The organism is Allobaculum fili (genome assembly GCF_020969955.1).
GTDB classification, from domain to species: Bacteria; Bacillota_I; Bacilli_A; order Erysipelotrichales; family Erysipelotrichaceae; genus Allobaculum; species Allobaculum fili.
Genome location: NZ_JAHDSX010000013.1, coordinates 1 through 53,055, shown reverse-complemented (window position 1 = coordinate 53,055; position 53,055 = coordinate 1). Strand labels below are relative to the sequence as shown.

The following is a 53,055-nucleotide window of genomic DNA, read 5'->3' as shown; positions in this document are numbered from 1 at the left end:
TCACCCGTTCGCCACTGATATCCGAAGATATCCGTTCGACTTGCATGTATTAGGCATGCCGCCAGCGTTCATCCTGAGCCAGGATCAAACTCTCCATTTGATATTGACTCAAACGCTTATGCGTTTATGTTTCGTGAATAAATGATTGTTCGAGTACTTATTGTGATTTTAAGAATCGACGTTGTGTATTTCGAATTTCTTGATCTGTCTGTAAAGTTTTCAAAGAGCCATCTGTTTGTGAGAAGATCAATGTCTCTCACAAGGCTTGTTTATCATATCATCTGCAGAAATCTCTGTCAACAACTATTTGTGAATTTTTTCATGATTTTCACTTAAGCTGTTTTCTTCGATATCTAAAGGTGATTTGACGACTGAGAGAAGCAATTCACCTCAGCGCTCAACTATAATAACACGGGCATCGAAGCGATGCAAGCATTATTTGTGAATTTTTAAAATATTTTCACGAGTTGATTTCAAGCGCTGTTTCCTTGCGCAAACAGCTTTCTTATTTAATCAGAGATCTCCCCTTCTGGTCAAGCATTTTATTCTCGTAAGCCGGAATTAGAAAATTGAAATAGTAAATTCCAGCCTTGGGCAAATTTTTTTCGTTTTGTCTTTCGGAAAATCCCTCCCCGTTTCCAGCCTATCGAACCGGGGAATTCGCGGTCCTTAACAGCACCAGTAGAGCTAGGGGCTGCTGTCTTTCCAGACAAAAAATCCAGCCCTTTAAAAGCGGCTGGAAACGTAAAGGATTCAGGATCAGTAAATATTTGTCTGTCCGGTTTTCTCCATCCAGGTTATCTATGTCAGGATCCCGGCGGCCCGGTTCGTATGGACGAATATGGATACGGTTTGACCGGGCTGGAAGGACTGACCGCCTGCACCGGCTGCGAGACAGCAGGAAGCATCTTGCTGTAGGTGTAGCGGCTGGCGGAAGCGGAAATCGGAGCGGTATAGACCGGACGGACAGGAACGGATACGGCGGTAAAGGCCGGTGCGCTCTGTTCCTGACTCTGGTAAACCGGCAGACTCATAACAGTAAGCAGAACGAGAGCTGGTGCCGGAAAGTTAACAGTGCAGTCCGCAAGGCCTTCAATCAGGACAGCGCCAGTGAGGCAGAGAACGAGCGGACGATAATACGGAAGATCGGCGTTGCCTTTCATATCCCAGGCAGCCTTGAACACATTGCTGGCATAGACGCAGATAACGAGCGTGCCGACCAGTCCGGAATTGAGAAGAAGATCGAGGATCAGATTATGGGCGTGCGGCGCGGGCGGTGTCATCAGCTGGCGCCAGATCATGTCGTAATACTGCGGACCGCCGCCAAAAAGCCAGTTCTGCGAAATGCCTTCGATCGCGCCCTGCCAGATTCCGATGCGGGCATCGACGGATTTCATCTCGCCAAGCCGCGGAATCAGATGCGGGAAGAGAAGAACCAGAACGCCGAGAACGCCTAGCAGAACGATGCTGATCCAGAACGGCTTTTTACTCTTTTTAAAGAACAGGTAAACCGGAACGAAGAGTACGGCCGGAGCGAGCGCCATGCGGCTGCCCGTCAGATACAGGGCACATAAGTTCAGGATGGAGGCACCTGCCCAGAACAGCTTGCCTTCGGCTTTTTTCGTATCCAGAAACAGATACAGACAGATCGCCAGGAAGAAAACGGCCATAGCCGCATACAGGTTCGGGTTATAAAACGTCAGGCGAATACGCGCGAATTCCGGCATCTGCATGAGGCCGTCCAGCAGACTCATCTGATGGATGCCCACGAGATGGCTGAACTCCGCGAAACCGCCAAGCGCAGCCAGGCACGAAAGAACGCCGGTCGCCTGCATGCCGATTTTCAGCGTCCTCGGATTGAGTATCGGGCAGATCAGCGCCACGCTCATGGCGATGATAAACGTTCCCGCGGAATTGAGAACGCCCATGCCGTTTCCGCTGGCCAGCGAGGAAAGCATCTGAAGGGATGCGAACGTATAAATCCAGAAAGCGCCAGGCTGTCTTGCAATTGAGGATATCAGTTTTCCTTTACACGCCGCGATCAGAACGACAACGGCCAGTATTGCCGTCGCGTATTCAAAGGGCAGGAAAAGAAGACCGGATCCCGCGATCATGATCCACTCATCCATGGAAGAGGAAGCCTGTACGTCATCTGTACTCTTATTTTTTATGTGAAGGAAAGCGTTTGTAAGGGCCATCGGCCTCGGCCATTGGCCGTCACTTTCCTGAATTTGACTGATCCTTTTTCTCATAAGGAAGAATTTACCACAATCTGTAAAGCCGGTCTTCATCCTCGCATTAATGTAAGCCCGTACATTTTTGTAATCGCTTCCTGTCAATCCGTTCAGGTGTTTTCTTTCCATAATTCTTCGCATTTATGACAGTTTTGTACGATTTCACAACGATTCTTCCCTTTTTCCTGCGTCATTTTTGCGGGCGTTGTTCGGTTCGATCCGCCCGTTTTCCATTCTGGAAAACAAGCCGGCCGCTCCCTTTTTCCACACCTCTTCCGCTTCCTTTTCCGATACAGAAAAGACGCAGAGCCCCGGTTAAATAGGGGCTCTGCGTCAGAAATCTTGAAGTCTATGGAATGATCCGTTTGAAGGACAGCCAGAAGCCGGGGGCAACCGGATTTCGTCGATCCTCAAAACCTTAAGACTTTCAGGTCGATATTCTGAAATACGGTGTTTTAGAGAATATCGATGCGTCCGCGATATTTCTCGAGATACTTGCTGTTCCATTCGTCGCCATGATCCACATTGCCGGATACCCAGATTTCCGGATCCACGCCGCGATCGAGCAGACGGTCAACGACTTCCGCCATGATACCGATCAGAAGGTGCATGCCGACAATGGTCGAGGGCGAAGCAAAACGTACGCCTTCGGGCAGACGCTCGTCTTCCAGAACGGCATCGCCTTCAATGCCGCAGGCATCCAGAACGAGATCGCTGACATCTTTCAGTTTCAGGCCGGAGGAGTGGCGGGAAGCGTATTTGTTCGTATAGTCCAGAGACGTCAGGGCGATGACTTTCATGCCTTTCTTATGCGCAGCAATCGCCATATCGATTCCTGCCGGGTTGCGTCCGGAAATGGATACGATGAGCATGATGTCCTGAGGCTTGGTCACAAAGCCTTCCAGACATTTATCCGCCGTGTTTTCCAGACGTTCCATAATCTGGCATAGACGAATATCGGGATAGATGGCATACTGCGGAACCAGAATAGCATTGACCGGAACCAGACAGCCGGTGCGGTAGCACAGCTCTTCGCCAAACATCTGGGAATGACCGCCGCCAAACACGTGGAGCACGCCGCCGTCGGCCATGGATTCAGCAATCATTTCTGCAGCCTGATCGATCGCCTCTTCCTGCTCCAGAGATTTTGCCATCTGCTGCTGGCAAACCTCAAAAAACCGCTTTGCGTTTTTCATTTTCAATTACCTCTCTTTAATCGAAGCTCAAAAAATGTAAGGGCTCTACTTATATATGTAGCGTTGCACCCCTGAGAAATCAACAAAGTGCCGGTAATTGTCCGCGCTGTGCATTAACCGATTTTCCATTTCAAACGTTTGGTCCAAGGGAATCGATCGTATGGGCCCACTTGTCTTTACGAGTTCTGGCGGTCCTTCAGACAGCGCATGTTCTGACCAGGCTTCTTCGTATTGTGTTTCTTTATGCCGCAGTTCTGCGTACTTTCCTTCTGAAGGGGGATAAAAAAAAGGATGCCCTGAGGCATCCAGAAATCTAGCTCTTCTTGAAAATAATGGTTTTGGAGAAAAAGTAGTTGAGGGCGATGATGATGATATTGGCGATGACTTTCCAGAACAGTGCCGGCCAGTTCATCATATCGACCGCGAAATACATGATCGCCAAATCGAAAATTTCGGAAACGAAGCGAAATCCCGCAAAGGAAACGAATTCACGGATATCCCGCTTCCATCCCTGATGACGGGAATTGAAGACGAACAGCTTGTTCGTGATGTACGCCACCAGAACCGCCGCAATCCAGGCAAGAATGTTACTGGCGGTATTGGAAATGTGCATCTGATCGTAGCTGATATGGTAGACGAGAATATTGGTCGCGGTCGCAAATACGCCCCAGAACGCATAGCGAATGAGTTCTTTATATTTAATCAGCAGAGCCTTTATCTTGTCGATCATACGTTCCTCCCGTGTTTGTTCTATGGCTTAACGAATTTGAACATCCTGTAAGGATCAAACACGTATATTGCTTTCAAGTTAATAAGACTAAACATTTTTATCAGGCCGGCGCACGAAATGCAAGAAATTGCATGCGATCGGCTCCTGTTCAAAATGTCCGTTCTGTCTAGAAAGACAGGCAGAAACCGTTTCGATTCCGCCGTCTTTTGAAATATGATTTACATCTATCCATTTTGCGTCCGCAAAATGTGAACATTTTAAAAGATTTATGGAAGATTGGCGATTTTCTTTTTCACCAGAGAAATCCTTCGTTTCAAAAAGAAAACCCGCTTGCGCGGGTTCTTTTTGATTCAGGATAGATTTGAAACTGGAAGCGATCGACTACTTCGCAGCTGCCATCTGGGCAGCAACTTCAGCAGCGAAATCTTCTTCTTTCTTTTCGATGCCTTCACCAACCTGGAAGCGGATGAATTCAGCAACGGAAGCACCATTCTCTTTGAGATACTGGTTAACTTTCTTCTTGGAGTCGAGGAAGAATTCCTGATCGAGGAGGCATTCATCCTGGAAGTGCTTGCTGACTTTTCCTTTGAGGATGCCGGCAATCATCTTTTCAGGTTTGCCCTGCAGTTTCGGATCTTCTGCGATGATCTTTCTCTGAACTTCTTCTTCGTGAGCGAGTACGTCAGCTGGTACGTCAGCCTGGCTGATGTAGCTTGGACGCATGGAAGCAATCTGCATAGCGATGTTCTTCGCTACTTCTTCGCTTCCGCCGCTCATTACTGCAAGAGCGGAGATAGCGCCTTTGTTGTGCATGTAAGCGCCGAAGATCTGATCGTCTGTCTTCTCAACGATAACGAGACGACGCAGAGTGATTTTTTCACCGATGGTTGCTGTAGCGGAAACGATCAGGTCGTTGATGGTGCCGGAAGGCGTAACGATCTCGAGGGCTTCTTCTACAGTAGCCGGTTTCTTTTCGAGCAGAACACCCTGGATGGTGTTGAGCAGTTCGAGGAACTGATCGTTTTTGGAAACGAAGTCAGTTTCGGAGTTTACTTCAAAGATGACCGCGGTATTTCCGTCTGTTGCTACGCGGGTCAGACCTTCAGCAGCAACGCGGCCAGCTTTCTTTGTGCTTTTTGCAATACCGTTCTCACGCAGCCAGTCAATGGCTTTTTCCATATCACCGTCGGTTTCAGTCAGGGCTTTTTTGCAGTCCATCATGCCCGCGCCGGTTTTTTCGCGGAGTTCTTTTACCTGTTTAGCAGTAATAGCCATAGTTCAGTCCTCTTTCTGTCCGACTAAGCGGCTGTATTTTCAGCAGTTTTTTCTTCTGTTTTTGCTTCAGCTTTAGCTTCTGGTCTTGGTCCTCTTGGGCCCTGGCCGTCTCTTGAACCTCTGTAGCCCGGACGGTTGCCGTAAGGACGCTTGCCAGCATTGCGGCGTTCCATATTTCTTTTACGACGCTCTTCAATACGGGCTTTACGGCGTCTTTCGTTTTCAGCAATCTGAGCTTCAACATTGCGGACAACGTCTTCCATGTTGACATCTTCTTCAGGATTGTCGAGGTATGCGATTTCAAGCAGGCCGCCTTTTGCGTCTACGATAGCGTCTGCAAGAATGGTTGTGAGCAGTTTAATGGAGCGAATTGCATCGTCGTTGGAAGCGATTGGGAAATCTGCATCTTCTGGATCGCAGTTGGTGTCGAGCAGAGCGAATACAGGGATACCCAGTTTTTTAGCTTCGAGTACAGCGATGTGTTCTTCCTTCGGGTCAACGATAACGATGGCATCCGGAAGTTTTTTCATTTCCTTGATACCGCCAAGGGAAGATTCGAGTTTCGCTTTTTCTTTCAGGATCTGAGCCTGTTCTTTCTTCGTGTAAACTTCGAGTTTTCCGCTGGCTTCCATTTCTTCGATTTCAACCAGACGTTTGATACGTTTCTGGATGGTGCGGAAATTGGTGAGCAGACCGCCCAGCCAGCGTTTGTTTACATAGAAGGAACCAGAGCGAAGAGCCTGTTCTTCGATGATTTCAGCAGCCTGTTTCTTTGTGGAAACAAAGAGAACTTTTCCTCCGCGTTCGGAGATGGCTTTCAGTTCGTTGTAGGCATTTTCTACCTGTTCAAGAGTTTTGTTGAGGTCGATGATGTAGAGCCCGTTTCTGGACGTATAGATATACGGTTTCATTTTTGGGTTCCATTTGCGGGTCTGGTGTCCGAAGTGAACACCGCTCTCCAGCATCTTCTTCATGGATACAATGTTTGACATAGTTTGTCCTTTCCGTTAGTCCTCCACCCTTTCAAAGGGATGCAACATTTCCATGCACGGGCATCCGAATTCAGGGTGTGTGTAATGTAATCCGCGGTTAAAACCGCAATGAGCATTATAGCAAAGCCCTTTTCAGATCTCAAGGATTGAGACACTTACCGTCCGAAAAGTTCATACGTAAAGCGCGAAAGCCGGATTTCACCGGCGTGCTGCAGCTGGAGTCCAGTCCGAATTCCTTTTTTTCGACGAAAAAACTTCTGTTTTCTCCAGAAAACAAAAAGCTTCCGCAAAGCCGAATACAGTCATTACGGAAGCCTGAAGTCCTGAAGTACTAAGAAAGAAATTCGTACGAAGACAAAATTTTGTACGAAGACAGAACGTGAAAAATCAGGACGTCTTCTCGTCGACCATGAAGTCTTCAAAAGCTTTCTCGCAGATTTTCTGCAGTTTCTCTGTGGAAACGTGCGTATACACCTGCGTCGTCGACAGTGAAGAGTGTCCAAGCAGTTCCTGGACGACGCGCAGATTGGCCCCGCCGTCGAGCAGATGGGTGGCAAACGAATGGCGAAGCATGTGCGGATGAACGTTCATGTTCATGCCGATGCGATCCGCGTGGCTCTGCATACGGTACTGCACGCCGCGAGGCGTCAGCGGCTTTCCGTTCTTGTTATAAAACAGAAGTCCCTTCCCCGCAGACTGCGCTCGATATTTCAAAAGCAGCGGTATGAGCCATTTGGCAATGGGAACCACACGCTCCTTCTTTCCCTTGCCGACAATGACCAGTACGCGCTGATCCAGACGGATCTGCTCCCACATCAGCGAACACGCTTCCGACACACGAAGACCGCACGCGTACATCAGCGAAAACAGTACCTGATCGCGAAACTCAAGCGGATTGGACAGATCAAAGCCGCTGAGAAATTCCCGGACTTCTTCGACAAACAGAAATTCCGGAAGACTCTTTTCTTTCTTGAAGCCGTGAATGCCTTCAATAGGTACCTGCTCCATGCGGCCGCTTTCAAGCATCCAGTGATAGTAGGAGCGCAGCGTGCTGAGCTTGCGGCACATTGTCGAATTGGAAAGCATTTCGTTTTGCGGACTCTGGCGCAGATCCGCCAGAAATTCGAGAATGGCCAGCCGGTCGGCCTGCAGGTCGCTTAAGTGATGCCGGTTCAGCCAGTCCTGAAACTGACCCAGATCGTGCAAATACGCCTGGCTCGATGCGTCAGAGCGCGAGTTGGCGTAATACTGAAAACGGATGAACGCCTGAATGCGTTCATCCATTTTTTCATTTTCTAAACCCGTAGGCTGAAGAGGTGCGGCCGAAACGGAATCCTCCGTTCTGTTTTTGACTGTATCCATTTTCTGCCGCCCCTTTTCTATTGGAATTTTATGTTCTTATTTCTGGTTCTTACTTCTAGTTCTTGCGTCTGGTTCTTACGTCTGATTCTTGCTTCTCGTTCTTGTTTCTTTTTTCGGCCGTTTCTATTTTGAGTCGTCGGCCGATCCATTTTCCTTTGCGGGCTGATCCGCATTGACCAGAGCGGCCACTTCGTCAATTCGAGCCAGCGCATTGGCAGCAAGCTTTTCCTTGCGCTCTTTTTTCTTAACCTTTTCGGTCAGTTCAAAGATGCCGAAGTTGGCGTTCATCGGCTGGAAATGCTTCGGATCGGCATGGGAAATATAGTAGGCCTGTGACCCGATAGCCGTCTGGCGGCCAAAGAGAACTGGTTCTTCGCCTTTGAGCTGTCTGGCCATTGCGATGCCGGCCACCAGTCCGGACGCGGCGCTTTCCACATAGCCTTCGACACCGGCGATCTGTCCCGCAAAGAACACATCCGGGCGGCTTTTCAGGCGATACTGCTCATCGAGCAGAAGCGGAGCCTTTAAAAACGAGTTTCGATGCATGACGCCATAGCGGCTGAAGACCGCGTTTTCCAGACCGGGGATCATCCGGAACACCCGTCTCTGTTCGGGCCAGGTAAGATGCGTCTGGAAGCCGACGATGTTATAGAGAGAACCCGAAAGGTTGTCCTGGCGGAGCTGAACAACCGCTACAGGGCGTTCCCCTTCCCGTTCGAGACCGACCGGCTTGAGCGGACCAAAGAGCAGCGTCTGATAGCCTCTTCGTGCCATTTCTTCGACCGGCATGCAGCCTTCGAACACTTTGGGATCTTTTTCAAAATCGTGCAGTTTCGCGCATTCCGCTTCGATCAGCGCGTGATAAAAGCGGTCATATTCTTCCGCATTCATCGCGCAGTTAATATAGGAAGCTTCGCCGCGATCGTAGCGGCTTTTGAAATACGCCTTGGAAAAGTCGATCGAATCTTTTTCGACAATCGGTGCGGCGGCATCAAAGAAATGCATGCTGTCGATGCCGGTCAGCTCTAGAATCTGATCCGCCAGCTTGTCCGAGCAGAGCGGGCCGGCTGCAATGATGACCGGTCCTTCCGGAATTTCGGTGACTTCCTGACGTGCAACCGTAATATTTGGATGATTTTCAATCGTCTCGGTCACGATCTGCGAGAAACGCTCGCGATCGACGGCCAGTGCAGAGCCGGCGGGCACGCGGCTTTCGTCGGCTGCCTTGAGAATCAGCGAATTGAGCCGGCGCATTTCTTCTTTCATTACGCCGACTGCGTTGTTGAGCGAATCGGAGCGCAGCGAATTGGAGCAGACAAGTTCCGCAAATCCGTCTGTATGGAATGCAGGCGGATAGGCAATCGGCCGCATTTCATACAGCGTGACGTCAATCGAACGGTTTGCAAGCTGCCAGGCGGCTTCACAGCCGGCCAGTCCGCCGCCGATGACGGTTACTTTCGTCTCGCTCATCAGCTGTTTTCTCCAGACATGGAAGCCACGGCGCTCTGTTCCGCTGCCGCTTCGGCAGCGGCTTCAACGGCCGCATCCACCGCAGCGTCTTCCGCAGCACTCTGGGCCGGATCGACGTCTTTTGCGGCTTTTGGCGTCTTTTTAATGTAGCGGCACTTTGGATAGTTGGAGCAGCCGACGAACGGTTTTCCGTAGCGGCTGATGCGTTCAACAAGCGGGCTGCCGCATTCCGGACACATTTCGCCGGTCGGCTTCGGTTTGGCTTTTTCCTTCAGCGGTTCAATGTGCTTGCATTCCGGATAGCGGGTGCACGCCCAGAACGGACCGAAGCGGCCTTTCTTGATCTGCATGTGGCTGCCGCATTCCGGGCAGATCTTTTCGGTTTTCGCGAGTTCGTTTAAAACGGGATCCGCGTTTTCGGTATATTTGCACGTCGGGTAGTTGATGCAGGAAATGAACTTGCCGTAGCGGCCGTTGCGGTAGACGAGATCGCCTCCGCAGTCCGGGCAGGCGCGGCCGACTTTTTCAAGTTCCTTCTTCGGCATCTTCTCGTAGGCTTTTTCCACGAGCGGTTCGAAGTCATCGTAAAACTCCTTCAGGAATTCCACGTAGTCTTCCTGGCCTTCGGCAATAATGTCCAGGTTCTTTTCCATGTCCGCGGTGTACTGGACGTTAATGATCTTGCGGAAAAATTCCTGAAGCTTGGAGTTGGTCAGTTCGCCCTGTTCGGTCGGACGGAAGACTTTGGTCTTCGAGCCTTCGCTGCTCGGTTCCAGTGTAACGTAGCTGCGGTTTTGCAGGGTATCGATAATCGAAGCGTACGTCGACGGACGGCCGATGCTCTTTTCTTCGAGCGTCTTGATCAGTCTGGCTTCGGTATAGCGTGCAGGCGGTTCGGTGAAGTGCTGGCTGGACAAAATTTCGACGCGGTTCATCACTTCGCCCGGTTTCATGACCGGCAGCAGGCTGTTGGTCTGCTTTTCGTATTTGGAATACACCTTCGTGTAACCGTCGAACAGCATCGTCTGGCCGCTGGCGCTGAATTCGCAGCCGTCGGCTTCGAACTTGACGCTGGTCACATTGAACTGTGCATCGGCCATCAGAGAAGCCAGCGTTCTTGCGTAAATGAGCGAGTACAGACGGTACTGTTCGTTGGTCAGATACGGACGAACCTTGTCCGGCGTCTGGGTGATGTCCGTTGGACGGATGGCTTCGTGAGCGTCCTGCGCGTTTGTGGAGTTTTTCTGGTGCGCGGTGCCTTTGTAGTCGGAACCGTATTCGCGGTCGATGTAGTTTTCCGCATCGGTTACGAACAGCGGAGAAAGACGGGTGGAGTCGGTACGCATGTAGGAAATCAGACCGGTGGTCGTTCCGCCGAGGTCCACACCTTCATACAGCTTCTGGGCGATGTTCATCGTCTTCTTGGCGCCGTAGCCGAGCTTTGTGGACGACTCCTGCTGGAGAGTCGACGTCGTAAACGGGAGCTTTGGCGCTTTGCTTTTCTTGCGGGTGCTCACGCTCTTTACGGTAAAGGGGATGGATTTGGCCCGCTCGAGAATCGCGTTAGCTTCCTGTTCGTTTTTGATTTCGGCTTTCTTGCCGTCGACTTTGGTCAGCGACGCTTCGAACGTCGAGTTGCCTTTTTTGACTTTGGCTTCGATCGTCCAGTATTCTTCCGCAACGAATTTGCGGATTTCTTCTTCGCGCTCCACGATCAGGCGCAGGGCAACGGACTGAACGCGTCCGGCGGATTTGGACTGGATCTTGTTCTGGAGCAGTTTGGACAGCTTGAATCCGATAATGCGGTCGAGAATACGGCGGGCTTCCTGCGAGCGCACCAGGTTCATGTCGATCTGGTGCGGATCCTGAATGGCCTGCGTTACGACCGGCTTGGTAATTTCATGAAAGGTGACGCGGTTGTTGTCATCCGTCGAAAGACCAAGTTCTCTCGCCAGATGCCAGGCGATGGCTTCTCCTTCACGGTCCGGGTCGCTTGCCAGAATGACACCGTCGGATTTCGACGCGAGATTTTTCAGTTCTTTTACGACTTCCTTCTTTTCCTTGGAAATGCGGTAGGTCGGTTTGAAGTCGTGTTCGATATCGATTCCCAGACCGCCTTTGCCGGAGGTCGCGAGATCGCAGATATGACCTTTGGAGGACACAACTTTATAGCTGTCTCCTAAATATTTTTCAATTGTCTTTGCCTTGGACGGCGATTCGACAATAACAAGTTTCTTTTTCAAATTGGAATGCCTTCCTTTCTCTAAGCACTCCATGCGGCTTCGGGGTAAATTTCGGGAGGAACCTGCAGCCGGAACTCGCCATTCTGGACGAGCGGTCTGCACCTTCCCGGCAGGGGAGTGCTGTTTATTGAAACGTTCATAGTTCTAACATCAGATTCCGCGAGTTTCAATTCCTTTTCCTGACAAGTGTAATTCCGTTTCAAAACAAATGCCTTCCTGCACTTTGGAGTCGATCACGGATTAAGGCGCGTCCTTTTGCGGATGGAACCTGTAGAGTATGAAAACAGATTCCGCCCCAAACGTCATTTTTCAAAGCCTGCGATGGGAAATTTCCATACAGAATGCTCATTTTTTCACAGACGATCTGGCAATTGCTTTTCTTGCGTTCTGAATTGAGATCCTGTCCACTTCCGATAGGAAAGTATCACGAGCTCATTCAAGCCGGCTCACGTTTTAACCGTAATTCGACTACTTCCAAAACTAGAACAGGCGTCTGAATCGTCCATTTAAAAACACAAAACTAGTCATTTCTTCAATTCGTACATTCGACAGGATGAAGGATATTTCATTTTCAGTAAAGAGACAAATTGCGGCATTCGCCTGTCCATGAAAAAAACGCCTCAGAATAACGTGAGACGTTCCTGTTTTTCTAAAATGCGGGCGACGGGACCAAAGCTTTTACGGTAAAAGTCGGTCACGCCATACTGTTCGATGGCTTCCAGATGCTTTTTCGTCGGATAGCCCTTATGGGATTTGAGTCCGTACCAGGGATACGCTTCATCGAGCCCAAGCATGTAATGATCGCGGGTCACTTTGGCAAGAATGCTGGCAGCCGCAATCGAAATCGATTTTGTATCGCCCTTGATGACGGCTTCGTGATGATCGCAGTTTCTAAGCGGCATCGCATCGCTCAGCACAAAGTCCGCCTGCGATTTTTCTGCAATCTGTTCCATGGCCTGCTGACAGGCGCGGTAAATATTGAGCGTATCGATCGTCTGCTCCGAAACGAGAACAATCCAGTAGGCTTTTGCGTCCTGGACGATCTGCGCGAACAGCGCTTCGCGTTTCTTTTCCGAAAGCTTTTTGGAGTCGTTGATCGCTTCGTTGACATAGCCCGGCTCAAAAATCACGCCAGCAACGACTGCCGGTCCGCAAAGCGGGCCCCGGCCGGCTTCATCCATGCCAAGAATGTATCGATACTGGCCCCAGAGCTCTTCTTCCATTGGATGCTTCATAAATGACAAGGACCTCGACTGTCCTATTCTGCCGAACTGGCTGGTTTGGAAGCGTCTTCTGCCTTTTCTTCGGAAGAATCCGAGACAGAGGTCTGGTCCGCGCTTTCCTTTTGAGGCGGCAGTTCCCACGTAATGCGGCCAAGCTTGCCGGAACGGATGTCCTGAATGAAGGTGCGCATGGTACGGTTTTCATCCACGGATCCTCTCTGAAGCCAGCCTTTTTTGCGGGCGGCCGCTTCGAGCGTTTCCCACGGCGTCTCTTCGATGCGATCGAGCGAATACGTCTTGAGCAGCGCTTCGGGATTGTGTTCGCACAGGAATCCGGCGCAATAGAGAGCCACATCGTCCATGTGCACGACATCGTCCTTGATCGATCCTAACGCGGCCAGAATCAGGCCGCTGTGCGGATCGTCAAATTTTGGCCAGAGTACGCCTGGCGTATCAAGAACTTCCAGATCGCTGCCGGCTTTGATCCACTGCAGAGATTTGGTGACACCGGGACGGTCTCCGGTAACGGCAGCTTTGCGGCCGGCGAGTCCGTTAATAAAGGTGGACTTGCCGACGTTAGGAATGCCGACGACCATGGCGCGCAGAGCCCGCGGACGAATGCCGCGCTTTTTCTGCTTTTCAATCAGCGCCTTATTGAGTTCGAGACTTCTGGAAATGATCTTGTTGCGAAAGCCGCCTTTAATCAGATCAACCGCCATGGCGGAGACATGATCGCTCTGCAGCGCTTCAATCCAGGCTTTCGTCTGCACCGGATCGGCTTTGTCCATCTTGGACAGAAGGACAAGACGCGGCTTGTTTCCCGCCAGCTCTTCGAGCAGCGGGTTGGCCGAAGAAAACGGCATGCGCGCATCGCGGATTTCGATGATGAAATCCACTTTCTTCAGGTTTTCCTCCATCTGGCGGCGCGCTTTGGCCATATGTCCAGGAAACCACTGAATAATTGAAGAAGGCATTATTTAACCCCCAGTTTGTTGAACGGGAACAGGACGAGAACGCCGGTTCCGAAAATTTCATCGCGTGTGATCGGGCCGACATCCGGCGAACGGGAGTCCATGGATTTCATACGGTTGTCTCCCATGACCCAGTACTCGTCTTCGCCCAGCGTTATGGGACCAAAATCAAAGGTGAAAGGTCCGTAGTCCTGCTGGTTGTGTTCGGCTTTATAGGAAGCCAGAGCGCTGTCGATAAAGTCCTGCTTCAGATAGGCGCTCTCATCGAGCTTTACACCGTCAATGTAAACGTCACCGTTTTTGGCTTCAACGGTTTCGCCCGGCAGGCCGATGACACGCTTAACCCAGCGCTCGGTCTCACCGTCTTCATTTTTCTGGTTGACCACAACGATATCGCCGCGCTGCGGATCCGAAACCATCGGGGAAATCACGCTGGTAAATCCATATTCGCCATCCTGCAGCGTCGGGTCCATGGAGTGGCCGACAACGGTTACGGGGTGTGCGATAAAGTTTACAAACAGCATGATGACAATGGCACTGATCACAAACACTTTGACGAAATCCAGAATGTCGTCAAGCAGGGTGCGGTTATCTTCGTACTGATACTGTTTCTTTTTTCTAGCCATACTGATTCTCCAATTTCTAATCTCCGTCTTCTGCGGACGGTTCGGGTTCGGGTATAAACGTTCGAATCGATACAGGACCGGCGGCCTTATATGCCGCGTCCGTCATTTTGTATCGTTCTGACTTTTTTCTCTGAATTCGCCTGTACAGACTGCGAAAAGAGACTCTCTTATTATAAACAGATTTTTTGCGCGTCCAATGTGAGGCCAAAAAGCCCACTCGCTGTCGGATGTACAGGTTCCACTATAGCGGCTAAACCTTAAAAAAAGCAGAAAAGCGCAAAAATCAAAAGGCGCTCTTCCCCGTTTTCTATACATCCCTGTCGAGAACGGAAAAAACGCGTCGACCGCGCATTTTGAAATGACGATAATACAAACAGACAGGCGATACTCGCCTGCGCAAGGAGAGCGTGTATGAACGTTACTGTTTTAGGCTGCGCCGGCTGGATTCCTGGTGCGGAACAAACCAGCTGTTTTCTGATCGAAGATCAGTCGAATCTCATTTTATTAGACGCCGGAACCGGCGCTGCCAACCTGGCGCAGCACAGGGAGCTTCTAAAGAAATACGATACGCTGACCATTCTTTTCTCCCACTATCATCTCGATCATCTCAACGGTCTGATTTATCTGCTTCCGTATCTCAAAGGCAAGACGCTGCGGCTGATGGGACCAGGAAAACTGGCGTACGCGCAGACCACGTCCGAGTTTCTGCACGATCTGATTCGTTTTCCGTTTTTCTCCCGTCCGCTCGATCGCTTCGCGGATCAGGTGATCATCGAAGACTTTCCTTCCGAACACTTTCAGATCGGCCAGACCGACATCAAGCTGCGCCCGCAGGTGCACTCCGCACCTTCGTATGAAATCACGGTCAACGACCGCCTGATCTATGCCACCGATACGAAATTCAATCCCGAAGACTGGAAGGGCCGTCCGGGAAAAGTTCTTCTGCATGAGTGCTGGGACATCTGCGACAATCCCGCCAAGCCGCATTCCTCTCTGGAAGGCTTAATGGACGGCTTAAAGGATTCTCCATGTGAGAAAATTCTGCTCATCCACAAAAATCCGGAGTGGAGTGAATCGGATCTGCAGACCATTGAACAGCGGATTGCCGGCACGCGCTTTGAACTTGCTCATGACGGGATGTCCTTCGAAGTCTAGCCTCCTCAAATCGAGAAGGCAATATAGGACGGACGAATACACAAAGCCGCACAAGGCCGCAGACAGAATCTTTTCCCGAATTCGTCTGGAAAAGCGAAAGAAAACCCGAGATTTTCAAATCTCGGGCTTTTGTTTTTAGCGACGTACTTCTTTAAGACGAGCGGACTTACCGGAGCGGTTTCTGAGGTAACGCAGTTTGTTACGACGTACTTTACCGTGACGAACAACTTCGATCTTGTCGATGATTGGGGAGTGGAGCGGGAATTTACGCTCAACGCCTACACCGTTGGAAATCTTACGAACAGTGAATGTTTCGCCGATTCCTCCGCCTTTGCGTTCGGTAACTACACCTTCAAATACCTGGATACGGCTCTTTTCGCCTTCTTTGATGCGAACGTGAACACGTACAGTGGATCCGGAACGGAATTCCGGGATGTCATTGCGAAGCTGGTTCTTAGCCACTTCGTTAACGAGGTTAAGATTCATTTCGTTCTCCTTTTATACACGCTTCTGCCTTTTGAAGATTCATAACCATGGTATCTGTCAGCGGAATCCGCAGAATCGTTGAAAGTTTATCATTTTGCACCGGGACAGGCAAATATTTTCTATTTCTGTGTCCGGGAAAATTTGCAGAAAAAGCCGTGATTCTCCTGTCTTTCCAGATCGTCGGGCAGGCGGTTTAAGCGGCCCTCCAGACATAGAAAGGCCCCGTCCTGGTACGCATCCATTTCCCTGAGAGAAAATCGTTAAGCGTGACGGGGATCTGCTGCTTTTAGAGTGCCAGATCTGACCGTTAAGTCATTGGTTTTGTAAATCCCTGGAAGCAAAGCGATCAAAAGGCGTGCAGAACGGTTTCGTTTTCTGCTTTTTATAAAATTACGCTTTCTTCAAAGATCAGGCTTCTGGCGGAATATCGGGGATAACCGGCTCTTCGGGCTGCGGTTCTTCCGGCTGCGGATCAGCGACGCCTGGGTCATAGATATTCGAGCCGTCATCATAGCCAGGATCGACGTAGCCTGGGTCCTGGATTCCCGGATCGACATAGCCGGGATCTTCTACGACATCCGGCGTTTCTTCCACCGGCTCTTCGTTTACAATCGGCTCTTCGACCTGCGCGTTTTCGGCTTCAGTATTTTCGCTTTCCTGCGAACTGACCTGCTTGCGGGTTGTGGAAGCGTGCGGGTATTCAAAGTGCTTGTAGTCATTCATGCCGGCGACATCGCCTTTCCAGACGAAGCCTTCCTTCACGAACGCCGTAACCGCATAGTCATCAGCGTAAATATAATGGTCGCCGTTGATCGTACGGTCGAGATACAGCTGTCCTTCCATCGGGAAGACGCTCAGACTTGATCCGTTATCCTTGATCAGCGGGTTATAGAGCGGGTTCAGGTCGATCGCATAGCCCATCTCGTGCACGTCGCCGCGGCTGTCTTCGCCAAGACCAAAACAGAGGCCGACGGTGTTGTTATCGGAGAAGGATTCGGAAATGCGGGTGCCGTAGGCGTCCGGCAGGATCATTTTCTGAATCGGATAGCGGTGGGTATACAGATCGTAGAAGACGTTTTCGGTCTTTTCGGCAATCTCCTTATTGACGACAATTTCGCCGACTTTGGCTTTGCCTTCAAAATCATAAAAAAGCACCCGCACATAGCGCAGATCTTCGAGCGGGATCTGATCGGTATAGCCCATCTTCTTTAAGCGTTCGCTGATCCTGTCATCGATTTCTGAAGAAAAGAAGCAGTCGCGCAGTTCGTCATCGGAAAGAATGGAGACGTTGTCGACGGTATCGAGCGCGTTCATCGTCTTGATGCCGGCAACGATATCGTCATGACGGGCTGCATTCGGGCTTGCAGTCCGATTTGTGGAAATGGCGTCCTGCAGACGGGAAAACACGTTAAAACGGGCCAGACCGTAAATGCCGCCGCCAATCAGGAGGACTGTACACAGACCCAGGATGGCCACTCGATCGCGGCGAAGACGGCGTTTCGGTGCCTTTTTCCGGGACTTCTTTCCAGCGGGCTGCGGCTTTTTGGGCGCAGCGGATCTGGTTTTTGAAGCGTTCGTCCGGGCTGTCTTTGCGGATCGGGCTGTATTTGCCGATCTGGAAGAGGCAGAGGCCGCCTTGGGTTTCGGTTTGGATATAGAGGAAGAAGAAGCGGAACGCGATCCGCTCTTCTTTGGATTTTTCTTATTCATGCTGGTCGGATTTGAACTCATACGCTTATCTTAACGATTTTTACACTAAGCGCAAAGAGAGCATACGATGACGGCCCTCTCTTTCCAAAGCGTTTGTTAAGGGCGCAGACTATCCTCATTTTTATAGCTTTCATCTTAAGAAGATGAAAGCGCCCGCATCTTCAGACACCGAAGCGAGTCAGGTTTTCCAACGGGCGCACGCACAAAAGCCTTCGCTTTCCGATCGAGCGAAGGCCTTCTTTTTAAAACGTATAAATCCCTGAATTCTGTAAACCGATCGGCAGGAGCGATCCCGGATCAGTCATTGCTGTTTGCTTCTGCAACGGTATCGATCCCGTCGGCTGCATCCGCTGCCTTTGCGTCGGCTTCTGTTTCATTTTCAGAAGCCGCGGTGCGCAGTTCTTCCTTGAGATCTTCGAGATAAATCCAGTCCTGACGGGACAGATCCGCCTTTTCGAGCAGATCCGGCCGATGGAGCAGCGTATTTTTGAGCGCCTGCTGCCGGCGCCATTTCTGGATGTTGGCATGATGACCGGAAAGGAGAACTTCCGGAACTTCCTGTCCGTCGTAAACAGCCGGTTTGGTGTACTGGGGGTATTCGAGAAGACCGTTATAAAAGGAATCGTCGCTGCTCGAATCCTTTTTGATCACTCCGTCCACCAGACGGAAAATGGCATCGCACATTGCTGCCGCAGCCGGTTCGCCGCCTGTCAGTACAAAATCGCCGAGGGAAAGCTGAATATCGGCGTGCGCACGGATGCGCTCATCAAAGCCTTCGTAATGGCCGCAAATAAGAATCAGATGCTCCAGTTTGGAAAGCTCGAGCGCTTTTTCGTGCGAAAAGCGGCTTCCCTGCGGACTTAAAAGTGCGACGACGCTGTTCGGTGTGCGTACCGATTCGAGGGCATCGAGGACCGGCTGGCACATGAGCACCATCCCCGCGCCTCCGCCATAGGGCGTATCGTCCACGTGACCGTGTTTGGACTGGGTAAAGTCGCGGAAGTTGACGAGTTCGACTTCAATCAGACCTTTGTCGATGGCACGCGAAAGGATGGACGTCTTCATCATCCCTTCAAAATATTCTGGAAACAGAGTAAGAATCGAAATTTTCATCGGAGCCCTTCCATATCTTCAATCACAATTTTCTTTTCTTCGGGATCCACCGTGCGCACGAAGGCTTCGACAAATGGAAGCAGGTAGCTTTTCTTCCTGTCTTTGGGATCGGTAACGCGAAGCACCAGATTGGCGCCGGTTTCAAGAATGTCGGTAACCTTTCCGGTCAGTTCGCCTTCCGTTGTATACACATCGCAGCCGTTAAGCTGGTGGTAGTAGTATTCGCCTTCTTCGAGTTCGCCGAGTTCTTCTTCGGGCAGATACAGCGTCTGGTTTTTCAGCTTTTCCGCCTGTTCAATGGTCGTGATTTCCTTGAAGCGAACATAGCCAAAGCCTTTGTAGACCGAATAATTATCGACGGTCAGCTTCGTATGATCGGCCAGGTAGAGGGTGTTGCCTTTCGCAAACCGCACGTCTTCCTGATCGGTGAAGAGCATGACCTTGCATTCCCCTTTCAGGCCGCGGGTATTGATAATCTTTGCGATTCGAATCATCGTGTTTCTCCTTTGAAAAAAGCTGCAGGGTTTCCTGCAGCTTTCTGGTCTTTATTAATAGGCTTCGAACTTCACAAGAATGCGCTTGTGGATCGAGCGTGCCGCTGCGGACATCATGGAGCGCAGAGCGCCGGCGATAACGCCTTTGCGGCCGATCAGTCTGGCAATATCCTTGTCGTCGGCATATACATACAACAGGATTTCCTTGTCGCTGGCCGAAGCCATGGTTTTGACCGACAGAGCCTGCGGGTGATCTGTCAGTGGTTCACACAGATCATACAGGGTTTTTTCCAGATCAATCATTGTCTTACTTTCCGAGTTTGGATTCGTGGAAGGCTTTCATTACGCCTTCGCGGGAAAGAATGCTGCGAACCGTATCGGAAGGCTGAGCGCCAGCCTGGAGCCATTTGAGAGCAGCTTCGTGGTTGAGCACAACCGGAGCATCTTTCTTAATTGGGTTATATGTGCCGATTTCTTCGATGAAACGGCCGTCACGCGGGCTTCTGGAATCCGCAGCAACAATACGGTAGAAAGGCTGTCCTTTCTTACCCATTCTTCTTAAACGCAGTTTTACCATGATTAATGTTTCCTTTCGTGTTTTTGCCTGATTAGAATACCACATCAGAATGAGCCGTCAAGCATTAATGCTTGACACGTACTTTCACATCGAGAGGCGTCATTTTTGCGATGTATTTGGTCGGATACGCCCGGTCCCGGTCGTTGCTTCGAATGAAATAGCTGCGCACAAACCAGCCGTCCTTTCCTTCATCGAGACCGATATGGACCGTTTCGTCCCCGTAAATGCGATACAGAATCACTTTGGCCTGCAGCTTTGTGCTGCCCGCCTTGGACGGATCGAAAAGGACCGCCTGCGGATTTTTGGCCGTTTCGATCATCTGTTCGATCATTTCGTATTCGTGCTTATAGTACTGAAACTCTTCCGGACAGCTTTTAGCCAGTTTTGCGAACGTGATCTTTCCGTTCTGGATGTTGTTCCAGCCGCGGATGCCGGAAAATTCGCTCAGATCGCTCAGCTGATTTTTGACGATCGAGCCGATGGAAAAGAGATGGCAGAAGCCGGACCGTTCAAATTCAACCGGCGCCGAAAAGGACTTCCCATTGCGCTTTCCATTCGCGTCCACTTCATTAAATGAATAAATGAAGGTCCGATCCGCCAGTTCTTCTTCAAAGCGTCTGGCCAGATTCTGAATGGACGGTACGTTTCGTCTTGGCAGCATGTACATGAACGTCTTGCGCAGCCAGCGAATGATTCGGGTTTTCTTCATCGTCTTCTCCTCGTCTTCTTTTATGCTTTTATGCTTCGTTTTTTCGTATTTGCCAGGTATTATTGGAAACAGAATCCTGTACGGCTTTTACAAAATCCAGTCCGGATCTGCCTGCTCTTTTTTCATGATCTGTCCAGTACTTCATAGCCCTGGGTGCGCGATGCGCGTCAGGCGGTAAACCTCAGGCGGTAAACCATGGAAAACGTACAGCCAGACTTTCTGGCGGCTGCGTGATAATCCCGGTCATGTTCAATGCGCCACTTTGCGATTTCGACTTTCTGCTCCAGAGTATAGTCGCCATGAAGCAGTTTCTTCTCCTGGTTTTCCGTTTTTGCTTCTCCCTTATATGGAGAATATGGAGAAATTGTATCGGCTTTCCTTACGCCGCAAAATACAGAAGGAAAAGAAACCGGTATTTCAGAATGCGCGCAGGCAAAGTGTCTGTTTTGGGATGGTATTGGCCATTCTCGCATGGATCTGTTTGAAAAAGCAGGAACAGCCCTCCATGCAAAAAGCTCCCTTTTCGAACTGTACGTCTGTTTTTTTTCGCGCATCTCTTCGACGGGAGCTTTTTTTCGTATTTGCTTATTTTTATTTTTTCTTTTTCTTCTTGGATTTCTTCACTTTTTTGCTTCCCGCGTGTTTGGAAGCGCCGGGCATTCCGCCGCCGCGGCGCATCGCCGCAAACGGGTTGAGGCCGCCCATGCCGGAAGACATCATCTTGGAAAGGCTCGACATCTGCTTCTGCTGTTCGATCAGCTTGTTGACGTCGGCAACTTTCATGCCGGAACCGCGGGCGATACGAATCTTGCGGCTGCTCTTAATGCAGTCGGGATGTTCTCTTTCCCACGGGGTCATGGACTGGATCATGGCCTTGAAGTGCAGGATCTGGTTGTTGACCTTGTCGTCATCGAGCTTCGCGCCCATCTTGCCCATGCCTGGGATTTTGCCAAGAACGCCGGAAAGCGATCCAAGGCGGGAAATCTGATCGTACTGGGCAAGCATGTCGTTGAAAGTGAAGACACCGGCCATCATGCGCTCAGCGGATTCCTTCGCCACTTTTTCATCGAGCTTATCCTGTGCCTGTTCGATCAGGGAGATCATGTCGCCCATGCCGAGGATACGGTCTGCCATACGATCCGGATGGAACTCTTCAAGATCGTCGACTTTTTCACCGCTCGATACAAAGAGAACCGGTACGGACGTGATGGAGCGAACGGAAAGAAGACCGCCGCCTCGTGCGTCGCCGTCCATCTTCGTTACAACAAGGCCGGTGATTTCGAGTTTTTCGTTGAATTCCTTAGCTACCGTGACGATATCCTGACCGGTCATCGCATCGACCGTCAGCAGGATATCCTGCGGTTCGATTTCCTGCTTCATCTCGCTGAGTTCTTCCATCAGCGCTTCATCGATGTGCAGACGGCCGGCGGTATCGAAGATGATCATGTCAAAGCCGTTCTGGCTGGCATAGGCTTTGGCTGCTCTGGCGGTTTCTACTGCCGGAGTTTCGGCGCCGAGCGAGAAGACTTCGACGCCAATGGACGCGCCGAGGGTTTTCAGCTGTTCAATCGCAGCCGGACGAACGACGTCGCAGGCAGCGAGCAGGACTTTTTTCTTGAGTTTTTCTTTCACAAAACGGGCGATCTTGGCGGACGCGGTCGTTTTACCGGTACCCTGAAGGCCGACCATCATCACGCTGGTGATGCCGTTTTCATTCAGGATCAGCTTCGCGTCTTCCGGACCTAACAGGTTGACGAGTTCCTCGCGGACAATCTTGACAACCATCTGTCCCGGATTGAGCGATTCCATGACTTCGGTACCCATCGCCTTTTCCTTGATGCTGGCGATGAAGTCCTTGACGACCTGGTAGTTTACGTCGGCTTCAAGCAGAGACATGCGCACTTCCTTGAGCATGTCATTCATGTTGGATTCCGTCAGTTTTCCTTTGCCTGTAATTTTCTTCAGGGTTTTACTGAGCTTATCGGAAAGAGATTCAAATGCCATAAATGCAGGTTTCTCCTATCTTTTCTTCATTCTGATCGATCCAGGTCTGAGATACAGGATCGAACGGATCGGTTTTCATGCGATCCGCTGCGTTCACTTCAACAGACGATCTGGAATATCCAGTTTTTCCTTCCATAAAGGCGAAATCAGAAGCTGCACAGAGCCTTTTCCATGCGCCAGACCGCATTTTACACCATGCAAAAGGCGCGGTTCTCTTTTCTGATTTCCGAACGCAACCCCTATTGTAGCAAGATCCGCATACTTACGTCACGATAAAGGTGAATCGAGCGCCTCTCTGCCGGAAACGGTTTCCTCTTCTTCTGCCCGGAGGCTTTCTTCGCTTTGAAGCGGCGCAGAAAAGTCATAGTCCGCAAACGGATCCTGATAGTACGCCTGTTTTTCTGATGTCGGGGCTTCAAAGATTTTGCTTCCCAGCTTGATCCAGGCGATACCAAGCCAGGCGTAGTAGGCCAGAAAGTAGAGCGGGAAAAACGGCACGTTTTTCCACTGAAACAGATAGCGGATGAATTTCGGATCGTCCTGTCGATGACAAAAGAGAATCAGGGTATAAATGATCACCATGTCCGTGTTGTAGTAAAGCGGATCAAAGTTGAACACTTCGTTCGGGAAGTATTCGCGCAGCGTCTTTTCCTGGTACTTGTAGGCGTAGCGCATGAGATAGACGGTGCTCAGATCCATACAGTTGGTGAGCGATCCGCTGTGCGTCCAGTAATGGTAAAAGCGGTTGGGAATCGTACCGATCTTTTTTGCGGCGACAATCGCCTTGAAAATCGTGCACGTATCTTCAAACCCCGGCAGGTGTTCGGGAAAGTGCACGTGATCGAAGCACTCGCGCTTATACAGCTTGCCCCACGGGTAGTTGTTCAGATACTTCTCCCGCACGAGATGATGCACCGCTTCAAGCGTCGTAAAATCCTTGCGCCCCGACGGGTTGCGATAAAACGGCACGGGACCAAAGTCCATGACAAACCCGCACTGCAGCACGTCCAGATTGCGCTTTTTCGCCTCTTTGACCATCGTCTCGAGCATCTTTTTGTCGACAAAATCATCGCTGTCCACAAACATGACGTACTCGCCGTTTGCGCGTTTTAAGGCACGGTTTCTCGTTTTGGAGACGCCGGCGTTTTCAAAGGAATACACGTGAACGCGCGCGTCTTTTTCCGCATAGTCTTCACAGATTTCTTTCGAGGAATCCGTACTGCCATCGTTGATCAGAACGACTTCCAGATCCGGCATCGTCTGTTCAAGCAGACTGTCCAGGCATCGCTTCAGGTATTTTTCGGCGTTGTATACGGGGACAAGAATAGACACACAGGGTCGGGTCATAAACTCTCCTTTTTTTTCTTTTCTTCACGCACGCTCTCCGGCCAGTATCCATGCTGTCCTCAGATGTCTCTTTCTGGGGCGGAAACGCAAAGCCGAACGGCTGACTTTTTCCCTTTTTCTGCGTGCGGTTTTCTCTGTCAATCTTTCAATCTTTTCTTTCAGTATTCGTTATTTAGCGTTCGTATTGCACAAACGTTTATTTTCCACGGGCTGCCGGCGGTTCAAAAAACGTGCCTGTTTTCTTTTTCTCTTACGTTTTCTAGCGGACGGATCCGTCGCCAAACAGACGGTCCGCGATCCAGTTCCACAGCTTTTCAAAGCAGAAGACGATCAGAATCAGCCAGATGCTCCAGCCGACTACGCCGGCCGGATTGAGATCGAGGCGCGCCATCTGCAGACTCTTGCCAATGCCCGGCTGCAGGCCCGTCAGAATTTCACTCGTCACGCACACTTTGAAGGCGAGCGACGAGGCACTTTTGAGGGCGCTCAGAAAAGCCGGCTTCATCATCGGCAGACAGATCACAAACATCCGTACCCACGCCGGCTGCGGATAAATTTTCCATACTTCGGCGTAGCGCTTCTTGAGCGATTCGAGCTGTTCATAAAACTCGCGATACACCAGCGGAAAGAGCAGGAAAAAGCCGGTCAGAATAACCGTCTGCTCCCGGCTGGTCCAGAACAGAAGCAGGATGATGTAGCACACGTTAGGCACCGTCTGAAAGAGCGAAACCAGCTTTCCGAGAAAACTGCCGGCCGGTTTCCAGAACGCGCCCAGAAACGAAGCCGCAAGACCTAACGCAAAGGACAGAACGAGCGATTCCATCGCCCGGCCGATCGTCGACAAAGCGCTCAGTAAAAAAGTGGGCTTCTGCACCTGCAGCACCATCTGTTCCAGACACGCCCAGGGGGTCGGACAGACGAGCGCATTGTCCATGACAAGAGCAGCTGCCGTCCAAATTCCAAGCAGAATAAAAAGGAACCAGAACCATTCGATCAGACTCTTTTCCCAGGGACGGGACCGGGATGTTTTTAAGCCAAAGGAACGATCGGCTGCGCAAACGTTATCCTTTCCGGATATCGAATCTTTACTCAGGTCGATATTCTTTCCGTTTTTTTTGTCTGCGCCGGCAATCGACGGCTTTGTATTTGTTCTGTCTTTCATACTCCTAGTGAATCAGAAATTTCGATTTTCTACCGGTTTTGACTCCCGTATTTTGCATATTTCTGATGTCGATTTCTCAGTTTGCGCGCAAGAAAGGCAAAAAGCAACGAACACCGGCTTTATAAACGGTCCAGTCCGGCGTTCTGTATTCAGCAAGGTCTGTATGGAATACGTTTAGAAATCCGGCAGTCCCGCTTCGTTTACAGGTCAGGGAAAGAAGATAGAAGATTCTTCCCGAAACCGGCCATTCGAATGCTTCTTGCATGCGGAATTCAATCTTCTTTCTATGGATTTAGCTTTCTTTGTGTATACTTATCCCAATTTATCCTGATTCTTTTCGGGATCGAGAGGTCATTATGAAACTTCTTCTGCAGCAGCTTCAAACCGTTTTCGAAGGCGACACGGCTCCGTTAAGCCGCCTGAACAACATGATCGCCGCCATTTACTGGAGCGATGAAAACATCAACTGGTCCGGCCTGTACTGGATCATGCATGACGGTACGGCGGATCTGGGTTCCTTTCAGGGCAAGCCGGCCTGCGAGCGGATTGCTCCACACCATGGCGTCATCGGTCATTGCGTCGATACCCGAAAAATCACCGTGGTCAATAACGTCCACGAATTTTCCGGCCACATTGCCTGCGATGGCGATACGCGCTCGGAACTTGTGCTTCCCTTATTTGTCGATCACGCCTTCCGTGCCGTTCTCGATCTGGACGCGCTCGACGAATCCCATTTCGCCGACTGGTCTATGGACGATCTGAAGCAGATTCAGACTCTGTTCAGTCAGGTTTTGCAGGAAACGCTGGACTTCGTAAAAGACGTCATTCCTTCCTTTTAAAACCGTCTTTCTCTGGTCTGTCGCTTTTCTTTATCTTCAGCCCCGCATTTTTTGTCGTCTGGATTTTGGTCATTTGATCGGTCGATCTTTTCGGACGGATACGATTCGCGCCTTTGTTTTTTCGCGTCGGTTCTCCCCTTCCTTTCACATAAAAAACAGCCTGTCCGGACTGCTTCAGAAGTTTTTCTGAGGCAGCCGGGCAGGCTGTCTGTGTATTGCTGCAGAAATTATCTTTTTCGGCGGAATTGGATTCCGCCAAACTCCAGATTAAACCGTTTTTACGCGGAGCGCAGAACGGCTTTGCACTGGGTCTGGATGGCTTCGATGATCGTGTTGAACACTTCCGTGATCTGCTCATCGGTGAGCGTCTGGTGTTCGGACTGGAAGGTCATAGTCAGCGCGATCGACTTTTCATCGGCGCCTACATGTTCGCCTTCGTACACGTCAAAGACATCGACATCGCGAACAATCGACTCCTTGCCGAGCTTGCCGCAGCGGCGGATGACGTCGACGATCTTGCTGGCAGGCAGATCGCGTTTGACGACGAACGCCAGGTCGCGGGTAACGGACGGATAGCGGGATGTCGGTACGAATTTCACTTTGCTCTTCTTGGTGTTCAGAATCTTATCGAGATTGATCTCGGCGATGATCGCTTTTTTCACGCCGGTTTCTGCCCCGTACGTTGGATGGATTTCACCCATCAGACCGATGAGATCCTTGCCGATGTAAATTTCGGCCGAACGTCCGGGATGGAAATGAACGGTATCCTTTTTGTTTTCCTTGAAGAAAATGCGGTTTTCGGAAATGCCCAGACGAACCAGGATTTCTTCAATCAGACCCTTGAGGGTATAGAAGTCGGCCGGAACAACGTCCTTGAGCCAGCGGGTCATCGTCAGCGGTCCGCCAAGTACAATGGCCAGATGTTCTTCTACGCCTTTGGAAGACGTCAGTTCGGAAATTTCGTACAGATTGATGTCCGTGTTTCCATGCGCCTTGTTCCATGCGGCCGCATCGAGCAGAGACGGCAGGATGGACGTACGGATGTAGCGGCGTTCTTCCGACATCGGCTGCGCGAGTTCAATGGCTTCGCCGGCGGAAAGAATCGCGTTGTCCTTTTTGGCGGTAGAAATCAGGGTGTACGTAATCGCATCCTGTACGCCGTTTTCAAGGAGCACTTTATTGACGAAGCGGCGCTGACGCTGTTTCGGGTTGAGCTTGCCTTCGGTCATGGCCATCATCGGCAGCGTGGACGGCAGACGGTCGTAGCCAAGCATGCGGATGACTTCTTCACTCAGATCCGCGAGCCCTTCGAGATCGAGACGGGTGCTCGGAACGCGAACGGTGAACGTCGTATCTTCAACGCTGGGTTCCAGGTTCAGACGTTCGAAAACATCGAGCACTTCTTCTTTCGAGAAGTCGGTGCCCAGACGGTTGTTGATCTGTTCAAGGGTGCAGGCAATCGTTTTTTCTTCAAAATCGGCGGATCCGTATTCCACGGTCGCTTCAATGTCTTTCGCATCGGCGTATTCGATCAGCAGTTCCACCGCACGATCGAGGGCCTTTTTGGCTGCTAGCGGTTCGATACCTTTCTGATAGCGCAGAGACGCTTCGGTGCTTAGCGAGAGACGTCTGGCAGTGTTGCGGATGCAGACACGGTCAAACGAAGCACATTCGATGATCAGGCCGGTCGTATTGTCTTCAATTTTGGAGTCGTCGCCGCCCATCACGCCGGCGATGCCGATCGGCTTGTCCTGGCTGGTGATGACCAGATCGTCTTCTTCCAGCTTGTACGTTTCGCCATCGAGCGCGGTGTAGTCGCAGTTCAGGCCCTGCTTGACGGTAATTTCCTGCGCAGAAATGGCCGCCAGGTCGTAGAAGTGCATCGGCTGACCGGTTTCGAGCATGACGATGTTGGAAATATCGACCACGTTGTTGATCGAATGCATGCCGGCTGCACGAAGCAGATCGCGCATCCAGCGCGGCGATTCCTTAATCGTTACCGAGCCGATGATCTTGCCGTAAAAGTGCGGGCACTTTTCGGTTTCGGAACGGATTACGAGTTTTGTCGGATGATCGTTTCCGGCATCGGCCGCGCCTTCGCAGTCTGGAAGGGCAGCTTTTTTATTGAGGATGGCGCCGGTTTCGCTGGCCATGCTCCAGATTGCCTGGCAGTCCGCGCGGTTTGGCGTCAGGGAAATATCGAGAATTGTATCGTCCAGACCCAGATACGAAAGCGGATCCGTATTGCCTACGGGCGCATCCGCCGGAAGCACTTCGATGCCCTCGAGCTGTTCCTGACTGAGCAGGTGCTTGTCGACGCCAAGTTCCGCAAGCGAGCAGATCATGCCGTCGGACACTTCGCCGCGAATCGTGCCGGACTTGATTTCGCCGCCGGGCAGTTTCGCGCCTGGGAGCGCGACGATGACTTTCTGTCCCGCTGCGACGTTTGGCGCGCCGCAGACGATCGGACGGACTTCATCGCCCGTATTGACGGTCGTCACGTGCAGATGATCGGAATCCGGATGATCCTTGCAGGTGAGCACTTCACCAATCACAAGACCCGTGGCATTGGAGAGTTCGATAATGTCTTCGACTTCAAAGCCGGCCGCTGTAATCGTGTCGGCAATCTGCTCCATCGTCAGATCGCCAAGATCCATATACTGTTCAAGCCATTTTCTTGAGAGTTTCATAGTCGTCCCTCCTTAGTCAAAACGATCGAAGTTCTTATTGAACCGCTGATCGTTGGTATAGAAATGACGGATATCGTCGATGCCGTATTTAAGCATGGCAATACGCTCAATGCCGATGCCAAACGCGAATCCGTTCATTTTTGTGCTGTCGTAGCCGGCCATTTCGAGTACTTTCGGGTGAACTTCGCCGGCACCGAGAATTTCAATCCAGCCGGTACCCTTGCACGTCGGGCAGCCCTTGCCGCCGCACATGTGGCAGGATACGTCGACTTCTACGCTCGGTTCGGTAAACGGGAAGTAGGACGGGCGGAAGCGGATTTCCCGGTTCTGACCGAACATCTTGCGGGCAACGAATTCCAGCGTGCCCTTCAGATCGGACAGCGGTACGTGCTCGCCGATGACCAGACCTTCAATCTGCATGAACTGGTGGGAATGGGTCGCATCGTCGTCATCGCGGCGGTACACCTTGCCCGGGCAGACGACTTTAATCGGGTTTGGCGCCTGCTCTTCGAGAACTTTCATCTGGATCGCGGTCGTATGGGTGCGCAGCAGATGTTCCGGATCGATGTACAGGGAATCCTGCATGGCACGTGCCGGGTGATCCTTAGGAATGTTGGCGCGCTCGAAGCAGTACAGGTCTTCTACGAGTTCGTCGCCTTCAATAACCTGATAGCCAAGACCGATAAAGAGGTCTTCGAGTTCCTGAAGAACGAGGTGAAGCGGGTTGAGGTTGGCGTACGCCGGTTTGCGTCCCGGCAGCGTCAGGTCGATTTTTTCCGAAGCGAGACGGGCTTCCAGCGCCTTCTGCTCCAGAGCCTGTTTCTTTTCTTCAAAAAGCGCGCTGGCTTCGGTTTTCAGGTCGTTGACCGCCTGACCAAATGCCGGCTTTTCCTCTTTCGGTACGCTTTTCATCTGCTTCATTAAGGAAGCAATCTGACCTTTTTTGCCCAGGTATTCAATACGCAGCGCGCTGAGCGCTTCAAGATCCTGCGCACTGGCGAAATCCTGTGCAATCTGGTTTTTCAATTCATCAAAATTCTGCATGATTTCTCCTTTCTCAAGCCGGCGCGAAAACCGGCAGGATAGCTTGCAGCGAAATGTATGTTCGCAAAGATGGAACGGAAACCCGGAAAGGATCCGTCCGTTTCCAGAAAATAAAAAAACGGACGAACGCGAAAACGGCTTTCGCCGCGGTACCATTTCGCTTCGTCCGTATACAGACACACTCAAATCATGATATCCGTATGAAACGGGGAGACATTACGCTCCAGCTCAGGAATGAATTCACAGGGGCTCGGACTGCTTCTCTTTCACCGGAGTGAGAAGCTCTCTGCATGCCGTGCCGGATCTGCCACGTTTCCCTCTTTGCCTGAACACAATTGTAGCAGAGATGTCAACGCGTGCAACTTTGCGTTGAAAAACGGTCTCTGTCTTTTGAAGCATTTTCCGTAAATCTTCGTATTTTTCAAAGCGCGGACAAAACGGGAAAGGTACAGGCGGGAAAGACAAAAGAGACGGGAACGTTCTTTTTCCGCTTTCTTTTCGGCCATTCTGTCTTTTCATCCCGGCAGGCGTGCGGACGGTTTTCGATCCGCAAATTTCGCAGCGATCGCTCAGTCCATATCAGTTTTCAAGGCCCTCTTTTTGCTTGATCGCCGGTTTCTGATAGGCTGAATCTGAACGCTCCCTTTCTGGGAAATCGATCTGGATCCGGGTGGTACTTTTTTCGAGAATTCCTTATTCTCGGAATTCTCGAAATCTTCGACAGAAGCCGCCGGTCCTTCTGAGGAAATGAACATGAAAATTGAATCGTTACAAAATGCATCCGTCAAGGCGATGGTCCGTCTCAAAAATAAAAAGGATCGCGACGCGAGCGGCCAGTTTTTAGTCGAAGGCTTTCATATGATCCAGGAAGCGGCGCAGGCCGGCCTGCTTTTGAAAGTCTATCAGCTCGAAAATCTCGAAACGCTGCCCGGCATCGAAACCATTTTCTGCAGTCAGCCGGTTTTAAACAAAATGTCCGCGCAGAAAAGCGATGCGCGCTACATCGGCTTATGCAAGAAGCCGGCGTATGCGACGTTCAGCCACGCGACAAAAGTACTTCTTCTCGATCAGATTCAGGATCCGGGCAACATGGGCACGCTCATTCGCTCCGCCCTTTCCTTTGGCATCGAAGAAATTCTCTGCTCGACCGACTGCACAGATCCGTTCGGTCCAAAAACGCTCCAGTCCAGTCAGGGCGCGATTTTCCATCTGCCCGTCGTAACCTGCAATCTGGCCGAAGCGATTGAAGATCTGAAAAGCCGGCATATTTCTGTATTTGGCGCCGCTCTGCATCAGGATTCCGTCGAACTGCATGAACTCGCCATTCCTGACCAGTACGCGCTGATTATCGGCAACGAAGGCCAGGGCATTCGTCCGGACATTTTACACGCCTGCACGAAATGCGTACACATCGAGATGAAAACCTTTGAATCGCTCAACGCGGCGATTGCGGGAAGCATTCTCATGTACGTCTTCCAGTTTGGCGGCTCGAACAAGTAACCGCATATCGAATATTGATAGACAAACGATATTTCTGGACAAACATACAGACGAAGAAAGGACTGCCCCTTCCAGATCTCCTTACTGAGATTTGGATCGGACAGTCCTTTTTCTGCTGCTGGATATTGTTCTGGTTTGCGCTTTCGTTTCAGACTTTGTATCTGAACGACCGAATGCTTACCTGGCGGGTTTCAGCCCTTCGAGCCCGTTCGCATCGGGTGTTTTGCGCAGCGTCAGAATGTACGCATTGAGCGCTTTGGCCGCATCATCGACTGCATCTTGCGTCTCGGCACTTTCATAGACGCCTCTAGCCGCGAGAACACGTGTTTTCAGTTCATTGGTCTGTGCGGTCGGGAAGCTGGCGTCGCTCTGAAGACGTTCGGCTTTATCGAGTGCGGTTTTGAGCAGCGTGCGATTCAGCACTACGCTGCCTTTGGGGACGAGATTGTCAATCGCGTCCTGAATGGCGTCGATTTCCTCCTGCACGGAAGACTGACGGGACGTCAGCGCCTGCTGACCGGCATTCAGGGCTTCGATTAACGGACAGAACGATTCGTACGTATAAAGCGAAGGATCAAACACGCTGCCTTCGGCAAGTTTTTCGATCAGCGCGGTACCGGATTCGGGTGCCGCGATGGTGAAGTCGACTTCGCAGATTTTCGTCCAGTACTTCACAGACTGCGTCATTTTCAGACGAATGGCTTTGGCGGACTGCGCCGCAAAGGATACCGTCACGTCACGGGCGGTGCCGTCGAGTTCGCCCACTTTCGTCCAGGTGGTGCCGTCGGCGGACACTTCGACGTCCGCGCTGCGGATGTAGTCGAGTTCCGTGTCGCCCGTCGGGAACTGGACGCGGATTCCGGAAAGTTCTACCGGGTATTCAAAAGTAAAGGTGATGTCATCTCCCGCAACCTGTTCGCCGTCAAACCAGGCGTAGGTCGAGAGGTTGTTATCGAACATGCGCGAATACGCGTACGTCTGATAAGGCGGTTTCGTCGCGGTGGTCGTGATGGTCGGATCCTGGGCAAAAAGCAGACCCTTTTTGGCCTCCTGCAGACTGGCGGCTGCGTCTTCGATTTCCTTGGTCGTTGCGTCCGCTTTGTTCAGAATCGTACGGGCCTGTTCGAGGGCCGCACTGTAGGCAGACCAGCCCTGGGTAACGCTGCTTTCCTCGACGGGATGCTGATCTTCGATCCAGAGAACGTAGCGGTTCATCGAAACGAGTTCGTCCTGGGCGGTCTTCAAAGCTGTATAGGCCGCATCGACTTCACTCTGGTGCGCCGGACCGGCGGCTTTAAGCGCACTGGCTGCATCGAGCGCGTCTTTATAGGCGCTCCATCCGTCGGGCAGAACGTCACTCTGTGTATAGGGATGAGCCAGCAGTGCATCCAGTTCGGACCAGTCGGTGTACAGACTGTAAACAAAGGTAATTTCTTTGCGGTCTTCGGCATACGCTCCCGTTACGGCTTCCTGCGTGCAGCGATAGCCGTACACATCCGCCGGTTCAATCGAATACGAAGTGCCGATCGTATCGTAAAGCGTACGGTCTTCGGCGATTTTCTGTCCGTTTTCATCCTGATAGTGAATCAGTACGGAGCCCAGATTTTCCGCCGGCAGAACGGCTGGGGCTTCGGGCAGCTTGGTGCCTTTCGTCCAGGCGCCGCCGTGACCGAGCGTTTCTTCAAGCGTCTGGTGTTCGGCAAACGGCAAAATCGTATTGGACTGCGTATTCCACGACTTGGAAGCCAGGGCGCGCATTGGCGAGAGGATATCGTCCATAATGACGTCTTCGTCGACCAGATCCGGCACGTCGCACCAGATGCCGATGGCGGCACCGGCAATCACTTCGGAATCGTCTGCGATCGTATTGGCGGAGAATTTGCCCGGCGTCCATTCGTTGTAAATCAGCTGATCCGGGTTGAGGTTGTCAAAGGAATGCTGCTCACGTCCATCTGTCGGTTTGGAACCGCGCAGTACGTAATAAAAGTAGCTGGAGTTGATGTTGTAAATTTTCTTGTGACCCATTTCGATGAAGGCCGACAGTTTGGCGATCGACGGGTTCCAGCCCATCTGCGACCAGAAGTCGATGCCGATGTAGTCGTGCATTTCGATTTTCTGACGGCCGGATACGCTGGAATGACCATAGTAAATGCCGTCGTTCCAGATGCGCGGCGTAAAGCCTTTTTCATGAACGAATTCCGCCAGCTCGTTAATGTAGCCGGAAACCGTGTCTTTCCATGTGTAGCCTGCCCCGTATTTTTCCACGGCGTAGGCGTTGAGTACCGACTGGTACTGCGTCGTAAACGGCGCGCGGTCAAATTCCATGTATTCGTCGCCGCCGATGTGGAAATCGGTGCAGCCTTCAAACAGTTCGCAGTATTCGGCATACAGCGAGCGGATGTAGGCGATGGCTTCCGGGTTGGTGATGTCCAGACCGGAGGCGTAATGCGAACCGCTGCTGGAAACCTGACCATATTCCGGATGGGATTTCAGAATCTGGTCCACGTGACCCGGGGAGTCGAAGGACGGAATGACATTAATGCCGTACTTTTTCGCTTCCGCAAGAATTTCACGGACTTCGGCTTTGGTCAGATACTGATCCGACACGATCGACGGATCGGTTTCGCACTCGATGCGGAATCCGAGGTTTTCGGAGAAATGCATCTGGAGCGCGTTCATTTTGTTCCAGGACATTTCGTGGATCAGTCGAATGAACCAGTCCTTGGAAATGTATTTGCGGGCGCAGTCGACATGAATGCGCCGTTCGTTCATCGTCGGATAGTCCACGATCGTTCCATACGGAACGCCCCCCTGCAGCAAAAGCGCTTCAATCGTGTGCAGGCCATGCAGTACGGCTTTCTCACTTGCCCCGGTGAGATGAATGCCGGCTGCGCTGATTTCGATGCGGTACGCTTCCGGACTGCTTGAGTCTTCAGTCACCGAATCAGCCAGATCGATCAGAATTCCGTTTGGATCGGCGGCATCGGCCGGCAAATAGCGAACCGGTACGAAATCGCTGCTTAATCCCTTGTCTTTCATTTCCGAACTGATCAGCCGCACCATATCAGAAAGCTGGGTGTTATCAATCAGATCCTGTCTGGCGCTGATCGCCAGCATGGTGTCACTGCTCAGTTTCCACGTTCCGCTTTGCGCGGCCGGCGTATATTCCTGCAAAACCGGATTGACCAGTTTGCGCAGATCGCTGACTTCGGCAGGACTCGTCGTTTCCTGCGTACTCTCTGGCGTATTGGCCAGAATCGGCGAAGCGGTCGAAAGGACCGGCGTCATGGCCATGGAGGCAGATACCAGCAGAGCCATGGTGTTTTTCCATCTTGTTTTTCTCATCGTCTTTTTTCTCTTTTCTTTGGATTAAACGGTAAAGCTGTTATCTCCATTGTAAGCAAAAGGGACGATCCCGAAACCGCTTTCTGCAAATCGCCGGCAATTGTGTCCAATCCAGAATGGAAGCGGGCCAAAAACAAAAAGAGCGATCAAAACCGTCTGCGCCATACGTGTCTGGGCAGAGCGTTCGATCGCTCTCTGTATTTCTTAAATTTCTTCTGGTTTGGGAAAATATGCGCGATGCGGCAATTTTCCTGTAAAAACCGGACAGGACGATCGTTAATCTAAGCGATCGTTATGGGCAATATTGTTTTCACGGTCCGGTCCGACGGAAACCATCGAAACGGGTACGCCAGTGAATTCTTCAATGAACTCGACGTACTTCTTCGCGTTTTCGGGAAGCTCATCCCACGTACGCATTTTTGTGATGTCTTCCTTCCAGCCCGGCAATGTCGTGTAAACCGGTTTGGCTCTGGCTACATCCGCCTGATCGGACGGTACGTAGTTCTGGAGCCTGCCGTCGATTTCGTAGCCGGTGCACACCTTAATTTCATCGAGACCGTCGAGAACATCGAGCTTGGTCAGAACGATATCGGTCAGACCGTTGATCATGTTGGCGTGACGAACGACAACCAGGTCGAGCCAGCCGCAGCGGCGGGGACGTCCGGTTGTGGCGCCGTATTCAAAGCCGTTCTTGCGCAGCCATTCGCCGGTTTCGTCTTCGAGTTCCGTAACGAACGGACCTTCGCCGACGCGGGTCGAATACGCTTTAACGACACCGATCACCTGGTCGAGGCGGCTAGGCGCAACACCGGCACCGACGGTAACGCCGGCCGAAGTTGGCGAGGACGAGGTAACGTACGGATACGTTCCGTAGTTGATATCGAGCATGGCAGCCTGTGCGCCTTCAAACAGAACTTCTTTTCCTTCATCGATCGCTTCGTTGACCAGATGCGTGCTTTCTACGATCATCGGCACGATGCGGTCGTAAATCTGGCGGAACTGTTCCACCATTTCATCCGCGTCCATCGGCTTGCCGCCGTATACGGCGGTGAACAGCTTGTTTTTCATGGCTACATTTTCACGAAGACGCTTTTCGAACGTGTCGAAATCGATGAATTCGTGGTAGCGAATGCCCTTGCGGGCGTATTTATCCTGATAGCACGGGCCGATTCCGCGCTTGGTGGTTCCAATTTTATTGGAGGCAGCGGCTTCTTCGAGTTCATCCTGGTAGCAGTGATACGGCATCAGGATCTGGGCTCGGTCGGAAATCCGGATATGGCTGGTGGAAAGCCCGCTCTTTTCGAGCGTTTCCATTTCCTTGAGCAGCACAAACGGATTGCATACGACGCCCGGGCCAATGATGCAGGCGGCATCTTCTCTTAAAACGCCGCTGGGCAGCAGATGAAGAACGTGTTTCTTGCCATTGACCACAACGGTATGGCCGGCGTTGTCCCCGCCCTGAAACCGAACGACCATGTCCGCTTTATCGGCGAGTACATCCACAATTTTTCCTTTTCCCTCGTCACCCCACTGGGTGCCGACAACAACTTTCGCACTCATGTAATATCTCCTTTTTGAGCTGCAGTCAGTGCAGACCATTAACAGTATAAAGGCTTTCTTTTTTTCTTAAAGTTTTTTTACTGCCCGCAGGCGGTTGCAGGGCAATTCCCCGATCCCATGGCAGCGAAAGGTGAAAAGCCGGAAACGATTCGATTTTTTGACGCTCCATACCCATTCGAACGCTCCAGACAAATCGTCTGGAAAAGAGAGAACTATTCCTATTCATATACGGTATAAGTTTTTGAATGTTATACCGTAAGCGTTTACACCTTTCTTCCCTGTTTTTCACGGGAAATCTTTTCCCAACTCGCTTTTCGAGGAATACCATTCCCATCGTATCGAACATTCCCCTGCGGCCGTTCTATGGACCGGACAGCCGGGCCGAAAGCGTCAAAACGGGATCGTTCGCCAAATCTCTGCATAAGGCAGGACATAAGAAGAAAAAAGTAAAGAGAGGAGAAAACCGATGCGATTTTTACACCGAAAGAAAGACAGAACAGCCATGGATCTGACGTCCGGCTCACTGTGGGATAAGATTCTGCTTTTTGCGATGCCGCTGGCCTTTACCGGCATACTGCAGCAGCTGTTCAACGCGGCCGATGTCGCGGTCGTCGGTCAGTTTACTGGAGAAATGGGTGCCCACTGCATGGCCGCCGTCGGCGCCTGCGCGTCCCTCATTTCTCTGATCGTCAATCTGTTTATCGGCATTTCGCTGGGAAGCAATGTCGTCATTGCCAACTGCGTCGGATCCCGGAAATTCGAACAGGTGCGCACGGCGGCCCGTTCTTCCTTATGGCTCGCCATTGGCGGCGGTCTCTTTCTCTGCCTGATCGGCGAGCTGATCGCCTCCTGGGCGCTCTCGCTCATGGGCGTTCCGGCGGAAGTTTTCCCGCTGGCTGAACTGTATCTGAAAATTTATCTGGGCGGTCTGCCGGTCATTCTGCTCTACAACTTTGAAGCCGCCATTTTCCGCGGTATCGGTCAGCCGCAGATTCCGCTGATCGCGCTGGCCGCTTCAGGCGTGATCAATGTTCTGCTCAACCTGCTCTTCGTCATCGTCTTTGGCATGAACGTCGATGGCGTAGCGATCGCCACCGTGGCTTCCAACCTGATCAGCTCCTTCATTTTGTTCGGTATTCTGATGAAGCAGCATCTCATCACGTGGAAAGAGCTGTTTCACAAGCCGTTTGATCGCGAAACGGTCACCTGGATTTTGCAGATCGGCATTCCTTCGGGCATTCAGTCTTCCGTCTTCTCCATTGCCAACGTCGTCATTCAGTCCGGCTTCAACTCGCTGGGCACGATCGTCATGGCGTCGAGCAGCGCCGCGCTCAATATCGAAATGGTCGTCTACAACGTCATCAACTCGTTCGGTCAGGCGTGCACGACCTTTACCGGTCAGAACTACGGCGCCGGCAAAATTCATCGCTGCGAAAAGGTGCTGAAGACGTGTCTGATCGAAGGGCTGATCGTGACCATGTGCTGTTCGTTTTGCGTCATCGCCTTTGGCAAGCCGCTGCTTTCCCTGTTCAACTCGAATCCGGAAGTCATCGAAAACGGCTACCTGCGTCTGGTCACTCTGATGTGCAGCTACTTTTTCTCCATTCAGTACGAAGTCATTTCCGGCTATTTGCGCGGCTTTGGCATTTCGGTTCTTCCTGCCGTACTGACGACGCTGGGCGTATGTGTCGTTCGCATTCTCTGGATTCTGTTTGTCTTCCCGCTCTCGCATACGTTCATGACCATTCTGGCCATCTTCCCGATTTCTTTAGGCTCCGCCGCAGTCCTTCTGATCGGCGCTCTGCTGATCAAACGGCCCGCCCGCCGGCTTCTCGCCGCACAGAAGGCACAGACCGCGGCGGCTTAACCCTACATTTCGCATTCTGCCTGCACGCTTCAATCACGGTTTTGCGAGCAGCGACCGAAACACAGTCTTGCGATAAACACCGACCTGCTCTAAACACGGCAGCCGAAAACCGGCCCGCTCGATATTCCAAAACGAGCGGGTCGGTTTTTTCGTCGGAGAAAGCGGTTTTCGTTTTCAAATTCGCTTCAAAAAACAATACGGAAGCCGATTGGTATACTGAAGAAAAACAGGCCGCACTCTCTGACCTTTCGTCTTATGCGCAGGGCAGGAGCCCAAGATGCCCTTCGGCATCGTGCGTTCAAAGGACAGTAAACCGAACGGAAACCGGATGCGGCGGCAGAATATGGAGAAAAGACTATGTATCCAAACGACTGTAAAAACGAAGCCTCCAATCTCAGAACCTTTACGCTCTCCAACGGCGTCGTGCTTCCTTCCACTGGCTTTGGCACCTGGAAAGTGGCCGGCGTCTCCACAGCGGATATCGTGCTCGAAGCCCTGAATGCGGGCTATCGCCTGATCGACACTGCCGCGATGTACAAAAACGAAGCGGAAATCGGAGAGGCCCTCGCCCAGACATCCATTGCGCGCGAAGATCTTCGCATTACCTCCAAATGCCCGCCCGAAGCCAGACACTACGACGATGTCATCGCCGCCTGCAACCAGAGTCTGCACGATCTCGGTCTGGACTATCTCGATCTGTATCTCGTCCACTGGCCGGCGTGCGAACACGAATTCGGCAAAGACTGGATCGCCCTTAACCGGGAAACCTGGTCGGCCATGATCGATCTGTACAAAGCGGGCAAAGTCCGTGCCATCGGCGTATCCAATTTCCTCGTTCACCATCTCGAACCGCTCATGGATATGGAAGTGACCCCCATGGTCAACCAGATCGAATACCATCCTGGCTATCTCCAGCCCGAAGTGACGAAATACTGCCAGGCACATAACATCGTCGTCCAGGCATGGTCGCCCCTTGGCCGCCAGCGCGTTTTAAAGCTGGAAGAACTCGAAGAAATCGCCAAGAAAACCGGCAAGTCCACCGCCCAGATCTGCCTGCGTTTTGAACTGCAGAACGGCATTCTCCCGCTGCCCAAATCGGCCCATTTTGAACGGATGAAAGCCAATCTCGACGTCTTTGATTTCGAACTCGACGAGCAGACGATACAGGCGATCGACAGTCTGCCTGAAACCGGCTTTTCCGGTCACGATCCCGATACCAACCAGTACCATCCCGCTCCATAAAGCGAGGCGGACACTGGATAGGAATGACGGAGTTTTCCGGTAAAACCGAACGAAAGTCCCAGCGCAAACCGGCCTGATCTGCACTGTTTCCCCTTTTGCTTTCCAGAGAAAAATGCTGCAGTCCCTGCGGATCCCTTAAGTGGATCACGCGGACTGCAGCATTTTTGCGTGAAGGAATTCGATTTTGGATTTGTGTAAAGCCAGAAAGAAACGCGCCTGAGCGCATGCTTCTTTCAATTCGATCTCGAACGAAGCAATTCAGACCATCTCTGGCGTAATTTCGAAACCTGGCTTTTTTTGCGTTGGCGGACCTTAAGCGTCTTTGAACGGCTCTGCCGTTTTCGAAGATGCTTTCGAATCTGCGACCGGCGACCCGCTTCGCCGATTAGCGCGCTGCTCATAGCGAACCCGTTTGGATTTGGGCTGATAGAGAACCGTGCTGGCCAGCTGCTGGCCTTTTTTCAGATCTTCGGGAAGCTGCGATTCCAGAGCCTTGAGGTCAACCGTTCTGAGTCGAACACGCGTCATGGAAGCCGGGGTACCGTCGGATTCAGACGGTCCGGCAGCTTCAGAGGCTGCTGGGGTCTGGATCGAATCCGAAGACTCGAGATCGGATTTGGCCGCTTTGTCTTTTGTTTTTTCTTTCTCTTTATTCGAATTATTCGAAGCCGCCTTTTCCCGGTCTGGGGCAGCTTTCGATTTTTCCACCGGTGCTTCGGCAGTCTTGGGTTTCGTCTCTGGTTTTGGTTCTTCAAACGCGGACGGGATCGGATCCTGTCCGGCACATTCGGTCTGCGGCAGGCGTTCGAAATCTTCTTCTACGACTTTCGAAACCGTCTGATTTCCCACTTCGTCGCTGTCGTCCGCCGCTGAACCTTCGGTTTCGAGTTCCTCTTCCCTGGAGACTTTCTTTTTGCGCAGCGGCCGGCGGCGCTTTTTCTTCTTATGGGGGTCGTCTTCATCCTCCGGGTACGGCTTGTCGTCTTTCATTTTTAAGATCAGGACCGCATAGATAATGCCGCCAGCCGTACCAAGCAGACCGGATTTGAGTCCCTGCGGCTGATACGTCAGTTCAATCTGATTCAGACCCGCGGGCAGATGAATTTTCAGAAAGCCGTTCATGAAGCTGTCACAAGGTACGCTCTGTCCGTTGACGGTCGCCTTCCAGCCTGGATCGTACGGAATGGTAAACACCATATCGCATTCCTTCTGGGCCTCGTAATTTCCCGTCACGCGGGTCGCTTCCACGGACTGATCCTTGAGTCCGTTCGTATTCAGACGTTCCACCGCCCGTTCGACCGCATCCTCGTTCATCGACGCCGCATACAGCGTCAGCGTCTGCGAGTCACGATCCGAATCCGCTGTAAACTGCAGTTCGACAAAATCGTTTTCGGCCACATCGCCGACGTAAACGACTTCGCCGTCGTATTTATCTTCGTGAACGAGCTGATCGTTTTTGAACACCTTGAACTTGCCAGAACCGCCAAGCGTTCCATACACGTACACCTGAGTGCCGCGAAACGGCGCCAGCTTGACGGTCGTCACATCCCCGTCTTCGATATCTTCAATCATGCAGGTGCCAGACTCGGTGAATTCTCCATCCGTCTTCGCGTCGGTTTCAATCGACGCCTTTACATCGAGCGGCGTGAAGCTGTCGGGCATCAGGGTATTGAGATTGGTAAATTTATTGGATGCATCGAGCGCGTCGATGCCGTCAAAAATCGTACTGCCAATCGGCGTGGCATACGGCGACTTCCAGAGGACGAGATCATCCACCCTTGCCACTTCAACAAACGGTTCGGGCAGCTGTTCGTGCTCGTCGGTCGCATACAGATCGACGCCAAGAATGAGATCGCTGATGGACGTATGACCATAGACGCGGTAGTAGTTTTCGCCGCTTGCATAGCCGAGCTTGCCTAAAATCGACGCGGTATCCGGATTGATGACGGAGTTAAAGGAAGATACGCCGCGAAAGCCGTACAGGGCGGGCGCGTTTACGATGTCGCTGCAAAGAATGTCCGAACGGCCGGTTCCCGTAAACTGCGCCGCTTCCAGATCCGGCTTCATATTCGTAAACGAGCTGGACAGATCGCCCGGCGCGCACTGGGCCAGACAGCCAAAGCTTTCGGCCAGAATGAGCCACGAAAGCAGCACCTGGCGATGAAAGCCGGCCGCCAGTGTAAAGCAGAGCAGGCAGCCGACAAGTGCCGGCGCAATCCAGGTATTCGAAGTCTGGGAAAGCCAGACGACACCCGAAAAGGCGATGGCGGCCGTTACGCCGCAGCCGATCAGAACCGAAAGCTTCGTTTTGCGTATTCGAACCAGTCCGTCATACATCATCAGGCAGGACAGAAAGCCGACAAGAAAGCCGAAGCGGTTTGGCACCTGCCTCTGCATGTAAAAGCCATGAAAGGCGTAGTTCAGCCAGCTGCACTGTGTTGCGGCCACGTAAAGCAGGCAAAGGCCCGAAAGGCCGAGACGCGTCCGCCAGGAAATCGATTTCTGAAAGAGGAAAACGAGGCAGAACATCAGGCAGGCCGAACCCATGTACAAGTTGATCGCCCCGCGATTGTGGGTAATGCGGACAATATTCGCATCCGGCAGAAGCCGGGAAAAGAAATACGCCCAGTCATTGAAAAATTCAAAATCCGGCGGTGACATGCGTGAAACGTTGTCCATAAGCATGCCCTCGATGACCGGAAGCAAAACGAGTGAAGCCAGCAGCGCGGCGCAGAGCGAACAGAGCGCGAACCAGATAATCAGCACCCAGCGCCGGTTTTTAAAGCGCATGACGAGCACGACTTCATACAGCGCCAGAAAGATGCAGAGAATGGCGCCCATGTAAAAGTTCATGAAAATAGCCGCCGCCAGCGAGAACAGATACGCTGCACGGCCTTTTCTGGTATCGAGCCGTTCCATGCCATAAAGCATTAACGGAAGCAGTGCGCTCGAATCCATCCACATGAAGTTGACCGCATAGCCCATGAAATAAAAGCCAAATCCGTACGTGATCGCGCAGGCAGCTGCGGGCATTGCTTTTTTCGAAGCGCCTTTTCGTGTCGGCAAGTACCAGGCCATCAGCGTGCAGACCAGAATGTTTTTCAAAACGATAATCAGATTGGCTGCGAACGGAATCTGCGTACGGTCGAACAGAAGCGCCACGAAGGTAAAGGGGCTCATCAGGTAATAGGCTATGGTCAGAAAGAAGTTTCCGCCAAGACCTCCGTTCCACGAATAGAAGACTGAGCCGCCTTCTCGAAATATGCTCCAGAATTCGGACAGAAACGGCATGTACTGCGCGTACCCGTCGTTCGTACACAGGCTCGCCTCCCCAAGAGGGAAAAGCCCGATCACGATCCAGGTAACGAGCCACGCCAGCGAGGCGACCAGCAGCGTGATCACCGCCGCTCTTGCGGAGACGTTTTTTATATTCAGAAAAGGCGCCTCCAGTTTTTTCAGCCAGCCTGGCCTGTGCGATCTGGGTCTGGCCTTTTCGGACAGTGCGGATTCCATAAATGTTCTCCTTTCTCCGTTCGTTTCAGAACGCTGAACACAACGGGAAATAAAATAAATATAGGTAAATACAGGGGAAAGACGGGTCTGGCAGGTTTGCAGACAGGAGAATATCCAGAACACCTTCCGGTCAGAACCTGCTGAATTTTCAAAAGTGCTTTTATTTTCGCAAAATCAAGGGCGCAAGAAAAGGCGGGGCCCATACTGCGAACCGTTCCAGTCGCTCAAAGCGGCCTGTACGCAAAGCCGCAGGCCATAAAAAGCGGAAGAAAATGCCATAAGAAATCCGGTGTAAGAAAGCGGCCAAAACGGAATACCGGGACGTACAGTGCGCAAAAAAGCCCCGAAAGTATCCGCTTTTCCTCTCTTTTTTACCGATCCTGCCCTGCCATCATATTCCCTGCCTGTGGAATTTGTCGGTTCCGCTCAAAAAAGCGCGTGAGAAAACGGGCAAAAAGCTGACTATATTCCTTTTGCACCGAAAATAACGGTTTGTGCCATAATAAGTTCTGATTTTGTTTAGAAAGGATGGTTTTCCATGTTCAAATCCAAGAGCAGTCAGACCGATCTGGGGACCGCCCCTGTCGGACGTCTTCTCTTTAATCTGGCGGTTCCGTGCATCCTCGCACAGATCGTCAACGTTCTCTATAACATCGTCGACCGCATGTATATCGGTCACATTCCCGGTAGCGGTCAGGCGGCGCTGACCGGCGTCGGCGTCACTATGCCTCTCATTACGGCGATCAGTGCCTTCGCGTATCTGGTCTGCATGGGTGCCGCTCCGCGCGCCGCGGTTTTCATGGGCCAGAAAGACAATAAAACCGCGCAGAAAATCATGAACAGCTCTCTGGCCCTGCTCATTCTTCTTGCCCTCGTTCTCACGGTCATTACCGAAGTTTTCGGCCGGGATCTGCTTATGTCCTTTGGCGCAAGCGAACAGACAATCCCCTATGCCTGGGCGTACATGCAGATTTATGCGGCCGGTACCATTTTTGTTCAGGTTGCCCTGGGCATGAACGCGTTTATCAACACACAGGGCTACGCATCCTGGGGTATGGCCACCGTACTGATCGGCGCAATTCTCAACATTGTTCTTGACCCGATTCTCATTTTCGTCTTCGGACTGGGCGTACGCGGTGCCGCGATTGCGACCGTCATTTCCCAGGCCTGCTCGGCGATTTTCGTTCTCTGGTTTCTGAGTTCGAAACGTTCCGCGCTTCGTCTTTCCCCTTCGCTGATCCGTCTGAACTGGAAGCTCATTCTCCCCTGCCTGGCGCTTGGTCTTTCCCCGTTTGTCATGATGATCACCGAAAGCTTCATCACCCTCGCCTTTAACACATCCCTCCAGCGCTACGGCGGCGACCTGGCTGTCGGATCGATGACGATTCTGGCGAGCATCATGCAGTTTGCGATGCTTCCGCTCCAGGGCCTTACCCAGGGGTCGCAGCCGATCATTTCCTACAACTTCGGTGCCGCCAATCTGGATCGCATCAAAAAGACGTTCAAGATTCTGCTGATCAGCTCGCTGATTTACTCCTTTGGCTTATGGGCGCTTTGCGAACTGTTCCCGGGTGCCTTTGCTTCCTTCTTCACACCCGATCCCGAACTCATTAAGTACACCGAATGGTCGCTGCGCATTTACATCGCAGGTGTCTGCCTGTTCGGTATGCAGATCGCCTGTCAGCAGACGTTCATCGCGCTGGGCAATGCGAAGACGTCTCTCTTCCTTGCGGTTTATCGTAAGATCATTCTGCTTCTGCCGCTGATCTACATCCTGCCGTTTTGCATGAGCGACAAAGTCTTTGCGGTTTTCCTGGCCGAACCGATTGCGGATGTTGTGGCCGCCGTTACAACCGGTATCCTGTTCCTGCGCTATACACGAACCAGACTGCCGGCTCTCATCGAGCAGAACCGTCAGAAACTGGCCGACGAACTCGTTCAGCCCGCACAGAACTAAAATTTCTCTGACCCCCAATCCGGAGTTTCGACTCCGGATTTTTTATGGCCTTTTTCAGGCTCTGAAACGGAATCCTCCCCCAGCAAAAGAGAAAGGAATCGATCCTGGATTCGACAAGCGAGCCAGGGAACGCAAGACGACCATCCGTCCTACCGTCAGGGCTCTCTTTCTTCGGATTTTGTGCCCGCTGGATCAAACGATCCTTAAAAGGAAAAATTCTGAGCCGCAGTTTGAACGGGCAGCTTCATAAAGAAGCCTCTCCGCACAATCGTCCGGCAGAAAGGCAGATCCAGAGTCCGTCTGGAATAAACGCTTGAAGCGGCAAAAGCACTCACCGCGCTTCCGTCTCTTCGTATCCATTTTTCCCAGTCGGAATTCCGGTCTTCCGATATTCGCTTCTTTTGTTTTCTTCTTCGAAAAGAAGTACCCTTAAATCCGAATCCGACTATCCGTTACGGATGGCTTCCATGGCCGGAACCTTTACCCCTTTCCATTCCCGCCTTCCTCTTTTACCAAGATCAAAAGCCAGGAGATTCGTCATAACCCGCCGCTTCGCGAAAAGACACCCAAACGAGAAATCGCTCCTTTTTGGCAGAGAAAAGGCGAACCTTCTGCCCTTTGGCGGCCTTCCCTTGCGGGAAGTTACCAGAACACAAAAGATTCGCCTTGCTGATTTGTAAATCGATCCAGATCCACGACTGTCGACGGACCGGACAGGCTTCTACTGAAAGCCAAAAAACGAAAAACCGAAAACGCGGACGAATTCGCGATGGCCTTTGCAGACTGGACACCATCGATTCCTGCAGCGATTTGTATAAAGCATGCACCCGGATGATCCGAAATCCGGGTGCATTTTTTCTGACTCAGAAATTTATTCCTCTACCACTTTGCACGCTTTAACAAATTCAAGGAACTGGGCGGCGGTCATCACTTTGCGTTGGCCTTTGCACTGAAAGGCAAAGAGCACCGCGTCCGTCGGCGCGCAGCAGTTCATATCATCGAGCCATTCGAATTCTCCGCTTTCCCCATGGAAATCCGGATCATCTCCCTGATATTCGTATTTTCTGCCTTTCATCTTTTCGATCTGAAGCAGTGCCATCGTTTCATCCATAGTCTGTCTCCTCTCCTGCTGCCGACGGGAATTCGTTCCGATCCCTTCTGCAAGCCTTCCCTTTGATTCAGGGCTGAACTGAGCGTACTCTGCAGACTTCGAATTCCGCTTGGAAATGCATGAGAAAATCGCATACCCCTTGCGCAGGATAGACACCATCCGTCAGAAATCAGAAGGCCAGGTTCAAGAAGGAGAGCCTGGGATGGACAGCTCTATCTTAGCCACCGATTTCGCCAGTCTTCCCGTCATCTGTCTTCTCGCCATCCATTTCCTTTTGCGATTTTGTTTTCTTCTTCTTTCTGTGTCGATGCAGCAGCCACCACAGAAGAAGGAAGAGAAGAAGAAGAACGACAAGGATCCAGATCCAGTAGTTCTTCAGCAGTTTTTCGGCGAGATTTTCCGAATTCTCTGGTTCTTCTTCATACGGGATTCGATGACCTCTTACCAGAAGACGCTGCGTATTCACTCCGTACGGATAGCACGTATAGAGCGTGACCAGATCTTCTCCGGGCTGAATGTACATCGGTTCCATTTCATCCGGATCGACAATCAGCCGCTGATCTACCTCATACGCAAGCGTTTGGTCCAGCACACGGATGAAAAACTGATCTCCGTTTTTCAGCTTGTCAATGTCCGTAAACAGCTTGGCGCGAACCAGTCCGGTATGAGCCGTGAGAACGGTGTGTGTGCTCGGACCTCCCGTAGGCAGAGACGATCCCATCCAGAATCCGGCACCCGCCTGGAGCTGCTGTTCCTCGGTTCCGTAATATATCGGAATATTGACCCCGATTTTCGGAATTTGAATCGATCCGATCATTCCGCTTCCCAGCGGATTCAGCAAAGTTTCGACATACTCCCGCTCTTTGGGACTGCACGTCAGCTGCAGATCTTTGGTAGCCAGATACTCGTTGTATTCTTCCGCCAGCCGCCACTCTTCATCGAAGTTTTCTTCTACCCCTTCGAGTCCGATATTGTACTGGTCGATGTTTCTGCTGAGCTGATAGTTCACTACCATATCGCTGATGGAAGGATAGAAAATCAGACCCGCACCGCCAAGCATGATGAGAAGAGCAAGGATCAGTCCGAAACGGGATTGCTTCTTTTTCGTTTTATTCTTCTTATGGCGCATACTACCTCTTTTTAAGACAAATTCTGGATATAGAAAAAGGCGGCGACAGGATGAGCGATCCTGCCTGCCGCCTGTTCAGGTATTCGTTTTGTCTGAACAGATGTTCAGAAAATAGGGATTAGTTTTCCTGACGTTTTTTTGAAATCAGATACGTCGCAGCACCGATTACCAGCAGAGCGCCGCCGCCCAGGGTGAAGAGCACGGTTCCGCTTCCACCGGTATGAACTTCAGGAGCGTTTGCGAATTCTACGTTGACATAATACGTATCATCATCAGTATCTTTGTTTACTTTAATTGGTAAAGACTTGTCGGATTTAACGTATCCAGCTGGAGCTTTCGTTTCCACGAGCTTATAATCGCCGGCCTTCAGACCTTTAAATTCAACGTAACCTTCGGCATTAGATACAGCTTTGAGTACAACCGTATTACCTTCATCATCTGTATAGGTCAGTTCAAATTCAGCACCTTGCAGTCCCTTGTTTGAGGTCTGATCGTATTTGAAGACTTTAATACCGAATGTATCCACTTCGACATCATCGGGCTGAGTTTGCTTGTCCTGATATTCAACCCAGGCCGTGTTATACATATCACCGGGGTTTACATTTGCAGAGTCTTTCACTTTCGCCGTGTAAGTCATCACAATCGGAGCTTTACCAAAATCTTCGTATTCGAAAATGCCTTGATAAAACAGACTAACAAGATCCACAGATACTTTAATCTGTGTACGTCCAGCATAATCGCCTTCCGTCAGAGGCGAAACAATTTCAATAGCGCTCTCAGGAAGCTCAATCTCTGCTCCATTTACTGAAACCTTAATAGAATCTCTATCTAAAATTAGTTCTTCGTCCAGATTATCGACAAAGCAGAAAGAATAGGTTCCAACCGTTTCATACTTGTCTTCAACAGTTTCGCCCGCGGGTGTTCCAGGAGGTAAAACTTCTTTTGGCTTAATTACTTCTGCAAGATCTTGACCAACATGAGAAGTCAGAGCGAATTTCACCCTACCATCGGCATCGACAGTGGCATAGTCCCCAGCATTCTCTCCCTCATCGATGATAATTTTATCGCCATCAGTGATTTTCTTAACCAAATCCGGTTCAGAAGTCTTTTCTTCTGGTTTGACGCCATCCAGAGCCAGCGTGAAACTCATATCGGAATAAAAGACATGATTCTGGTAGCAGTTAGCGGCAGTACCCAGAACCCGTTTTTCGAGGTCAAATCCATTCTCCGCAAATACATGCTGATTTAGAAAAGCGTTGAAACCGAGATACTCGTCGCTCGCAGTGTCCTGGTAATTTAAAAGAGGAAATTTGTTCAAGAGAAGCAGATCCTTATAAGCATGGTAGTAACTAAGCTTGTTAACCTCTTCATTTGACTCACGGTCGTTGCTACATCTATCCGGGCGGATTTGTGTTGGGACTTCAACCCAGTTGCCATTGACATCGCTATAGGCCATATCGTTAAAGAGAGCCTGACGATACTCATAGCTTACCTCACTAAGGGAAGATGCCTGTGGTGCCTCAGGATCCTTGAACGTATTGTTGTAATAATCTAAATAGTAATCGTCCAAGTATTCAACACAGATCTGAGCTGCCGTAAGCTCTGTCCCTGTACCATATCCTTGTTCCTTCAGTAGAGATCCGACAGCTGCGTCAGCCAGGTCCCTTGACGACGCATACTCATCAAGTCCTAATGCTATCAAAGCCTGATTGTTAGGACGGTAAACCGTTTCTCTAGGCTCGTCCAGATTCTGAGCAGGAACTTCAACTTGAAGGCTTTTATCTACATAGTAATAGTCCTTCCCTGATTCATTGACGATCTTCACGTGGACATCCCTTTTATCGCTAGGCTGAGCGTGGACCGTGGGGATATTTTCCAAAGGATAGACCTTAATGACATTTCCGTCAAATCCTTCAGGAATGGTGATGAGAACGTCAAACTTCCTGTTAGGAGAGCCTGGGTTGTCTAGCTCAGTAGTTACGATACTTACGCCTTCTGTCGTTTTTTGAGGCGTCTGCGGTGGTATTATTTCATCCGCAAACATTTGCATTGTATTGCCCGCAAGCATCATCAATGATAAACCGGCTGCTGCAATACCTTTAAATAGTCTTTTCATTTCTAAATCCTCTTATCATTTAGTATTTGAAAATGTATTATTATTTCTTTCTTTTGTCGGCTTTTGTAATAGCCGTCAATCCAATCAGACCCAGTATTGCAGCCGCAAAAATCATCAGCAGATACCGAATACCCATTTCTGCAGCTGTATTCAGACCATTGCCTCTGTGCGACGGGTCATGAGAGGAATTTGAATTGCTCGTGCTGGTTAATTTGTTTGAGTCGGAAGAGGAATCGGAAGACCCTGAACTCTTAGAACTGTCATCCGAGCTTGAACTGGAAGAACTGCTGTCGGAACTGGATTCGGAGCTGTCTTCATCTGTCGTAATATCGAAATCGATTTTTTCGTTGACGACAGGAATTTCAAATTCATACGGCGAATTTGTGGAGGACAGCGGTTCAGTTCCGTTGATGAAAACCTGGTTTCCATCAAAGTGAATGGGGATGACCGCATCGGAGAGTCTGTAATCTTTCGGAGCTTTGACTTCCCTGAGATAAACGGGGGTGCTGGAAGTCAGCGTATAGAAATCAGTTTTGCCTGTTCTCGGATTGCCTTTCAGCACGGCCAGTTCAACTGTGCATTCAGGATTGGCATAAATTCGGAATTCAAAATCCAGTCCGGTAATGGTATGACCTCTTTCGTCCTTCTTAATGACGGAAACGCCTGGATACTGAACCTTGGGAAAAATTCGAATCGGACTTTCGGATCCGCTTTTAATTTCCACAATGACCGGCGGATACAGGCTATACATATTTCCCTGCGCGCTCGTTAACAGGTACAGGCCTGGCTGGAGATCGGAATACCCGATTTGCCGGTCTGTCTGTATTGAGGGTTCGATCCTTACGACGGGTTGGTTCTTGTTTATGGCTTCCAGGGTGAGTTTCTGAAGCTGTTCTGCATACGCTTCTCTTTGTTCGGCTGTGATTTCTTCAGACCAGTTCTGAAGAAAATCGGCTTTCCCAGTATTGAAGGGAGCCAGCAGCTGATATTCCCCGTTGACCGTTTGGGCTACCTGAATAAGCGAGATACGGCTGTCCGTCACCGGATCCGCCGGACTCGAAGTCAGATCGACCAGAATCTGTACGGACTCTTCTCCATGGATCGGAATCGACTGATTTGGGAAAATACAGAATACGAACAAAAGAATAAGGAACAGAACTGTCTTCTTTTTTTCAGATCGCACTGCAGCCACCTCCTCCTTACCACCTCCCATTTGTGCCCGACGCAAATGAGAGCCTTTTTTGTCTGACCAGCGAATGTTCTCTTCCAGTTTTCGTCCGTGTACAGCATCAGGCGCCTTGTTCCAAACCTGCAGATCGCTCTGATGTTAAGCTAGCGGAAGATAAAGCATTTCTTCTGGCTTTACGCAAATTCATGAATGCAGCTGAATTTTCGCGTAAACAGAAAAAGACAGATGTCGGACTGTGTGTATTGATAAAGTGCAACTCGGTTAGCTTTCCCCACTTTTCGGCAGATCACGAGAATAGAAAGGCAGAACTCATATCATTCGTATGTAAACTTTGCCGAATCCGTATAAACAAAAGGTGCTTACTGATACATGTTTTAACGTCTGTTTTAAACTAACCTGACCATCGTCATTATTTACGCACGTAATAAGAATGTCAACGCTTACATTGCCAATTGACTGCTCTGCGACCCAAAGTTCATCTATATGTATTGCTTTTTCTAATTATTTAACTTGCCTTTTTAACGCACAGAATCCATGGATTGCTTCCTGAAGATTTGCGCTGGCAGGCAATTTCCCGGAACCGATCGAGTGCCTGAGTACTCATACCGGCAGACTGCCCTTTGATCGAACCGTTCCGGCATTCCTTGTCACGAACTTTTTGATTCCGTTCTGTATACGGATTAGATCCCGTCCGATCTGCGCTTTTCTTCGTTTGCGCCATTTTGCGTTTTCTTATTCTTACCTGGACAGTCTGCTCTTTCTTCTTTGCGAATCGTTTTCACAATTTGCTGCCAGAAAGCCGGTGCCAGGTTCTTGTTCTCGCTCCATTAAAAAACGTCTGAGGATCGGATTTTCCTCAGGCGTCGGAGATACATTTCATTTTTGAATGGCAATAAAAAAGCTCGATCCACAGATTGTTCTGTCTGGATCGAGCTGTATTTTTCGATGGCAGGGGTAGCAGGAGTTGAACCCACATCAACGGTTTTGGAGACCGTTGTTCTACCATTGAACTATACCCCTGAATGCCTGATCAGTATATCAGGGTACGGACATTGAATGCAACCAAAAAAATAAATTTCCTCAAAAAGATCGATACGATAGATTTCTAATTCAAATAAGACTTTTTGCGATCGCCGCAATTCTGTTTGGGAGAAAGCGCTCTGTTTTTTTCGGCTTTTTCCATTCTTCAGCGCCCGTCAAACGCGGCTTCTCAATCCTTGATACAATAGATTCTGTCCATAGAAGCGCCGTCTGCTGCAGAACTGTGTCAGGCGGATGCTGATGCTTTGGAAGGATTCTCTGCGAATCTTTTTGGGAAGCCGCGGGCGAAAGGAGGAAGCTGGTCAGAGCTTTTCTATTAGATACAGAATCGGCCAGCCAGAATATCGGATGAAACTTGCCAGACGAATGAGAGCTTTGCATACTTCGGTCTTTACCGAACTCAAAGCGGAAAAAGAACGACTTGAACAGGAAGAACAGATGACAGTCCTGGATTTCTCTCTGGGTTCCCCGGACATTCCGCCCGCGCAGAGCGTCATCGATACGCTTTGCGAACAGGCAGCCGTTCCTGCCAACTACCGCTATGCGGTGTCTCCCCTGCCCGAACTGGTGAAAGCGATCCAGGACTGGTATCAGGAGCATTACGAAGTCTGCCTGAAGCCATCGGAAATCTGCCTGCTTCAGGGATCGCAGGAAGCGCTGGTCAATCTCCCGCTTCTCTTCTGCAACCCGCATGATGGCTATCTAATCCCGGATCCGTACTATCCAGCCTATCTCGATGCGCCGCGCATGGCGGAGGCGGATGTTCTGTTCATGCCCCTCAAGGAAGAAAACGATTATCTGATCGACTTTGATGCAATCAGTGAAGAAGAGCGCAAAAAAGCGCGAATGATGCTGGTGAACTATCCAAACAACCCGACCGGTGCCGTCGCGCCCGACTGGTTTATTGAAAAGCTGATCCGCTTTGCGAGCGACAATCATATTCTGGTCGTCTACGATAACGCCTACAGCGATCTGATTTTCGATGGAAGCAAGCCGAAAAGCTTTCTGTCCTATCCCGGTGCGAAGGAAGTCGGCGTAGAACTCAATTCCTTTTCCAAATCGTATGGAATGGCCGGTGCAAGACTGGGTATTCTCTGCGGCAACGAAGATGTGATCGCCGCCTATCGCAATCTGAAGTCCAATATGGACTACGGCGTTTTCCTTCCGGTTCAGTATGCGGGCATTACCGCTCTGAAGACGGGATCGCCTGTCGTGGCGAAAACGCGGGAAACGTATGAGATCCGCCGGCGTCTGATGGTCAGCGAGTTTTCTCAGGCCGGCTGGGATCTGAAGCTGCCCGAGGGCACCATGTTTGTCTGGGCGAAAATTCCGGATGAATGGCAAGATTCCTTTGCGTTTGCGAAAGATCTGCTTCATGAAACCGGCATTCTGGTCACGCCAGGCCTGGCGTTTGGCGAACAGGGGCGCCGCTATGTCCGTCTGGCTTTAGTCGTTTCAAGCTACACGATTCGAACCGCAGCGAAGCGCCTGCTCGATACCCGCTTCTTCCTGCGTTTGGAACATTGATTCCAGTCGCAGCTCCTTATCTGCACGCCTATTGCATAATATACATGCATATTCATGCGCCCTGCATCTACGCATTCTGCTTGTGCGGTCCATCTATTCCGTACTCACAAACCCATTTACTGGACGCTCCTTGCGCGCTGCCGGCTTACGGCGGCGCGCATTTTTCTTTGGACGTTCGCAGTAAGTGTCAAACAATCGACGGGTATACGCGAGACTGAATATTAGATACGCTAAACGGGATCCCTTTCGAGATCCCGCTTGGCGTATTTTTTATTCTTCATCGTTTTCTTCATACTTCGGATCCGG

The 53,055-nt window shown here is 51.0% G+C and carries 39 protein-coding genes, 1 tRNA gene and 1 rRNA gene; 7 read left to right on the top strand and 34 right to left on the bottom strand.

The window, feature by feature from the left end; all coding sequences use genetic code 11:
* From Afil_RS04715 to lepB, 12 genes are all read right to left on the bottom strand, one after another.
* Nucleotides 1–100 (bottom strand): 16S ribosomal RNA (locus Afil_RS04715); the annotation flags it as partial.
* Between the two features lie 706 nt (nt 101–806).
* On the bottom strand, nt 807–2,198 hold the full coding sequence (locus Afil_RS04710; RefSeq protein WP_230267365.1) for an O-antigen ligase family protein: 1,392 nt from the start codon (nt 2,196–2,198) through the stop codon (nt 807–809).
* 491 nt (nt 2,199–2,689) lie between these two features.
* The gene (locus Afil_RS04705) at nt 2,690–3,430 is read right to left on the bottom strand and encodes a sugar isomerase domain-containing protein (RefSeq protein ID WP_255658219.1); all 741 of its coding nucleotides are present in this window, start codon (nt 3,428–3,430) and stop codon (nt 2,690–2,692) included.
* A gap of 313 nt (nt 3,431–3,743) precedes the next feature.
* The gene (locus Afil_RS04700) at nt 3,744–4,160 is read right to left on the bottom strand and encodes a GtrA family protein (protein WP_230267361.1); all 417 of its coding nucleotides are present in this window, start codon (nt 4,158–4,160) and stop codon (nt 3,744–3,746) included.
* Between the two features lie 381 nt (nt 4,161–4,541).
* Nucleotides 4,542–5,435, bottom strand: coding sequence for a translation elongation factor Ts (gene tsf / locus Afil_RS04695; RefSeq protein WP_230267360.1), 894 nt, complete (start codon nt 5,433–5,435; stop codon nt 4,542–4,544).
* A 23-nt stretch (nt 5,436–5,458) separates the two neighbouring features.
* Nucleotides 5,459–6,427: a 30S ribosomal protein S2 gene (rpsB, locus tag Afil_RS04690; RefSeq protein WP_230267359.1), complete on the bottom strand. Its 969-nt coding sequence runs from the start codon at nt 6,425–6,427 to the stop codon at nt 5,459–5,461.
* A 387-nt stretch (nt 6,428–6,814) separates the two neighbouring features.
* Nucleotides 6,815–7,711: a tyrosine-type recombinase/integrase gene (locus Afil_RS04685; RefSeq protein ID WP_230267358.1), complete on the bottom strand. Its 897-nt coding sequence runs from the start codon at nt 7,709–7,711 to the stop codon at nt 6,815–6,817.
* 201 nt (nt 7,712–7,912) lie between these two features.
* Nucleotides 7,913–9,259: a methylenetetrahydrofolate--tRNA-(uracil(54)-C(5))-methyltransferase (FADH(2)-oxidizing) TrmFO gene (gene trmFO, locus Afil_RS04680; RefSeq protein WP_230267357.1), complete on the bottom strand. Its 1,347-nt coding sequence runs from the start codon at nt 9,257–9,259 to the stop codon at nt 7,913–7,915.
* Nucleotides 9,259–11,502 carry a type I DNA topoisomerase gene (gene topA / locus Afil_RS04675; RefSeq protein WP_230267356.1) on the bottom strand — a complete coding sequence of 748 codons (2,244 nt, stop codon included), beginning with the start codon at nt 11,500–11,502 and terminating at the stop codon, nt 9,259–9,261. Before topA ends, trmFO begins: the two co-directional genes overlap by 1 nt.
* 620 nt (nt 11,503–12,122) lie before the next feature.
* Nucleotides 12,123–12,737, bottom strand: a complete 615-nt coding sequence (gene rnhB, locus Afil_RS04670; protein WP_230267355.1) for a ribonuclease HII — start codon at nt 12,735–12,737, stop codon at nt 12,123–12,125.
* Nucleotides 12,738–12,760: 23 nt separating this feature from the next.
* Nucleotides 12,761–13,699, bottom strand: a complete 939-nt coding sequence (gene ylqF, locus Afil_RS04665) for a ribosome biogenesis GTPase YlqF (protein WP_230267354.1) — start codon at nt 13,697–13,699, stop codon at nt 12,761–12,763.
* A complete protein-coding gene (lepB, locus tag Afil_RS04660) occupies nt 13,699–14,322 on the bottom strand; it encodes a signal peptidase I (RefSeq protein WP_230267353.1) in 624 nt (207 codons plus the stop codon). Before lepB ends, ylqF begins: the two co-directional genes overlap by 1 nt.
* Before the next feature lie 411 nt (nt 14,323–14,733).
* Here lepB and Afil_RS04655 point away from each other — a divergent pair, with 411 nt between their 5' ends.
* Nucleotides 14,734–15,477, top strand: a complete 744-nt coding sequence (locus Afil_RS04655; protein ID WP_230267352.1) for an MBL fold metallo-hydrolase — start codon at nt 14,734–14,736, stop codon at nt 15,475–15,477.
* A 135-nt stretch (nt 15,478–15,612) separates the two neighbouring features.
* Here the strand turns inward: Afil_RS04655 and rplS are convergent, their stop codons facing one another.
* The 12 genes from rplS to Afil_RS04595 form a co-directional block, all read right to left on the bottom strand.
* A complete protein-coding gene (gene rplS / locus Afil_RS04650; protein WP_230267351.1) occupies nt 15,613–15,963 on the bottom strand; it encodes a 50S ribosomal protein L19 in 351 nt (116 codons plus the stop codon).
* Between the two features lie 408 nt (nt 15,964–16,371).
* Nucleotides 16,372–17,694: a M15 family metallopeptidase gene (locus tag Afil_RS04645; RefSeq protein WP_230267350.1), complete on the bottom strand. Its 1,323-nt coding sequence runs from the start codon at nt 17,692–17,694 to the stop codon at nt 16,372–16,374.
* 276 nt (nt 17,695–17,970) lie between these two features.
* On the bottom strand, nt 17,971–18,786 hold the full coding sequence (gene trmD, locus Afil_RS04640; protein ID WP_230267349.1) for a tRNA (guanosine(37)-N1)-methyltransferase TrmD: 816 nt from the start codon (nt 18,784–18,786) through the stop codon (nt 17,971–17,973).
* Nucleotides 18,783–19,280 (bottom strand): ribosome maturation factor RimM, encoded by a 498-nt coding sequence (rimM, locus tag Afil_RS04635; RefSeq protein ID WP_230267348.1) that lies wholly within the window; start codon nt 19,278–19,280, stop codon nt 18,783–18,785. The genes trmD and rimM overlap by 4 nt, the downstream gene beginning before the upstream one ends.
* A 54-nt stretch (nt 19,281–19,334) precedes the next feature.
* A complete protein-coding gene (locus Afil_RS04630) occupies nt 19,335–19,583 on the bottom strand; it encodes a KH domain-containing protein (protein WP_230267347.1) in 249 nt (82 codons plus the stop codon).
* A 4-nt stretch (nt 19,584–19,587) separates the two neighbouring features.
* Nucleotides 19,588–19,860 (bottom strand): 30S ribosomal protein S16, encoded by a 273-nt coding sequence (gene rpsP, locus Afil_RS04625; RefSeq protein WP_230267367.1) that lies wholly within the window; start codon nt 19,858–19,860, stop codon nt 19,588–19,590.
* 61 nt (nt 19,861–19,921) lie between these two features.
* Nucleotides 19,922–20,566, bottom strand: coding sequence for a PBECR4 domain-containing protein (locus Afil_RS04620; protein WP_230267346.1), 645 nt, complete (start codon nt 20,564–20,566; stop codon nt 19,922–19,924).
* A gap of 167 nt (nt 20,567–20,733) precedes the next feature.
* Entirely contained in the window at nt 20,734–21,039 is a 306-nt protein-coding gene (locus tag Afil_RS04615; protein ID WP_230267345.1) for a hypothetical protein, read from the bottom strand.
* A 118-nt stretch (nt 21,040–21,157) separates the two neighbouring features.
* Nucleotides 21,158–22,570 carry a signal recognition particle protein gene (gene ffh, locus Afil_RS04610; RefSeq protein WP_230267344.1) on the bottom strand — a complete coding sequence of 471 codons (1,413 nt, stop codon included), beginning with the start codon at nt 22,568–22,570 and terminating at the stop codon, nt 21,158–21,160.
* Nucleotides 22,560–22,706 (bottom strand): hypothetical protein, encoded by a 147-nt coding sequence (locus tag Afil_RS04605; protein ID WP_230267343.1) that lies wholly within the window; start codon nt 22,704–22,706, stop codon nt 22,560–22,562. Before Afil_RS04605 ends, ffh begins: the two co-directional genes overlap by 11 nt.
* 131 nt (nt 22,707–22,837) lie before the next feature.
* Nucleotides 22,838–23,917: a glycosyltransferase family 2 protein gene (locus Afil_RS04600; protein WP_230267342.1), complete on the bottom strand. Its 1,080-nt coding sequence runs from the start codon at nt 23,915–23,917 to the stop codon at nt 22,838–22,840.
* 259 nt (nt 23,918–24,176) lie between these two features.
* Nucleotides 24,177–25,079, bottom strand: a complete 903-nt coding sequence (locus Afil_RS04595; protein WP_230267341.1) for an ABC transporter permease — start codon at nt 25,077–25,079, stop codon at nt 24,177–24,179.
* 302 nt (nt 25,080–25,381) lie between these two features.
* On the opposite strand from Afil_RS04595, the gene Afil_RS04590 reads away from it, so the two are divergent.
* Nucleotides 25,382–25,918 carry a GAF domain-containing protein gene (locus Afil_RS04590; RefSeq protein WP_353887464.1) on the top strand — a complete coding sequence of 179 codons (537 nt, stop codon included), beginning with the start codon at nt 25,382–25,384 and terminating at the stop codon, nt 25,916–25,918.
* Nucleotides 25,919–26,196: 278 nt separating this feature from the next.
* Here the strand turns inward: Afil_RS04590 and pheT are convergent, their stop codons facing one another.
* On the bottom strand, nt 26,197–28,608 hold the full coding sequence (gene pheT / locus Afil_RS04585) for a phenylalanine--tRNA ligase subunit beta (RefSeq protein ID WP_230267339.1): 2,412 nt from the start codon (nt 28,606–28,608) through the stop codon (nt 26,197–26,199).
* Between the two features lie 12 nt (nt 28,609–28,620).
* Complete coding sequence (pheS, locus tag Afil_RS04580; protein ID WP_230267338.1) at nt 28,621–29,652, bottom strand: phenylalanine--tRNA ligase subunit alpha; 1,032 nt, start codon at nt 29,650–29,652, stop codon at nt 28,621–28,623.
* 753 nt (nt 29,653–30,405) lie between these two features.
* Between pheS and Afil_RS04575 the strand changes: the two genes are divergently transcribed.
* Nucleotides 30,406–31,152, top strand: coding sequence for a TrmH family RNA methyltransferase (locus Afil_RS04575; RefSeq protein WP_230267337.1), 747 nt, complete (start codon nt 30,406–30,408; stop codon nt 31,150–31,152).
* A 177-nt stretch (nt 31,153–31,329) separates the two neighbouring features.
* On the opposite strand, the gene Afil_RS04570 is transcribed toward Afil_RS04575, so the two are convergent.
* Together Afil_RS04570 and Afil_RS04565 are read right to left on the bottom strand one after the other, a co-directional pair.
* On the bottom strand, nt 31,330–34,497 hold the full coding sequence (locus Afil_RS04570; RefSeq protein ID WP_230267336.1) for a family 20 glycosylhydrolase: 3,168 nt from the start codon (nt 34,495–34,497) through the stop codon (nt 31,330–31,332).
* Between the two features lie 276 nt (nt 34,498–34,773).
* Complete coding sequence (locus Afil_RS04565) at nt 34,774–36,057, bottom strand: adenylosuccinate synthase (protein WP_230267335.1); 1,284 nt, start codon at nt 36,055–36,057, stop codon at nt 34,774–34,776.
* Nucleotides 36,058–36,523: 466 nt separating this feature from the next.
* On the opposite strand from Afil_RS04565, the gene Afil_RS04560 reads away from it, so the two are divergent.
* The gene (locus Afil_RS04560) at nt 36,524–37,924 is read left to right on the top strand and encodes an MATE family efflux transporter (protein WP_230267334.1); all 1,401 of its coding nucleotides are present in this window, start codon (nt 36,524–36,526) and stop codon (nt 37,922–37,924) included.
* 357 nt (nt 37,925–38,281) lie between these two features.
* Nucleotides 38,282–39,166: an aldo/keto reductase gene (locus tag Afil_RS04555; protein WP_230267333.1), complete on the top strand. Its 885-nt coding sequence runs from the start codon at nt 38,282–38,284 to the stop codon at nt 39,164–39,166.
* A gap of 312 nt (nt 39,167–39,478) precedes the next feature.
* Here Afil_RS04555 and Afil_RS04550 read toward each other — a convergent pair whose 3' ends face one another.
* Complete coding sequence (locus Afil_RS04550) at nt 39,479–42,679, bottom strand: YfhO family protein (RefSeq protein ID WP_230267332.1); 3,201 nt, start codon at nt 42,677–42,679, stop codon at nt 39,479–39,481.
* Between the two features lie 538 nt (nt 42,680–43,217).
* Between Afil_RS04550 and Afil_RS04545 the strand changes: the two genes are divergently transcribed.
* Complete coding sequence (locus Afil_RS04545; RefSeq protein WP_230267331.1) at nt 43,218–44,636, top strand: MATE family efflux transporter; 1,419 nt, start codon at nt 43,218–43,220, stop codon at nt 44,634–44,636.
* Nucleotides 44,637–45,507: 871 nt separating this feature from the next.
* Here the strand turns inward: Afil_RS04545 and Afil_RS04540 are convergent.
* From Afil_RS04540 to Afil_RS04520, 5 genes are all read right to left on the bottom strand, one after another.
* Nucleotides 45,508–45,747, bottom strand: a complete 240-nt coding sequence (locus tag Afil_RS04540) for a hypothetical protein (protein WP_230267330.1) — start codon at nt 45,745–45,747, stop codon at nt 45,508–45,510.
* Between the two features lie 217 nt (nt 45,748–45,964).
* Nucleotides 45,965–46,876: a class C sortase gene (locus Afil_RS04535; RefSeq protein WP_230267329.1), complete on the bottom strand. Its 912-nt coding sequence runs from the start codon at nt 46,874–46,876 to the stop codon at nt 45,965–45,967.
* Between the two features lie 118 nt (nt 46,877–46,994).
* A complete protein-coding gene (locus tag Afil_RS04530) occupies nt 46,995–48,992 on the bottom strand; it encodes a SpaA isopeptide-forming pilin-related protein (RefSeq protein WP_230267328.1) in 1,998 nt (665 codons plus the stop codon).
* Between the two features lie 40 nt (nt 48,993–49,032).
* Nucleotides 49,033–50,175, bottom strand: a complete 1,143-nt coding sequence (locus Afil_RS04525) for a hypothetical protein (RefSeq protein WP_230267327.1) — start codon at nt 50,173–50,175, stop codon at nt 49,033–49,035.
* Between the two features lie 952 nt (nt 50,176–51,127).
* Nucleotides 51,128–51,201, bottom strand: a tRNA-Trp gene (locus Afil_RS04520).
* Between the two features lie 387 nt (nt 51,202–51,588).
* Here Afil_RS04520 and Afil_RS04515 point away from each other — a divergent pair.
* Nucleotides 51,589–52,749, top strand: coding sequence for a pyridoxal phosphate-dependent aminotransferase (locus Afil_RS04515; RefSeq protein WP_230267326.1), 1,161 nt, complete (start codon nt 51,589–51,591; stop codon nt 52,747–52,749).
* The last annotated feature ends 306 nt before the right edge of the window (nt 52,750–53,055 follow it).

Coding starts and splice junctions, on each gene's coding strand:
- Afil_RS04710 (WP_230267365.1), bottom strand. CDS start 2,198: ATGGCCCTTACAAACGCTTTCCTTCACATAAAAAATAAGAGTACAGAT.
- Afil_RS04705 (WP_255658219.1), bottom strand. CDS start 3,430: ATGAAAAACGCAAAGCGGTTTTTTGAGGTTTGCCAGCAGCAGATGGCA.
- Afil_RS04700 (WP_230267361.1), bottom strand. CDS start 4,160: ATGATCGACAAGATAAAGGCTCTGCTGATTAAATATAAAGAACTCATT.
- tsf (WP_230267360.1), bottom strand. CDS start 5,435: ATGGCTATTACTGCTAAACAGGTAAAAGAACTCCGCGAAAAAACCGGC.
- rpsB (WP_230267359.1), bottom strand. CDS start 6,427: ATGTCAAACATTGTATCCATGAAGAAGATGCTGGAGAGCGGTGTTCAC.
- Afil_RS04685 (WP_230267358.1), bottom strand. CDS start 7,711: ATGGATGAACGCATTCAGGCGTTCATCCGTTTTCAGTATTACGCCAAC.
- trmFO (WP_230267357.1), bottom strand. CDS start 9,259: ATGAGCGAGACGAAAGTAACCGTCATCGGCGGCGGACTGGCCGGCTGT.
- rnhB (WP_230267355.1), bottom strand. CDS start 12,737: ATGAAGCATCCAATGGAAGAAGAGCTCTGGGGCCAGTATCGATACATT.
- ylqF (WP_230267354.1), bottom strand. CDS start 13,699: ATGCCTTCTTCAATTATTCAGTGGTTTCCTGGACATATGGCCAAAGCG.
- lepB (WP_230267353.1), bottom strand. CDS start 14,322: ATGGCTAGAAAAAAGAAACAGTATCAGTACGAAGATAACCGCACCCTG.
- Afil_RS04655 (WP_230267352.1), top strand. CDS start 14,734: ATGAACGTTACTGTTTTAGGCTGCGCCGGCTGGATTCCTGGTGCGGAA.
- rplS (WP_230267351.1), bottom strand. CDS start 15,963: ATGAATCTTAACCTCGTTAACGAAGTGGCTAAGAACCAGCTTCGCAAT.
- Afil_RS04645 (WP_230267350.1), bottom strand. CDS start 17,694: ATGAGTTCAAATCCGACCAGCATGAATAAGAAAAATCCAAAGAAGAGC.
- trmD (WP_230267349.1), bottom strand. CDS start 18,786: ATGAAAATTTCGATTCTTACTCTGTTTCCAGAATATTTTGAAGGGATG.
- rimM (WP_230267348.1), bottom strand. CDS start 19,280: ATGATTCGAATCGCAAAGATTATCAATACCCGCGGCCTGAAAGGGGAA.
- Afil_RS04630 (WP_230267347.1), bottom strand. CDS start 19,583: ATGATTGATCTGGAAAAAACCCTGTATGATCTGTGTGAACCACTGACA.
- Afil_RS04620 (WP_230267346.1), bottom strand. CDS start 20,566: ATGAAGAAAACCCGAATCATTCGCTGGCTGCGCAAGACGTTCATGTAC.
- Afil_RS04615 (WP_230267345.1), bottom strand. CDS start 21,039: ATGCGAGAATGGCCAATACCATCCCAAAACAGACACTTTGCCTGCGCG.
- ffh (WP_230267344.1), bottom strand. CDS start 22,570: ATGGCATTTGAATCTCTTTCCGATAAGCTCAGTAAAACCCTGAAGAAA.
- Afil_RS04605 (WP_230267343.1), bottom strand. CDS start 22,706: ATGGAAGGAAAAACTGGATATTCCAGATCGTCTGTTGAAGTGAACGCA.
- Afil_RS04600 (WP_230267342.1), bottom strand. CDS start 23,917: ATGACCCGACCCTGTGTGTCTATTCTTGTCCCCGTATACAACGCCGAA.
- Afil_RS04595 (WP_230267341.1), bottom strand. CDS start 25,079: ATGAAAGACAGAACAAATACAAAGCCGTCGATTGCCGGCGCAGACAAA.
- pheT (WP_230267339.1), bottom strand. CDS start 28,608: ATGAAACTCTCAAGAAAATGGCTTGAACAGTATATGGATCTTGGCGAT.
- pheS (WP_230267338.1), bottom strand. CDS start 29,652: ATGCAGAATTTTGATGAATTGAAAAACCAGATTGCACAGGATTTCGCC.
- Afil_RS04575 (WP_230267337.1), top strand. CDS start 30,406: ATGAAAATTGAATCGTTACAAAATGCATCCGTCAAGGCGATGGTCCGT.
- Afil_RS04570 (WP_230267336.1), bottom strand. CDS start 34,497: ATGAGAAAAACAAGATGGAAAAACACCATGGCTCTGCTGGTATCTGCC.
- Afil_RS04565 (WP_230267335.1), bottom strand. CDS start 36,057: ATGAGTGCGAAAGTTGTTGTCGGCACCCAGTGGGGTGACGAGGGAAAA.
- Afil_RS04560 (WP_230267334.1), top strand. CDS start 36,524: ATGCGATTTTTACACCGAAAGAAAGACAGAACAGCCATGGATCTGACG.
- Afil_RS04555 (WP_230267333.1), top strand. CDS start 38,282: ATGTATCCAAACGACTGTAAAAACGAAGCCTCCAATCTCAGAACCTTT.
- Afil_RS04550 (WP_230267332.1), bottom strand. CDS start 42,679: ATGGAATCCGCACTGTCCGAAAAGGCCAGACCCAGATCGCACAGGCCA.
- Afil_RS04545 (WP_230267331.1), top strand. CDS start 43,218: ATGTTCAAATCCAAGAGCAGTCAGACCGATCTGGGGACCGCCCCTGTC.
- Afil_RS04540 (WP_230267330.1), bottom strand. CDS start 45,747: ATGGATGAAACGATGGCACTGCTTCAGATCGAAAAGATGAAAGGCAGA.
- Afil_RS04535 (WP_230267329.1), bottom strand. CDS start 46,876: ATGCGCCATAAGAAGAATAAAACGAAAAAGAAGCAATCCCGTTTCGGA.
- Afil_RS04530 (WP_230267328.1), bottom strand. CDS start 48,992: ATGAAAAGACTATTTAAAGGTATTGCAGCAGCCGGTTTATCATTGATG.
- Afil_RS04515 (WP_230267326.1), top strand. CDS start 51,589: ATGAGAGCTTTGCATACTTCGGTCTTTACCGAACTCAAAGCGGAAAAA.